Consider the following 57,671-nt stretch of genomic DNA (forward strand, 5'->3'; position numbering starts at 1 on the left):
CGCGCCCCGGCGACGCGGGCGCGCCGGACCGGCGACGGCCGGGACGCGCCGCGGGTGGCGCGTCCCGGCCGTCGCGGTCAGCCGCGGCGCAGCCGCAGGGTACGGATCTGGAACGGCCGGAACGCCAGCCGCACCGTGCCGTCCGCGTCCAGCAGGTCCGCGCCGGCGTCGGCGAGCGGACGCTCCAGCAGGTCCACCTCGGTCACGCCGGCCGCGGCGAAGCCGGGGCGCAGCGTGGTCTGCGCGCGGCCACCGCGCGACTCGTACGCCCGGACGACCACGTCGCCGGAGCCGTCGTCGGCGAGCTTGACCGCCTCCACCGCCACCGCCGGGTTGTCCAGCCGTACCAGCGGCTCCGGCGTCGTGTTCGCCGCCGCGACGCGCAGCGGCAGGTTCAGCGCGTACCCCTGCGCCACCGCGTCGCCGATCTCGGCACCGGGCACCAGCGCGTAGGTGAACGTGTGCGTGTCGATGTCGGTGTGCGGGTCGGGGCTGTGCGGCGCGCGCAGCAGCGACAGCCGTACCGTCGTGGTGGTGCCGCCGGTGTCCCGGGTGGCGCGGTGCACGTCGTGACCGTAGGTCGAGTCGGTCACCAGCGCGACGCCGTAGCCGGGCTCGCCCACGTGGATCCAGCGGTGCGCGTACACCTCGAACCGGGCGGCGTCCCACGACGTGTTGGTGTGGGTGGGCCGGTGCACGTGGCCGAACTGGATCTCGGCCGACTCCCGCTCGGCGTGCACGTCGATCGGGAACGCCGCCTTCAGCACCTTCTCCGACTCGCGCCAGTCGATCTCGGTACGCACGTCCAGGCGGCGGCTGCCCGCGGCGAGCACCAGCGTCTGGGTCGCGGTGGACTCGCCGAACCGGCGTACGACCCGGATCGCGGACACCAGCGGGCCGCGCTCCACCACCTCGACCGACTCGGCGTCGGTCAGGTCGGTGTGTCGGTGCAGGTAGTGCTTGTCCAGGTCCCAGGCGTCCCACTTGTTGGGGTGGTCGGGGTGCAGCTGCAGCAGGTTGCCGTAGCTGCCGGGGGCCAGCACCTCGCGGCCGTGCGCGTGGTCGTACACCGAGGTGACCAGGCCGCGCTCGTCCACGGTGACCCGCAGCAGCCCGTTGTCCAGCACCAGACCGTCCACAGTGGACGGCGTGACCGCTCCGTCGGCCGGCAGGTCCGGGGCCAGCGTGCCCACCCCCAGCGCCGGTACGGTGGCGAACGCGGCGACGCTGCCGTCGGACAGCTTCTGCGCCGCGTCCGCGGACAGGCCCGCCGTCGCGGCCAGATCCGCCGGTACCGCGGTGACCTCGGCCCGGTCGTTCGGCGCGGCGTTGAACACCCGCAGCCCGCCGTCGCCGTCGCCACCCACCGCGTGCGTCGCGGCGTCGATGATCCCGGTCAGCTGCTCGCGGATCCGCCCGTACGTCTCCCGCGCCTCGCGGTGCACCCAGGCGATCGAGGAGCCCGGCAGGATGTCGTGGAACTGGTGCAGCAGCACGGTGCGCCACAGCTCGTCGAGCGCCTGGTACGGGTAGTCGGCGCCGGCGTGCACCGCCGCGGTGGCCGCCCACAGCTCCGCGGTGCGCAGCAGGTGCTCGCTGAACCGGTTGCCCTGCTTGGTCTTCGCCTGCGAGGTGAACGTGCCGCGGTGCAGCTCCAGGTACATCTCGCCGGACCACACCGGTGCGTCCGGGTACTCCGCGCGCGCGGCGGCGAAGAACTCGTCCGGGTGCTCGATGGTGACCTTCGGCGAGCCCTCCAGGTCGCGCAGCCGCCGGGCGCGCTCCAGCATCTCGCGGGTGGGGCCGCCACCGCCGTCGCCGTGCCCGAACGGCAGCAGCGAGATCGTCCCGGCACCCTTCTCCGCGTAGTTGCGCACCGCGCGGGCCAGCTCCTCGCCGGCGAACGTCCCGTTGTACGTGTCCGCCGGCGGGAAGTGGGTGAAGATCCGGGTCCCGTCGATGCCCTCCCACCAGAACGTGTGGTGCGGCATCTTGTTGACCTGGTTCCAGGAGATCTTCTGGGTCAGGAACCAGTCCAGCCCGGCCAACCGGGCGATCTGCGGGAACGCCGCGGTGTAGCCGAACGAGTCGGGCAGCCAGATGCCGCGGGTGTCCACCCCCAGCTCCTGCGCGAAGAACCGCTTGCCCTGGGTGATCTGGCGGACCAGCGCCTCACCCCCGGGCAGGTTCGCATCCGACTCCACCCACATCGAGCCGACCGGCGCCCAGTTGCCGGCCGCGACCGCCTTCTTGATCCGCTCCCAGACCGCCGGCTGCGCCTCCTTCACCCACGCGTACTGCTGCGCCTGCGACGCGGCGAACACCAGCTCCGGGTACTCGGCGGCGAGCGCGGTGACGTTCGCGAACGTGCGGGACGACTTGCGTACCGTCTCGCGCAGCGGCCACAGCCACGCCGAGTCGATGTGCGCGTGCCCGGCCGCCGCGATCCGGTGCGCCGAGGCGTTCGCCGGCCGGGACAGCACCTCGGCCAGCTCGGCCCGGCCGGCGGCCGCGGTACCCGGCACGTCGTGCAGGTCGAGCGTGTCGAGCATCCGCTCCAGCGCGCGCAGGATCTCGTGCCGGCGCGGGTCCTCGACGCTCAGCTCGTGCATCAGCTCGGCCAGCACGTCCACGTCGGCGACCAGCGCGAACACCGTCTCGTCGAGCACCGCCACGTCGGCCGAGCGCAGCTGGTAGAGCGGCGCGTCACCGGCGGTGTACTTGTCGCCGAGCAGGGTCGGCTTGATGCCCATCGAGACCTGCGGGTTCGCCGCCGCCTCCAGCAGCAGGTCGACCCGCTCGCCGCCGGCGGCCGGCCGGGCGACCGGCACGTACCGGTTGAGCGGGTGCAGCGCCTTGATCGGCGCCCCGGCCCGGTCGTAGGCCATCGCCTCGGCGGAGAAGCCCGGGCCGCCACTGAAGCCCAGGTCGAACACCGCCTCCACCCGCTCGCCGGCGAACGCCGCGGGCACCTCGCCGCGTACCCGCAGCCAGCTGGTCGACCACGGTCGGCCCCAGGCGGTACCGATCGGCATCGGCACGTAGTCCGCGGCGAGCGCCTCGGTGACGTTCACCGGGTCCGCGGCGATCGGCGCGCCGTCCGGGCCGGGCACGTCCGGTACGTGCCAGACCTCGACGGTGAGGGGCGCGGTCGCGGTGTAGATCGCCGGCCGGATCCACTGGTTCATCGCCCGATCGAGGCGCGCCTCGACCAGGACACGATCGTCATGCACTGCTCAGATCCCCCACACGCTCTCAGAGGTCATCGTTGTCATCGGGCATTCCGCGCCACGCTATGTCACCCGCGGCCGGTGGCGCCAGGGTCCGATCACCACGTCACGCCGGAACCACACGCTGCGCCGTTCGTGCCAGAATGTGCCCGTGCCCAGCCCTCCCCCGCCGGCGCGGCCACGGACCGTGACGCTGGTTGCGGTGCTCGTCGTCCTCGTCGCGCTGGGTGGTCTGGTCGCCGGATCGCTGAGCGCCTTCCTCGGCCAGAGCCACCACCCGGTGCGGGTACCGGCCGAGCACCCCGGTGTCGCCGCCGCACGCCCCGACGTACCGGCGCCGCCCGTCTCGACGATCGCGGTACCCGCCGACCGATCGCTGCGGCTCGCGGCGAGCGCGCTGGCCGACGCGTACGCGGGTCGCGGGCTGCCCCGCCCGACCATCGGCACCGGTGCGCCGGAGACGGCGGCGATCGTGGCCCGGGTCGACCGCCGGGCCGGGCTGACCGGCGAGGCGTTCCGGTTGCGGCGCTCCGGCAGCCGGATCGGCGTCACCGCGGGGACCACGGCCGGGGCGCGCGCCGGGCTGTACACGCTGGCCGACCGGGTCCGGTCGGCCCGGACGCTGGTACCCGCGGCCGAGCAGGGCCGCGTGCAGCGACCGCGGCTGGGGCTGCGGCTCACCGACGCGGGCGCGGTCGGCCTGGACGACGACGCGGCACGGTTCGCCGCCGGCGACGACTACTCGCTGGGTACCGGACGCACCGCGACGGCGATGCTGCCGACCGCGCCCTGGGTGGACCGGACGGCCGCGGCGCGCATCGCCGGCCAGTTCCGGGCGTTCGTGGACCGGTCGCTGGCGCAGGGCTACAACGCCGTGGTCGTGGACGGCTTCCTGGAGTACGTGACGTTCGACCGGCTCGGCGTCTACCCGGCCGGCGATCCGCACCCGGCGCGGGCCCGGGCGATGGTGCGCACCTTCGGTCCGGTCTGGCGGTACGCGCACGACATGGGGATGAAGGTCTACCTGTCCACCGACATGCTCGCCACCGACCCGCCGCTGGTGCGGTACCTGCAGCGCCGGGTCGGCGGGCTCGACGTCGGCTCGCCGGCGCTGTGGTCGGTGTACCGGGCCGGCGTCGCCGAGCTGTTCGACAACCTGCCCTACCTGGCCGGCATGATGATCCGGGTCGGTGAGGGCGGCAGCGACTACGACGTGCCGGGCTCGGACTACTCGTCGGCGCTGGTGGTCACCACCGCCACTGCGGTACGCAGCATGCTGCGCGCGGTGCTCGCCCCGGCCGCCGCGGCCGGCAAGGACGTCATCTTCCGGTCCTGGACCGTCGGTGTCGGGCCGGTCGGCGACCTGCACACCAATCCGGCGTCGTACCGGCAGGTGCTCGGCGGCCTCCACGACCGGCACCTGATCGTGTCGACCAAGTACAGCGCCGGCGACTTCTACAGCCACCTCGCGCTGAACCGCACGCTCGCGGTCGGCGACCAGCGGCGCATCGTCGAGATCCAGTCCCGGCGCGAGTTCGAGGGGCTGGGTGCGTTGCCCGACGACCTCGGCGCGCTGGACCAGACGGCGCTGCGCCGGCTGCTCGCCGCCAACCCGCACATCGAGGGGATCTGGGACTGGTCGCAGGAGGGCGGCCCGCTCTACGCCGGCCCGCGGGACATGTACCTGCGGCACGGGTTCTGGCAGCTGTGGGATCTCAACGTCTACCTCGCCGCGCGGCTCGCCTGGCGGCCCGAGGACGACCTGGCGCAGGCCCGGGCGGACTGGGTACGGCAGACGCTCGCCACCGATCCGGCGGCGGTACGGGCGATCTCGGCGGCGTTCGCGCTGTCGCGCACCGCGATCACCGACGGCCTCTACCTCGGCCCGTACGCCGACCAGTCGGTCACCGCGCTCGGACTGCACCCGCCGCCGATGATGTGGATCTTCGAGTGGGACATCGTCTCGGGCGACTCCGCCACCTTCGACACGATCTACCAGATCTCCCGGAACCACCTGGACGCCGCGATCGCGCAGGGGTGGACCGCGGTACGGGCGGTGCAGCGGATGCGCGCGCTGATCGCCGGCACCGCGCCGGCGGACTGGGCCGACCCGGCGCTGCGCGGCCGTTTCCTCGCCGCGCTGGACTACGAGCGCAGCCTGCTGCGCACCCTGGCCGACTACCGGGCGCTGGTGCTGCGCCACGCGCAGTGGCTGGACACCGGCTCCCGCTCGGCGTACGACGCGTGGCACGCGGCGCAACGCGACTTCACCCGGCACCGGGCGCAGCACCGAGCCCGGTACGGCGACTCGCTGGCGCTGCCGGCGTACAACTTCACCGCCGCCGACCTCGGCCTGGCCCGCGCCGACCGGGACGTCGCGATGGCCTGGCTGTCCCGGGTACTGCTGCTCGTGACCCTGCTCGCGCTCGGCGTCGGTGCCTGGGCCGGCCGGCGCCGGCGCACGGATGCCGCGGTCCGCCCGGCCCGCGACGGTACCGCGCTGCGGGCACTGTGGCTCGGGGCGACCCGACCCTGGCGCCTCGCCGACCTCGACCCACCGCGGTCGAGGACCGACCGGATCGTGGTGTGGGCGCTGCCGGCCGTCGTCCTGGTACTCAGCCGGGCCGCGTACTGCTGGTTCGCCTCGCCGGTGCACCTGGCCGGCACCCTCGGCGCCTGGCTGCTGTACGCGGCGGTGCTGCGCGCCCTGCTCGGCCGGCGCGGCGGCTTCCGGCTGTGGGCCGCGCTCGGCGGCGTCGCGTTGCTGCGTTCGGCGCTGCTGCTGGCGGTGCTGTCGGTGCGCGGCCCCGGCCGGTACTGGTTCGACTTCTGGAACCTGCCCGTCCGGCGCAGCGGCTACGTGGTCCTCGCCGTCGTCGCGTTCTGCTGGCTGTTCGTGGCGAGCTTCGGGGTGCTGCGCGCCGGGTACCGCCTGCGCCGGCGCCGCGCGGTCGGCGCCGTGCTGCTCGCCGCCGGTACGCCGCTCGCGATGTTCGGCGCGCTGGTCGCGGCGATCGGCCTGGAGACCGTGGCGACCTGGTGGAACGACCAGCTGACCCTGCTGCCGTGGGGGCTGTCCCGGATCCTCGGCCTCACCGTCTACCTGGGCGTCCCCGCCGCGCTGCCGACCGTGGTCGCCGCCGCCGGCGCGGTGCTCGGCCTCGCCGGCGGCCTGTTGCTGGCCCGCTACTCCCGCCGCCCGACGCACCCGTGAACCCGCCCGCACTCCGCGGCCCGTGCACCGCCCGGGCCGGGCACCGCAGGGCCGGGCACTGCAGGGCCGGGCACCGCAGGGCCGGGCACCGTGAGCCGGCGAGCGGGCAGGCAACCGGTGCGCGGGCCGGGCATCGGCCGGCAGCCACGGGGACCGGTGCGACCGGGCGCGGTCACTGGGTCGGGCAGCCGGACGGGGCGCCGTTGTACTCCTTGGTGTAGACGCGAACGAGCATCCTGGTGTTCGCGTACTCGGTGAGCGTCCACAGGTGCGCGTTGCCGGCCGAGTCGTGCCAGTACGCCATCGACTCGGTGTCGTCGACGAACGTGCCCGGCGTCGGGCACACGCCGTCGCTGTCCTGCTCGTACCACAGTTCGCTGCCGTGGCCGCCGGGCAGCGTGCGGGCGACGAAGTACTCCTGGTGGCCGGTGGCAGTGTTGGGCCGCGACACGACGCCCTGGAGGCCCTCGAAGTTCGTGGTCGCGAGCGACGCGGCGGTCACCGGCGTCGAGGAGCCGTGCTGGACCCGGTCGACCAGATCGCTCATCCGCCAGTTGACGATGCGCACCGGCGCACCGGACGCGGTCATGTCGGCGGTGCCGCGGTACTCGGCGGTGACCAGCTGGTTGCCCGACCACTGCAGCGACAGCGACGAGAAGCACAGCCCGGCGTCGACGTCGTCCGGCGTGGTCGAGCAGCCGGCCGGGCTGGTGTGGAAGCTGCCCACCTCGAACATCACGTACCGGTAGCCGGCGGCGCACAGCTGCGCGCCGCCGGACGGGTTCGTCACCTGACCGACGTCGTCGGGGGTCGACGCCGCGCCGTCCGGGCCGCAGGTCGTGTCGTTCGGGACCAGGTACGTGCGCCGGGTGTCGAACACCATCACGCCGGAACCGTGCCGGGCCACGAACAGGTACGGGCCGAACCAGCTCGCGCCGCCGCCGTGCACGTCGCAGATCGGGCTGAACGTCAGCCCGGCGGCGTTCGGCGCGCCCGGCACCACCAGCAGCACGTGCCGGAACGCGCTGTGCGTGCCGTCGGTGTACGGGCGCTGGATGAACGTCGCGCGCAGGCCCACCGAGCGCGCGGTGTCCTCGGGTACGCCGGGGCAGCGGGCCCGGTCGTCGGACAGCGCCTCCTGCCGCCACACCGTGACCACCTCGTCGCCGCCGGCGTCGTACCCGGTGGAGCGCTCGGCGTCCTGCGAGGTGGTCACCGCCTGCGGCAGCCACCGGTTCGAGGTCTCCTCCGAGCCGTCGAAGCACCAGGCGGCCAGGGTGTACTGCGCGTCCGCGGCGTCGATCGCCGACCGCGCGCCGGCGCACTTCGCGTTGCTCTTGTAGTACAGCTGGTGGTTGGTGTGCGCGTACACCTGGGCGAGCCCCGGCGACCCGTCGGCGGACAGCTGACCCGCGGCGTACGCGGGGTCGATGCCGCTGGTGTCGGTGGGGGTGTAGACCAGCTTCTGCAGGTCGGCCGTGGACTGTCCGCCGTTCACGTACGGCTTGACGCCGTCCCAGCCGATCGCCTGCGCCGTGGTCGGCAGCGCGAGCACCGCTGCCGCCGCCACGATCCCGACAATGCCGCCGATGCCTCGTCGAACGCCCATCGGTTGCCCCTCTCGGTGACAACGACCACGATCCAGGCGATCATGGCAGATTCCCGACGGCCGCGACAGTCCCGGCGTCAGCGGCGGTCGCGATCGGCCGCGACACGGGCGACCGGGTGCGTCAGCCGCGTTCGCGCTCGTCGGCGAAGAACAGCCGGCGCCGGTAGGTCGACCGGCGCGGGTCGCGGGCGAACAGCCGGATCTCCTCCCGGGCCAGGTCCGCGGCGCCGATCAACCCCGCCTCGTTGCCCAGGGTGGCGCGCACGATCCGGGCCTCCGGGCGGAAGCCGCGCCCGGACAGGGTGCGCCGGTACGCCTCCCGGGCCGGGTTGAGCAGCAGGTCGCCGGCGTCCGAGACGCCGCCGCCGATGACGAAGCAGCCCGGATCCAGCGCGCACGCCAGGCCCGCCATGCCGACGCCGAGCCAGTGCCCGATCTCGTCGAACAGCTCGATCGCGGTCGGGTCACCGGCCATCGCCGCCTCGGTGACCAGCGGGCCGGTGATCGCCGCGACGTCCCGGCCGGCCCGGTCCAGCAGCGCCTGCGCCACCGGCGACTCCGCCGCGGCCAGCTCGCGCGCCTCGCGGACCAGTGCGTTGCCCGACGCGTACTGCTCCCAGCAGCCGCGGTTGCCGCACTCGCACCGGTGCCCGCCCGGCACCACCTGCATGTGCCCGAACTCGCCGGCCACCCCGTACCGGCCGCGCTGCACCAGCCCGTCGACCACGATGCCGCCGCCGATGCCGGTACCGAGGGTGATGCAGATCAGGTGGTCCTCGCCCTGGCCGGCGCCGAACCGCCACTCCGCCCAGGCAGCCGCGTTCGCGTCGTTCTCCACCACCACCGGCAGCCGCAGCCGGGACGACAGCGCCTCCCGCAGCGGCTCGTGCCGCCAGGACAGGTGCGGCGCGAACAGCACCGACGAGCCGGTCGCGTCGACGAAGCCGGCCGCGCCGATGCCGACCGCGGCCACGTCGTGCCGGCCGGTCAGCTCGTCCACCACGTCGGCGATGGTCTCCTCGACCTCGCGCGGGCTCTTGGACAGCCCCGGCGTGTCCCGGCGGGTACGGTCCAGGACCCGGCCGGCGGAGTCGACCACGCCGCCGGCGACCTTCGTACCGCCGATGTCAATGCCGATGGTGAGCCGGCGCAGGAACCTCGACGGCGGCCGGTTGCGGTACCGGCGGGCCGTCGGCTGACGCGATGCCATGAGTGCATTGAAACCCATGATCGGCCGCGCCCGGCCGCAGGGCCGTCGATCGGTGCGCCCGGTCATGTCCGCTATGTCATCCTCCGGGTATCACCAGATGGAACAGTCGGCGAAGAAATCTTGCTTCTGCCCGGAGTCGGTTGAAAGATGAGTCCAGTCTGCCTGTCCCCGGGTCACGCCCTGGAGGAGTCGCCGTGCGCGCATTGCCGCTTCGCCGCCTGCTGTCCGCACTCGCCGTGGCACCGACGCTCGCCGCGGTCGCCCTCGCCGGGCCGTCCGCCGCCGCGCCGGCGCCCGTCGACCGCGCGGCGCCGGCCGCCACCACCGCGTCGCACTCCGATGCGACCGTCGGGTACGTCGACGTCGCCGCGGCCACCCTGTGGGTCGACCCGAACAAGGACCGCAAGGTCGACGCCGACGCCACCGGCAACCCGGTCGACCTGCGCGCCTGGACCGACGGGCTCACCATCGACCAGCGGCTGTGGCTCGTCGGCGAGCTGGAGACGCAGGCGCTGTACGGGACCAAGGTGACCATCCTCGACCACAAGAACGGCTGGTCGTACGTGGCGGTCGACGGGCAGCCGACGCCGCGCAACCCGCTCGGCTACCCCGGCTGGGTCCCGGACGTGCAGCTGAGCACCGACCCCGCGTTCGGCGAGTACGCCGGGCAGCCGTTCGCGCTGGTCACCGCGACCACCACCGGGCTGTACAGCGACGCCGCCCGCAGCCGCCGCAGCATGGACGTCGCGCTGGACACCCGACTGCCGGTGCTCGGCCATGACGGCTCCTCGATCGAGGTCGCCACCCCCGACCGCGGCCCGGCGTACCTCGACGAGTCCGCCGCCACGGTGTACAACTCGCCTGCCGACATCCCGGCGCCCACCGGCGCCGACCTGGTCGCCACCGCCAAGCGGTACGTCGGCCTGCCGTACGTGTGGGCCGGCACCTCGTCCTGGGGCTTCGACTGCTCCGGCTTCACCCACACCGTGTACGACGTGCACGGCGTCACGATCCCCCGGGACGCCGACGCCCAGTACGCCGCCGGCACGCCCGTCGCCGACAGCGACCTGCAGCCCGGCGACCTGCTGTTCTACGCCCACGACAACGGCTTCGTGCACCATGTCGGGATGTACATCGGCGACGGGTACGAGATCGACGCGCCGAACAACACCAGTACCGAGATCAGCACGGTCGAGATCGTCAAGGTCGCCGAGCACCGGTACGTCGACGAGTACGTCGGAGCCCGCCGGTTCCTGTAGTCCACCGCCGGCCCGGTGCCGCGCTCCAGAGCGCGGCGTCCGGCTCCCGGTCGGCCGGCGCGCCGGTGGATCGGGGCGCGGGCCGGTGCCGGCGGCGGCACACTGAGCGGATGAGTGATCCGCTGCCCCGGCTGCGCGAGGCGTGCCTCGCCCTGCCGGAGGTCACCGAGCGCGTCAGTCACGGCGAGCCGTGCTGGTTCGTCCGGGACCGCCGGCTGTTCGTGATGTACGCCGACCACCATCACGACGACCGGCTCGGCTTCTGGTGCGCGGCGCCGCCCGGCGAGCAGGAGGCGCTCGTCGGCGCCGATCCCGGCCGGTTCTTCCGCCCGCCGTACGTCGGGCACCGCGGCTGGCTCGGCGTCTACCTCGACGTGCCGGCCGACTGGGACCAGGTCCGCGAGCTCGTCACCGAGGCCTACCGGGTGATCGCCCCCAGGACGCTCGCCGCCAAGCTGGACCGCTGAACTCAGGTCGCGGTGCCGGTCGCGACCCCGCCGACCACGGCGCGGCCGGGTTCGCCGACCGGGTGCTCAGGGGGTGGGGGCCGGCGCGGACTCGTGGCGCAGTGCGCGGCCGGCCTCGGCGCCGGCGGCGAAGGCGGTGACGGCGTCCACCGCGCCGTCCGCCGCACCGCCGACCACCCGGTACGGCACGGCCAGCTCGGCGATCATCGGACGCAGCGCATCGGCGGGCAGCTGCCCGGCGGCGACGACCACGGTGTCGGCCGGGACCAGTTCGGGTCCGTCGGCGCCCGCCAGCAGCACACCGGCGGGCGTGATCCGGTCGTAGCGCACGCCGGTCCGCAGCAGCACGCCGCGTCGGCGCAGCGCCGCCAGCAGCGCCCAGCGGGTGGTCCGGCCGATACCGGTGCCGATGCGGGGGCCGCGGCGCAGCAGCGTGACCTGGCGGCCGCCGGTGACGCCGAGCGGCGCGGCCAGCCCGTGTTCGGCCCGGAACCGGTTCCGCTCGTCGCCGTCGGTGCGGCCGTGGCTGAGCAGGTGCGCCAGGTCGACGGCGATGCCGCCGCCGCCGACGACCACGACGCGCTCGCCGAGCCGGTCGGCGGCGGCGAACGCCTGCGGGTAGGTCAGCACGTTCGGGCCGTCGGCGCCCGGCAGGTCGACCGGCCGGGGCAGCACTCCGGTCGCGAGGACGATGCCGGCGCAGCCGGCGAGCTCGGCCCGGTCGTCCGGCCCGACCGGGTGGGCGAGCCGCAGCTCGACACCGAGCGCGGCGAGCTCGGCCGCGTAGTACTCGATGGTGGCGCCGTAGTCGGCCTTGCCGGGTACCAGCCGGGCCAGCCGGAACTGCCCGCCCGGCTCGTCGGCCGCCTCGTACAGCACGACCCGCTCGCCGGCGGTCGCCAGGGCGTGCGCGGCGGCGAGCCCGGCCGGCCCGGCGCCGACCACCGCGTACCGCCGGCGATCCCGGCCACGCTCGCCGCCGCCCGCGCGCGTCGCGTCCGCCACGGCCGCTCCCGGGTCGGCGAACCCGGCGGCGGGAAGCAGGCTCAGCTCGCGGCCGGCGGCCGGGTTGACCATGCAGGAGACCGGCTCGTCGGCCAGCGACCGGTCGATGCAGGCCTGGTTGCAGCCGATGCACACGTTCACCGGCCGCGCCGCGCGCGAGCGCGCGATCAGCTCGGGGTCGGCGAGGAACGGCCGGGCCAGGCTGACCAGGTCCGCGTCGCCGGCGGCAAGCAGCTGTTCGGCCTGCGCGAGCCGGTTGATCCGGTTCGAGGCGATGACCGGTACCGCGCCGGCGACCGCGGCCCGGATCCGCGCCGGGTACGGCGCCCAGGTGCCGGGCGGCACGACCGCCTGCACCGTCGGTACCCGGGACTCGTGCCAGCCGATGCCCACGTTGAGCGCCGCGGCGCCGGCCCGCGCCAGCTCCCTCGCCAGCGCGAGCACCTCGTCGGTGTCCGGCGCGCCGTCCATCAGGTCGGCGCCGGACATCCGGTAGAGCACCGGGAAGTCGGCGCCGGCGGCGTCCCGGACCGCGGCCAGTACGGCCAGCGGGAAGGCGCGGCGCCGCGCCGCGTCGCCACCCCACCCGTCGTCGCGCCGGTTGGTGACGGCCGAGGTGAACTGGTTGAGCAGGTAGCCCTCCGAACCCATCAGCTCGACCGCGTCGAACCCGAGCCGCCGCGCGGTCGCCGCGCCGCGGGCGAAGTCGTCGATCGTCGCGGCGATCTCGGCACCGGTCAGCGCCCGCGGCGGGTCCGGCGAGAACCGGCTCGGTACCGCCGACGGCGCCACCGGCCGCAGCCCGAACGAGGCGGCGAAGGCGTACCGCCCGGCGTGGAACAGCTGCAGGGCGATCAGCCCGCCGGTCTCGTGCACCGCCTCGGCCACGCGTGCCAGCCGCGGCGCGTGCTCGCGCTCGCCGACGACGCTGTAGTGCACGCCGCCGGTGCCGACCCGGTTGACCGCCGATCCGCCGGTGACGATCAGCCCGGCGCCGCCGGCCGCCCGCGCCGCGTAGAACGCGGCCAGCGCGGCGCCGCCGTCGTCGCGGTCCTCGATGCCCAGGTGCATCGAGCCCATCACGACCCGGTGCGGCAGGGCCAGGCCGCCGAGCGTCACCGGGCTCAGCACCCGCCGCAACCCGACCGGATCGGCGGCTGGTCGATCAGCCATCGGTCTCGCGTCGGGTCGGCGCGGCGGGTGGTACCTCCGGCAGCCGCAGCGGCGGCGCGGTGTCGGCGTGGAACGGCGGCGCGATGGTGGACAGCCCGCCGTCCACCACGATCGACTGGCCGGTGATGTAGCCGGACGCCGCCGACAGCAGGAACAGCACCACGTCGGACATCTCCTTGACCGACCCCATCCGCCGCTGGGGTACCAGCCGCAGCACGTCGTCGAGCGCCGGCATCCCGGGCACGTCGTAGAAGTACGCCGACGAGTCGGACTCGATGATGCCCCCGTTGACCGCGTTGACGTTGATCCCGTACTGCGCGAACTCGACCGCCATGTAGCGCACCCACGCCTCGATCGCGGCCTTCGCCGAGCCGAGGTTCGCGTAGCTCGGGTAGGCGCGGATCGACCCGTAGCTGGACAGCGTGACGATCCGCCCGCCGCCGGTCATCAGCGGTACCGCGCGCTGCGCGCCGAGCACCAGTGCCCGGACGTTCATCGCGTACGACCGGTCGAGGTTGTGCGCCTTGAGCTCCATGATCGGCTTGAACGAGCTGGCCGCCGCGTTCGACACGAAGTGGTGGATCGTGCCGTAGGTGCTCTCCACGACGTCGAAGAGCCGGTCGATGTCGTCCGGCTCCTCCACGTCCGCGGCGACCGTGATCCCCTTGCCGCCCAACGCCTCCACCTCGGCCAGCGTCTTCTGCGCCGCCTCGGTGTTGCGCTTGTAGTTGATCACCACGGTGCCGCCGGCCGCGGCCAGCGACAGCGCCAGCGACCGCCCGATGCCCCGCGAGGCCCCGGTGATCACGGTGACCGTGTCAGCGAACTCACTCACGGCCGTTCCTCCTTCTCCGCGAACTCGCGCAGTACCTCGCGGGCGATCACGGTCTTCTGGATCTCGTTGGTGCCCTCCTCGAACCGCTGCGCCCGGGCGTCCCGGTACACCCGTTCGATCGGGCTGGTCGACCAGTAGCCGATGCCGCCGTGGATCTGCAGTGCCCGGTCGGTGACCCGGGTCAGCATGTCGACCGCGGTCAGCTTCGACGCCGAGGACAGCACGGCCGCCTGCGGGCTGCCCGCCTCCCACTCCCGGGCGGCGTGCAGGGTCAGCGCCCGGGCCGCCTCGATGTCTGCGGCGTTCTCCGCGATCGCGAAGCTGATCGCCTGCCGCTGGGCGAGCTTCTTGCCGAACGTCTCCCGCCGCAGCGCGTGCGCCATGGCCAGCTCGTGCGCCCGCCGGGCCAGCCCCACGCAGCTCATCGCCACCGAGATCCGGCTCGGCTGCAGGAACCCGCCGAGCGCGACCTCCAGCCCGCGACCCTCCTCGCCGAGCCGGTTGCCCACCGGCACCGGGGTACGGTCGAACGTCAGGTGCGCGTGGTCGGTGCCGTGCACGCCCATCGTCTCGGCCATCTCCTCGACGGTGACGCCCGCCGCGTCCCGGTCGACCATCAGCGCGACGGTGCCGTCCCTGCCGGTGGTGCCGGCCAGCCGGGCGAACAGCAACCACCAGTCGCACGTCACCCCGAACGTGATCAGGTGCTTCTCCCCCGACAGGACGTACGTGTCGCCCTCCCGCGTCACGCTGCACCGCAGGTCCGCGCCGGTGCCGGCGGTCGGCTCGGTCAGCGTGAACGCCGCCTTCCGCTCCCCCGCGATCACCGGCAGCACGAACCGCTTGCGCTGCTCGTCGGTGGCGAACTGGTCGATCGCCCGCCAGATGCCGTTGACCACGTGCACGATCATCCGGATCGACGCGTGCGACATGGAGAACAGCTCCATCAGCTCCAGGTACCGGGAGAACGGCACCCCACGCCCGCCGTACTCCACCGGTGCCGCGAGCGACAGGTAGCCGCGGTCACGCAGCTGCGCGAACATCTCGTCGGGTACCTCGCCGTCGGCCTCGATGCGCTGCGCCCACCGCTCGGCCGGCCCGGCCACGTACTCGGCCACCTCGGCCTTGAGCGCCAGGAACCGTTCCTCGTCCGCGCCGGTGTCGGGTCCCGGGGGCTTGGTCTGGGTCACGTCGTACTCCTCGTCGCAGGGGTGTGGCGCGCGGCCGGCGCCGGGCCGGGCAGCGGGTCGCGGTGCCGGGTCACCGGGCACCGTCCCGCTCCGGGCGCAGCGTGCGGGCCCGCTCGCGCAGCAGGTACTTCTGGATCTTTCCGGTGGGGTTGCGGGGCAGCTCGTCGACCAGTTCCAGCCGCTCCGGCCAGTACGTCTTCGCCACCTGATGGGTGTTGAGGTACTTCTGCATCGCGCCGAAGTCCAGGTCGGCGTGCGGCGCCGGCACCACGAACGCGCAGGCGCGCTCGCCCAGCCGGGGGTCGGGCATCGCGACGATCGCGACCTCGGCCACCGACGGATGCTCGTACAAGAGCTGCTCGATCTCCGACACCGGTACCTTCTCCCCGCCCCGGTTGATCACGTCCTTGACCCGGCCGGTGATGCGGATGTACCCGGACTCGTCGATGATGCCCAGATCCCCGGTGCGGAAGAACCCGTCCGCGGTGAACGCGGCCGCGGTCCACTCCGGATGGTCCAGGTACCCCTGGAAGAACGTCGGGCTCTTCAGCTCGAAGTTGCCCTCGACCCCGGCGGGCAGCTCGCGGCCGTCGCCGTCCACGATGCGGATGGTGATGCCGGACAGGGCCCGCCCGTCGGTACCCCAGGTCTTCGCCGGCTCGTCGCCCGGTGCGGCGAGCGTGCCCAGGCACGTCTCGGTGGTACCCCAGGCGCCGCACACGGTGGTACCGAGGATGCGGGTGGCGCGCTCGGCGAGACCGCGCGGCACGGCGGCGCCGGTGGCCACGAAGATGCGCAGCGACTCCGGCGCCCGGTCTCCGTCCTCGACGCCCTTGACCAGGTCGGCCAGGAACGGCGTGGCGGCCTGGACGAAGCTGACCCGGTGGTCGCGCATCGCCCGCAGCGCGCGCGACGACGACCACTGCCCCTGGATCACCTGCGGCGCGCCGAGCACGAACGCCAGCCACATCCCGTACAGGAAGCCGGTCTGGTGCGCCAGCGGCGACGGGATGTAGACGGTGTCGTCGGGGCCGAGCCCCAGGTGCCGCACCTCCATCAGTGCGGCGGTGGTCAGCGACCGGCCCTGCATCAGCGCGGCCTTCGGCTCCCCGGAGGTACCGGAGGTGAACAGCAGCTGTGCCGTCGCGTCGGGGCTGGGCCGGTGCGCACCGAGCCTGGTGACGTCGATGGTCACGTCCCGCAGCAGCTCGGGGTAGCTGTGCCAGGTGGCGCTGCCGCCATCCGGCAGCCGCAGCCGGTCGGCTCCGGCGTCGCTCGCCGGTACCACGATCACGTCGGTCAGCGCGTCGAGCCCGCTCCCGTCGGGGGTACCGCCGGCGGTCGCGGCGTCGAGGGCGGCATCGCCGGCGCTGCCGGACATCCCGGCACCGAGCAGCGCGGCCACCTCCTGCCGGTGGTCCCGGCCGCGGAAGGTGTCCGGGACGAACAGCACCTTGGCGCGGGAGCGACGCAGCGCGAACGCCATCTCGCGTTCCCGGAAGATCGGCATCAGCGGGCAGCACACCGCGCCGATGCGCAGGGTGGCGAGCGAGATCACCACGAACTCGAACCAGTTCGGCAGCTGGAACGCGACCCGGTCGCCGGCCTCGACCCCCAGGTCGAGCAGCAGCGTGGCGACCCGGTCGGCCTGCTCCATCAGCTCCTGCCAGGTGTGCGTGTGCATCGCACCGGGGCGCACGTCGACGACCGCGGTGGCGTGCGGCCGTTCGGTGGCCCAGCGCTGCACCCACTCGCTGATCGGTACCTGCGCGGAGGCCTGCGCCTTCCGGCCGCGGGACCGGCGTGGCCGGCCGGTGCCGGTGCCGTCGGCGACCGACATCGGGATGCCGATGCCGTTCATCGCGGTCAGGAACTCCGGATAGGAGATCCGGTACGCGTTGGGGTAGGTGAGGCTGGACCGCCCGGCCGCGCGGGAGGCGGCGACCGCGAGCGACATCAGGACCCGGTGGTCGTTGAACGACGACATGCTCGCCCCGGTCAGCGCCGGCACCCCGTGCACCCGCAGCGTCGAGTCGGCCAACTCCAGCCGGCCGCCCATCCGGTTGAGCTGCAGCATCGCCGAGGCGCGGTCGGACTCCTTGAGCCGGGCGTGCCCGACGTTGCGCAGCACGGTGGTACCGCGGGCGAAGGTGGCCATCGTGGACAGCACCGGCAGCATGTCCGGCAGGTCCCGGCAGTCGACCTCGGTCGCGGCCAGCGGCGAACCGTCGTGCCGGACCCGGACCGCGCCGGCGGCGGCGTCGTAGTCCAGGTCCAGGCCCATCCCGGCCACGATGGACAGCAGTTCCGCCTCGGGATGGTCGGTGTCGGCCGCGGCGGTACTGGTCAGCCCGCGGAACAGCACGTCGGAGGGGTGGATCGCGGCCGCGGCCAGACCGAACGCGGCCGAGCCGATGTCCGGCGGCAGCGTCACGGTGGCCGGCACCGGCTGCTGGTCCGGCTCGACGGTGAAGGTGCGCCAGTCGTCGGCGACGTCGACCGCCAGACCGAACCGGCGCATCATGTCGACGGTCAGCCGCAGGTAGGTGCGCTCGTTGAGCTCGCCCTCCACCTCGATCACGGTGCGGCCGGTGGCGAACGGTGCGAGCAGCACCAACCCGGAGATCCACTGCGACAGCGTGCCGGGGATCTGCACCCGCCCGCCGGTGGGCCGGTGCGGCTGCACCTGGATCGGCGGGCAGCCGTCGGCGGACGACAGCCGTACCCCCATCTGGGTCAGCGCGCGCAGCAGCGGGGCGACCGGGCGACGCTGGAAGTACTTCTGGCCGGTGACGGTGACGGGGGCGTCGGCGAGCGAGGCGAGCCCGATCATGAAGTACAGGGTGGTACCGGAGCTGCCGGCGGTGACCGTCTCGCGCACCGGGTGGTAGCCGCCGCCGTGCACCACGAACGTGTCGCCGCTGATCTCGACCCGGACGCCGAGCGCGCGCAGCAGCTCGACGGTGTAGTGCACGTGGTGCGCGTCGGACAGGCCGCGCACGGTGCTGGTACCGGGTGCGAGCGAGGCGAGGATGAGCGCCCGGTGCGCGTGGTACTTGGAGTTCGGAACGACGACCTCACCGGTCAGTGGCTCGCTCGTCCCGGCGACCGACAGATGCACGTGACCTCCCAACCAACGGCCTGCCAGCGGAGTCGCAGGTTGGCGCGGTGTCGGCGGTCGTATCGACTTGTGCTGCACTCGAACACAGCCGAGCGGTCGGGAACCCTCGCGCCAGAGGAATCGGTGCTGCGGACTCGCCTACGGGCACGTAACCTACGGTTCCGTAGATCCGATGGGGAACTTACACCCGTCCGGGCGGGTTACCAGGCAGTACGACCAGGTGCCCACTCGGTAACAAGTCTCACACCAATTGTAGTGATAATCGGCGCTCGCCCGGATCGTTGAACATCGTCCGCTTCCTCCGGCGGACGGCTTGCCTACTCCGCGTGCCGGTCCAGGAACGTGTACACGTCGGTCTCGTCCACGCCGGGGAACGTGCCCGGCGGCAGCGCCGCGAGGATGTGCGAGTGCGCCCGCGCCGACGGCCAGGCGAGCTGGTCCCAGCGGCGGGACAGCTCCGCCGGGGGCCGCCGGCAGCACTCCCCGTCCGGGCACGCCGACTTCGCCGTGGTGGTCGTCTCCCGGCCGCGGAACCAGCGCGAGTCGGCGTACCGCACGCCGAGCGTGATGGCGAAGTTGCGGTCCCGGCTGGGGTCCACGTACGCGGCGCACCAGTGCGTGCCGTTCGGCTTGTCGGTGTACTGGTAGTAGATCGAGAACCGGTCCGGCGCGGCGAACACCTGCCGGCCCGACCAGTACCGGCACATCCGCTGGCCCTCGATCGCGCCGGTGGCGTCGGTCGGGAAGACCAGCCCGTCGTTCGCGTAGGCCTTGTAGATGATCCCGGACTCGTCGTTCTTGGTGAAGTGGCAGCGCAGGTCCAGGTGCCGGGTGGCGAGGTTGGTGAACCGGTGCGCGGCCATCTCGTACGAGGTGGCGAACACGTCCCGCAGGTCCTCCACCGACAGCTCGCGCGCCCGCTTCGCCTGCTGCAGGTAGGGCACCGCGGCCGACTCGGGGATCAGCACCGCGGCGGCGAAGTAGTTCGCCTCCACCCGCTGCCGCAGGAAGTCGGCGAAGTCGCGGGGCTGGTCGTGGCCGAGCAGGAAGTGGCCGAGGGTCTGCAGCAGCACCGTGCGCGGGGTGTGCATGCCGAAACTGGCCCGGGCCAGGTAGATGCGCCGGTGCCGCAGATCGGTCACCGACCGCACCGAGTGCGGCAGGTCCGCGACGTAGCGCAGGGTGAAGCCGGCGTGCGACACCAGCGCCAGCAGCAGGCCCTCGGAGACCGCTCCCCCGCCGTACCCGACCGCCTCCAGCGACTGGGCGGCGAGCCGTTCGATGCCGGCGAAGTAGTTGTCCCGCTCGCGCATCTCGGTGCGCAGCGCCGCGTTCGCGATCCGCGCCTCCTCCGGGGTACCGGTCGGGCGCGCGTCGCGGCGCTTGAGCTCGCCGTACAGGGCGACGAGGTGTTCCAGCACGTCGGTGGGCACCCGGCGGGAGACGTGCAGCCGGGGCAGGCCGAGCGCGCCGTACAGCGGGTCGCGCTGGGCGGCGTCGAGCGCGAGTTCGAGCTGGGCGCGCCGGGTCGGCGGCTCGCCGGAGAGCAGGTCGTCGAGGCCACAGCCGAGCTCGCCGGCCAGCGCGGTGAGCAGCGACAGCTTCGGCTCGACCTTCCCGTTCTCCAGCATCGACAGCGCGGACGGCGAGCGGCCGACCCGCGCGCCGAGCTCGGCGAGGGTCAGCCCGGCCCGGCCGCGCAGGTGCTTCAACCGCTGGCCGAAGGTCGCAAGATCGAGCTCTGCGGTGAAACTCTGATTTTCTTTCGACTGCAACTTCGGCATCGCTTCAGTCTAGCTGAAATTCTGTAGATCTTCAGCTCACATTCGGCTGGGGCGACGGCCGCGCGCACCACAGACTCGTCGGTATCGCGAGGCGACGCCCGGCCAGGTCCGCCGCTCGCCCCGCGGCCGGCGGCCACGCGGCGAGCCCAGCGATGTGCCAGCACCGCGTCGGCGACCATCAGCGCACCTTGCAGGAGGCAGCGACATGTCGACCACCAGCACGCACACCCCGGAGACCGGGCAGACCCGTACCGTCGCGACCGCGCAGAGCAAGGCGGCCCAGCTGGAGCGGCTGTGGCGCACCGACCCCCGGTGGTACGGCGTGTCCCGCGACTACACCGCCGCCGACGTGGTGCGGCTGTGCGGTTCGGTGCAGGAGGAGCACACCCTGGCCCGGCTCGGCGCCCGGCGGTTGTGGCGGCTGCTGCGCTCGGAGCGGTACGTGCCGGCGCTCGGCGCGCTGACCGGCGGTCAGGCGGTGCAGATGGTCCGCGCCGGGCTGCAGGCGATCTACCTGTCCGGCTGGCAGGTCGCCGCGGACGCCAACCAGGCCGGCCAGACCTACCCGGACCAGAGCCTGTACCCGGTGAACTCGGTGCCACAGGCGGTGCGCCGGATCAACAACGCGCTGCTGCGCGCCGACCAGATCGCCTGGGCCGAACGGCAGTCCGACGGTGGCGAGCCCGGCGACGAGGCCGACGTGCACTGGCTGGCGCCGATCGTGGCCGACGCCGAGGCGGGCTTCGGCGGGCCGCTCAACGCGTACGAGCTGATGAAGGCGATGATCGCGGCCGGCGCGGCGGGCGTGCACTTCGAGGACCAGCTGGCCAGCGAGAAGAAGTGCGGGCACCTGGGCGGCAAGGTGCTGGTGCCGACCGGGCAGCACATCCGTACCCTCAACGCGGCGCGGCTGGCCGCCGACGTGGCCGGCGTGCCGAGCGTGGTGATCGCCCGTACCGACGCGCAGGCCGCCACGCTGCTCACCTCCGACGTGGACGAGCGCGACCAGCGGTTCGTCACCGGCGAGCGCACCGCGGAGGGGTTCTTCACCGTCACCAACGGGCTGGACGCGTGCGTGGCGCGGGGCCTGGCGTACGCGCCGTACGCGGACCTGCTGTGGATGGAGACCGGCAAGCCCGACCTGGGCGTGGCGCGGAAGTTCGCCGAGGCGATCAAGCGGCAGTACCCGGACCAGATGCTCGCCTACAACTGCTCGCCCTCGTTCAACTGGAAGCGGCACCTGGACGACGACACGATCGCCCGCTTCCAGCGCGAGCTCGCCGCGATGGGGTACTCGTTCCAGTTCATCACGCTGGCCGGGTTCCACGCGCTCAACCACTCGATGTTCGACCTGGCCCGCGGGTACGCGCAGACCGGGATGAGCGCGTACGTGACGCTGCAGGAGGCGGAGTTCGCCGCCGAGGCGGAGGGGTACACGGCGACCCGGCACCAGCGCGAGGTGGGCACCGGCTACTTCGACCTGGTCTCGACCGCGATCGCGCCGAACTCCTCCACCACGGCACTCGCCGGCTCGACCGAGGCCGAGCAGTTCGGGAGCACCGAGAAGGCGCCCGCCGCCTGACCCATCGACCCGCCCGCGGGGCCGCCGACGTCGCGCCGGCGGCCCCGCGGCGTGCGCGAGATGCCGGCGCGGGCGCCGCCGGGGTGCTGTACTGAGCGCACCGACCTCGGGAGGCGAGCGTGCGCGTACTGGGCATCGACATCGGTGGCAGCGGCATCAAGGGCGCGCCGGTCGACGTCGGCACCGGCGAGCTGGCCGGCGAGCGGTACCGGATCGAGACGCCGCACCCACCGAACCCGGACAACGTCGCCGACGTGGTCGCGCAGCTGGTCCGGCACTTCGAGTGGGACGGCCGGGTCGGCGTCACGTTCCCCGGGGTGGTCAGCCACGGCGTCATCGGTACCGCGGCCAACCTCGCGCCGTCGTTCGTCGGGGTCGACGCGCACGCCCTGTTCGCCAGGGCGACCGGCCGGCCGGCGACGGTACTCAACGACGCGGACGCGGCCGGGGTGGCCGAGATGCGGTTCGGGGCCGGGCGTGGCCGGCCGGGCACCGTCCTGCTGCTCACCTTCGGTACCGGCATCGGCAGCGCGCTGTTCGTCGACGGCACCCTGGTGCCCAACACCGAGTTCGGCCACCTGGAGATCAACGGGCACGACGCGGAGAAGCACGCGTCCGCCGCGGCCCGGGAACGCGACGAGGCGAGCTGGTCGCACTGGGCGCACCACCACGTCCGCCGGTACCTGGACCACGTGGTGGCGCTGCTGTCCCCGGAGCTGGTGATCATCGGTGGCGGGGTGAGCAAGAAGGCCGACAAGTTCCTGCCGGAACTGGCCGACGTGCCCACCGAGCTGCGGCCGGCCGAGCTGCTCAACGAGGCGGGCATCGTCGGCGCGGCCCTCGCCGCCGGCAACCACTGACCGCACCACGAGCCCGGCAGGGGCTCCAGCCGTACCCGCGCCGGCCGGCGGAACGGCAGGCCGCGCGGCCGGCGGGCCGGCGCGCTGACCCGTCCGGGGTACGCCGTGAGCGTCGGACATACGACACCGGATCGGGTCCGTGCTGACGCTTCGTGTCCGCCGATCACCCCGTAGGCAGCGCAACGTGTCGCCGTGCCGGTTCGCTCGCCACGGTGGGTGATCGAGGCGACGGTCGGGGTGTCCTGCGCAGGACACCGCAGCACGGCATCAGCAAGCACGATTGCGCCAGGCGACAAAGTTGCCGCCGATCAGCCCAGCGGGTCACCGGGGACCTGTGGAAGGAGCGCACGCGCCATGCCGACCGTCGAAACCGCAGCCGTTGCGGCTGCCACGTACGTGGCGCTGTTCGCCGGCCACCACCTCGGTGACCACCCGCTGCAGAGTCCCGCCGCCGCGGCCGGCAAGGGTGCCCCGAGCCCGACCGAGCTGTCCCGGGGTGCGAGCCCGTGGCGGGGCTGGAGCTGGTGCCTGCGGCACGTGCTGGTCTACACCGCCGTCCAGGCGATCTGCCTCGCGCTGGTGGCGATGGTCGCGCCGGTCGGGCTGATCGGTGTGCTGGCCGCGCTGATCGTCTCGGCGAGCAGCCACGCGGTGATCGACCGGCGCTGGGTGGTGCAGTGGTTCCTCGCGGCGAAACGCGCCGACGACTGGTCGGAGGGACCGTACCTGGTCGACCAGTCGCTGCATCTGGGCCTGCTGCTGGTCGCCGCGGTGGCCGCCGCGAGCGTCCGGACCCCGGGTGGGCTCGCCGTGGTCGCCTGCGCCGGCGCCGCGCTGGTGGCCGCCGCGCTGGTGGTCGAACGCCGCCGGGCCGCGCACGCCACCGCCGCGCCGAGGGCCGTGTCCGCGCACCGCTGAGCCGGCGGGCGCCGGCCCCGCACGGGTGCGGGACCGGCGCCGACTGCGGCGACCGTACGGCCCGATCGGCCGGACCGGCTCAGTGCCGGGTGGCCGCGCCGGTCCTCGGGTCGAGGATCAGTGGCCGGGTGTCCGGCCGGTGCCGGAAGTCGAGCATCCCGGTCAGGCTGCCCGCCCGGCTGTCGAACGAGTGGTCGCCGATCCGGCCGGTGTACCAGTTGTCCTCGATGAACCGCAGTACCGAGGTCTGGTCGGTGCGGGTGTGGTCGACGTGGTTGCGCTTCGCGTACGGCGAGAGCACCAGCAGCGGCAGCCGCGGCCCGTAGCCGCACCGGTCGGCGTACCCGCCGCTCGACGGCCTGGCGGTACACGCCGCCTGGTCCTGCGCCGAGTCGGCCGAACCGTTGAGCACCGTCGGCGTGACGTGGTCGTACCAGCCGTCGGAGTCGTCGTAGGCGAGCACCACCGCGGTCGACTTCCACTCCTTCGAGCGCTGCAGTTCGTTCAGGGTCCGGACCACGAACTGCTGCTCGTCCAGCGGATCGGAGTAGCCGGCGTGCCCGTCCTGGTACTCGGACGCCTTCAGGAAACTGACCGCGGGCAGGTTGTCCGCCGCGAGGCTCCGATCGAAGTCGGTCAGGTCGTACTGGTGGTTGGCCTGGTCGGTGTGCCCGATCGCGCGCACCGACGACGGCGGCAGGTGCTTGGGGTTCGACGTCGACTCGTAGTACTGGAACGGCTCGTGGTGCGGGCTGTAGTCGACGACCTGGGTACCGCCGATGTTGGCGTGCGTGGCGCCGCACACCGCGTACCCGTTGGCCGTGCCGGTCGGCCGGAACCCACCCTGGAACCAGCCCCAGGTGACCCCCTTGGCGTTGAGCCGGTCGCCGATGTTGTCGCCGGTCATCACCGCGAGGTTCTCGTCGGCGGTGTGGTTGTGGTCCGAGCAGTCGTCGAACGCCGGGTCCGGGTCGTTGATGACCGTGCCGACGCCGTCGGCGTCCGGCGAGGCCACCACGTAGGAGTCGGACGTCTTCTCGTGCGTCACCGGGTCGACCGCGTAGCCCCCGTGCGTCTGGCCGGAGATGAGGTTCAGCGCGCCCGGCGTGGACGGCCCGTAGGTGGTGTTGAACGAGTTGTCGCTCAGCGAGTACCGCTGGGCGTAGTTCCACATCGCGGTGACCGTGTTGCCGTCGTAGTAGTCCATCACCAGGCCCGGCTCCCCGAACAGCAGCGGCTGCCCGGTGCACGTGTCGGTCTCGGTGTACTCGACGAACCTGTCGGCCTTCCCGCCGTCGTACGCCTTCTGCTCGGCGCCGTAGCCGTGGTTCTGGTCGCAGGTCAGCGCCTGCGATCCGGACAGCCGCTTCGGGTCGTACTGGTTCGGGTTGTTCGTCAGCAGCTCGTGCGACAGGCCGTCCACCGACGGGGTGTGCGCCGCGGCGTGGAACGGGGTGCCGTCGGTGTTCGCCGCGTGCGGGTAGGTGCCGAAGTAGTGGTCGAACGAGATGTTCTCGCCGAAGATCACCACCACGTGCTTGATCGGCGTCGCGGTGTGCACCGGACGGTGTCCGTGGCCATGGCCGTTGCCGTGGCCGGCCCAGCTGACCGACGTACCGGCGACCACGGTCACCGCGGCGAGCGCCGCCGCGGTCACCACCGCCAGCTTGGCACTGCGGGTACGGATGCGGGCTTTCACGCCCACTCGCCTCCTTGCGCGGAGCGGAAGGCCGGCCGTGCGGCCGGCGGCGACCCGGCGGTCCGGGTACCGACCGCACTCTGACGGTCGCCGGTGGCCGCCGGCCCAACGCCGGTTGGCCGGCGGGTGAAGAGCCGGTCAGTCCACTGTGGACGATCAGGCCAGCAGGGCGCTGCCGTAGTGGTCGTGGTCGTCGCGCACGCCGGGCAGGGCGAAGAAGTACCCGCCGCCGAACGGCGTGATGTAGTCGACCAGCGGCTCGTCGATCAGCCGGGTCTGCACCGCCTCGAACTGCGCGGCCAGGTCGCGCTGGTAGCAGACGAACAGCTGCCCCATGTCCAGGTCGCCCACCGCGTCCACGCCCCGGTCGTAGTTGTACGGCCGGCGCAGCAGGATCGACGACGCCGTCTTCGCCGTCCGCGGGTTCGCCCGCCGGATGTGCGAGGTCAGCGGGATCGCCGAACCGACCGGGTCCTTCGCGTACTGCGGGGCGTCGTGCTCGTGGGTGCCGTCCAGCGGCGCGCCGTTGTCCCGGCGGCGGCCGAACAGCAGTTCCTGCTCGGCGGTGGAGATCCGGTCCCAGAACTCCAGCCGCATCCGGATCAGCCGCACCACCTGGTAGCTGCCGCCCCGGGTCCAGGCCGGCTCGCCGGCTTCCCGGCCCAGCCAGACGACCTGGTCCATCCGGTGCGCGTCGGCGGCGTCCGGGTTGGCCGTACCGTCCTTGAACCCCATCAGGTTGCGCGGCGTGCCGGACGGGCGCGGCGGCGGCACGAACCCGTCCAGCTTCCAGCGGATCTGCATCGCGCCGCGGGTGGCCCGGGTGACGTCGCGCAGCGCGTGGATCACGGTGTCGGGGTTCGGTGCGCAGAACTGCACGCTCAGGTCACCGTGGCACCAGGCCGGATCCAGGTCGTCGTTGGGAAAGGTGCGCATCGGCCGCAGGTGCGTCGGCCGCCGGTCGCCCAGCCCGTACCGGTGGTCGAACAGCGAGGCGCCGACCCCGACCGTGACGGTGAGCCGGTCCGCCGGTACCTGCGGGCCGAGGATGCCGGAGTCGTCCGGCGGCGCGGTGATGCCGGGGTTGGGCGGGGTACCGCCGGCGGTCAGGAACCTGGCCCGCCGGGTGATCGTGGTCAGCAGCTCGGTCAGCTGCGCGCGGTCGGCCGCCAGCACGTCGAACGAGACGAACGTGCTGCGCGCCGGCGCGGCGTCCACGATGCCGGCCTGGTGCGCGCCGTGAAACTCGACGTGGTCGGGCTGCGCCGGTTCGTCGGCGTGCGCGTACCGCTGGCTGCCGAGGGTGGCACCGACGCCGGCGACCGCGCCGGCACCGACCCCGATCGCCCCGGTCAGCAGCTGCCGGCGGGGCCAGCGGGACTCACTCATCGGCGTTCCTTCCTCGTCGCGACCCCGGTGCGGCACGGCACGCGCGCTGCCCGTGGTCCGCTCGCCGCCGCTGGTTCACTGCGCCCGCCGTACCTGGGCCAGGGCGGCGATCGGGGCGAGCCGCTCCAGCGCCTCGCCGGCGGCGCCGTCGATCGCCCGGCGCTGCGGCGCGGACAGGTCGTCGACCGGCGTCCAGGTGCCGTGCCGGTACTGCGCGTCCAGCAGCGTGCGCAGCTTGTGCAGCGCGGCGTCCGCCGCCGACAGCCCACGGAACCGTGACCGCAGCACCGGGCGCAACGCGTCGAGGACCGCGACGGTGCCGTCGACGTTGGCCCGGGCGGTGGCGAGGGTGGTGCCCGACCCCTGGTCGGCCTCGCCGGTCAGCTCGAACTGCAGGGTCATCTCCAGGATCTCGTGCGCGCGCAGCGGCAGATCGTTGGGATCGACCCGTTCGGTGCGGAACTGCGTGACGAGCTTCGCCACGTCGGCCGACAGCGCGTCGGCCGGCTTGCGCAGCGCGGGCAGCGACTCGCCGTGCCACAGGCCGTACTCGATCCGGTGGAAGCCGGTGAAGCCCGGGTCGTGCACGCCCTTCGGCAGGCCGGCCGGCAGCCGGTCGATCGCGTCGGCCAGGTCACCGAACGTGCCGTACGCGGCGCCGAGCCGCTCGTAGTCCAGGTGGGCCGGCAGCCAGGCCCGCCGGGCCGCGGCCCGGTCGCCGGAGCGGACCGCGGCCGCCAGCCGGCGCACGTCACGCCGCAGCGTGGGGAACGCGTGCTGCACGGACGACCGGTAGGTGTCGACCGGGCCGCGCAGCACCTGCTCGTCGACCGGGACGATCGCCGGCGCGCCGCGCTTCGGCCCGTCGGTCACGGTGACGGTGGGGCCGGTGACGGCGTCGGTGTCCTCCGGCAGGCAGCGGAAGGCGTACCGGCCGCGGCCGAGGGTGACCTGCATCGGCCGGGTCGCGCCGGGGCCGAGGTTCTCCAGCTCGGCGTAGACGGCGCCGTTGGCCGGGTCGACCAGCTCCACCTCGGTGGTGTTGATGCCGACGTTGTGCACCCGGAACGTCTGCTCGCCGCCGTGCGGGTCGTGCCATTCGGTGGCGCAGCCGGACCGGGACACGGTCAGCGCCACCTCGCCGCCGTCGTGCCCGGTGCATCCCGCTAGGGCCAGCAGCGCCGTCGCGGCGATCACCGCCGTTCGTCGCGCGCGCCGCACCGCCACCGTCCTTCGCCGTCGTGCCCCGTCGGTGCCACAGCCTAGGGCCGCGGGCCGCGGGACGGCACCCCCGCCGCCGGGATGTTCACGGCCCGGCCACCCGCCGATCATCCGGTGACGGCGAAGCCGTCGAACCCGACCAGGCCGACCGACGGGTCGTGCGCGGTGACGAACACCGCCGCGTCCTGCTCGTCCGCCGCCCGCGGCACCGTGGCGGTGCCGACGGGCCGCCAGCTCGTGCCGTCGGTGGAGTAGGCGCCGGTGGCGCCGGTGCCGGTACGGGTCAGCCGCAGCCACACCGGCCCCGACGTCCCCGCGTCGGCGCGGGCCACCGACTCGACGTACCCGTCGCCGTCGGCGTCCCACAGCAGCAGCAGGTTGCCGGACGGCTTCACCGCGAGTACCACGTAGCCGCCGGACGCACCGGCGCCGGTCACGTCGTCGCGCAGCATCAGCCCGGCCCGCGCGTCCGGGCTGGTCGCCTCCTGGCTCGCCACCCGTACGGTCAGCGTCGCGCCGGGGCCGGCGGCGGCCGGGCGGTAGATCGCCCCGTACTCGTCGGCGTGCGTCCACAGGTCGCTGCCGGCGGCGGCCACGGCGAGCGTGTCGCCATGCTGGCCGAAGTACGCCTGGGTGCCGGCGAACGTGCGGTACGGCGGCGCGACCGGGGACTCGACGTACACCGTCGCGGTCGCCGAGTGGCCGGCGCCGGTGGCGGTCAGGGTGGCGCGGCGCAGCGCGTCGTCGCTGCCGGGCGGGCTGGCGTGCCAGCTCGCCGCGACCCCCTCCCCCGGCGGCACGGTGTCGAACGTGGTGGGCGTGGTGGCGGCGATCGTCCAGCCGGGCGCGGTCAGCGCGAGCGTCACGCCGGTCAGCGGCTCGGCGGTGGTGTTGCGCAGCGCCGCGGTGGCCGTCGCGGTGTCGCCGTGCTCGACTGCGCGGTCGGCGACCAACGACAGCGGCCCCGCCGGTACCGGCCAGGTCAGCAGGGCGCCGTCGGCGAGCAGTTGCGCCCGCAGCGTCGGGTAGTCCAGCTCCTGCACCGTCGTGCCGGCGGCGATCGCCTGCGCGGCGGCGGTACCGGCCGCCTGGCCGAGGATCATGAACACCGGTTCCATCCGCACCGAGCCGTACCCGATGTGCGAGGCCGACATCGCCACCGGGACCGTGAGGTTCGTGCAGTCGCCCGCCCGCGGCACGATCGACCGGTACGAGACCGGCCACGGCCCCGGAACGCGCGTCTCCACGTCGCCCTCGTTGCGGGGACGCCCGTCGACGACGATGCGCTGCGCGTTGTGCGTGTCCATCGTGTACGACGCGAGCCCGACCGGATCGTCGGCGACCACCCGGCCCAGGCAGTCGTGCTCGGTGACCACGTAGTCGGAGATCATCCGCCGGCCCTCCCGCACGTACAGCTCGTGCGGCCAGCCGCCGGTGCCGGTGAACTCGTCGGCCGGCAGCCCCCAGGCGGCGACCGCGGTCCGCACCTCGGCGCTCACCCCGGGATCGTTGGCCAGGAAGTACAGCAGGCCCTGCTGGTAGCGCAGGTGCCGCTGGAAGATGCGCTCCCGCTGCCGGTAGGAGCCGGTCGGCCAGCCGTCCGAACCGCCGACGAAGTCGGTGGCCACCGCGCCGTTGTTGTTCAGGTCGGTCTTGCCGTGCGGCATCGTCCGGTTGTTGCCGAACACGTCGAACACCCCGGCGTCCAGGTAGCGCCGCAGCAACTCGTACCGGTCGGGCCGGTAGCCGGCCGGCTTCGGCCACGGCAGCCGGTCGGCCGCCCGGGTCAGGCAGAGCCGGAAGTTGTACGCCTGGACGCGCCGGTCGCCGCCGCCGGTCACGCCCGGCGCGGCCGACGACACCAGCGGCAGCAGCCCGCTGGCCGGGTCGCCCGGCGTGCGGTAGGGGTCGACCGGGACCTTGAACTGGTGGTTGACCGCCAGGTGGTAGCCGTCCCACGTCTCGCCGTAGACCGCGTTGGCCTCCCGGCCGACCGTCCACCGCACGCCCGCGGCGGCCATCAGGTCACCCTCGTACGTGGCGTCGACGTACTGCGCGGCGGTCACCGCGAGGCCGCCCTCCAGCTCGATCGCGCCGAGGCGCCCGCCGCGCCGGCGGACCCGGACGAGATGCTGGTCGCGGTACACGGTGACGTGCCGCTCGACCAGCCAGTCCTCGAAGATCTGCTCGGCGACGTGCGGTTCGACGGTGAACTGCGCGCCGCCCGCGCCGTAGTGCGCGCCGACGCGCTCGTAGAACTGCCGGGCCAGGCCGCCGATCGCGGCGGAGACGCCCACGTCGGTGGCGCCCAGACCGCTCGCGGTGATGCCACCGACGTGCCGACCGAACGCCAGCAGTACCACCGACCGGCCCAGCCCGGCGGCGGTGACGGCGGCGATCACCCCGGCCGAGGTGGCCCCGTACACGCACACGTCGGCGCTCACCCGCCGCGGCCGGCCCGGCGCCGCGCGCCGGTAGTAGTACGGGCCGGTCGGCTCCGCGGGATCCGGGCCGGTCGCGGACGCGGAGCCGGGGGCGAGCAGTTCGGCGCCCAGCACGCCGGCACCGAGCGCGCCGCCGGCCGCCAGCAGGTCCCGGCGACGCAGCCCGCCGCTCACCGCGCACCACCCGGTACGCGACCGGGCCCGGTCACCGCCGCTCGCGCCGGGAACGTGCGCCGGGCACCGGGCGGGTACGCCGCGAAAGTAGGCATGGCCGCACCCTACGGTCACGAACCGCCCGACAACAGACATCGCTCGCAGCGTGGGACGGCCGCCGGGTCAGAGCGACGGCCCCAGCTCGGTGGGGTCGGCGTCGGTGGGGTCGGGTTCGCCGTCGTCGGGCGACTCGTCGGTGCGGCAGCGGCGGACGATCTCGGCCAGCTGCTGCTGCCCGCCCGGCGGCGCCAACCCCAGGTGGTACAGGTGCAGTTCGGTGGCGCCCGCCCCGAGCAACGCGCCGGCATGGTCCACCACCCGGGCCGGGTCGGCCGGCGGCAGCACCGTCAGGTACGCGCCGAGGGCGACCTCGTCGGGCAGCACCGACCTGGTGTGCGCCAGCGCCTCGACGCTCGCCGAGGTGGTCGGCCAGCAGGCCGTGAGCACCGCGTCGACCACCGGCACCGCGGGATCGGCGCCGGCCGCGGGGTCGGCGACAGGCCGGACGGTGTCGGCGTCGACGGCGACGTCGGGGCTGGTCGCCCACGGTTCGGCCCGGCCGTGCAGGGTGATCCGGGCGGACGGGGCGTGCCGGTGCACCGCCGCGAGCACGTCGGCGCGCAGCGCGGCGGCAAAGTCGCGCCGGGTGGCGAGGACGAGCTCCGCGATCCGGTCCCCGACCAGCTCCGACATCGGCGCGTCGGCCCCGTGGGTACCGGCCAGCACCCCGGCGACCGCGGCGGACAGCCGTTCGGCGACCTGGTCCGGGTCCTGGCCGCGCCGGATCCAGTCGGCGGTGCAGTACCCGCAGCAGCAGACCGACAGCGCGCGCTGGGCGGCCGGCGGGAACACCCCGGCGGTCTTCTCGTGCCGGCCGTGGTGGGCGACGCCGAGCTGCCCGCACGCCTCCAGCGAGACGCCGTCGACCGGCACGCCGCGGACCGCCTCGGCGGCGAGCGTCGCCGCGTACTGCCGGACCTCGGGGTTGGCCGGGCACAGCGCGTACGGGTAGCAGTCGCCGCGGTAGTTGCGGACGGCGACGTCGGGGTGCGCGGTACCGAGGTGGGTGGCGTGCGCGAGCACGATCCAGGCGGTGACCGCGATGCCCGCGGCCCGCAGCCGCACGGTGGCGGCACCGAACGGGTCGTCGCCGGGCACCCAGTCGGCGGCGAGCGGGACGAGCCGGTGCCCGGCCCACGCGCGCTGCCGGACCGGCCGGTACAGCGCGGCCTCGCGCGCCTCGACGACCAGGTGTTGCGGGTGCAGCGGGGTGGCGGCGCGGGTGGCGTGGTAGCTCGCGGCGAGCGCGACCTCGGTGACGCCGAGGGCGCGGACCCGGGAGACGAAGGCGGGATCGCCCAGCACGTCCCAGGGGTACGCGTACCCCACCACCCGCGCGGTCACCATGCGGCGACCCGTTTGCGGAAGTCGGGCTGGACGGTGCGCAGGTAGCCGGCGTCGTCGCGGCGGGTGATGCCGCAGTCGAGATACTGCTGGTGCAGCCGGGCCAGCGCCGCCTCGTCGAGGGTCACGCCCAGCCCCGGCGCGTCCGGCACCGCGACCGAACCGTCCACAATGGACAGTGGGGTGGTCACCACGTCGTCGACCGCCCACGGGGCGTGCGTGTCGCACGGGTACGACAGTGCCGGCGCGGCGGCCGCCAGATGCACCATGGCGGCCAGACTAATGCCCAGGTGCGAGTTGGAGTGCATGGACAGGCCGATGCCGAACACGTCACACATCGCCGCCAGCCGGATCGAGGCGCGCAACCCGCCCCAGTAGTGGTGGTCGGCGAGGATCACCTGCACCGAGCCCAGCCGTACCGCCTCGGGCAGGTGCTCGAAGGCGACCACGCACATGTTGGTGGCCAGCGGCATCGGCGCGCGGGCGGCGACCGCGGCCATCCCGTACCGGCCGGGGGTCGGGTCCTCCAGGTACTGCAGGTCGTCGGCGAGCTCGCGGGCCACCCGGTGCGAGGTGGCGAGGGTCCACGCCGCGTTCGGGTCCAGCCGTACCGGCAGGTCGGGCAGCGCCGCCCGCAGCGCCCGGACCGCGGCGATCTCGGCGTCCGGCTCGAACACCCCGCCCTTGAGCTTGAGCGAGCGAAACCCGTACCGGTCGACCATGGTGCGGGCCTGCGCCACGATGCCGTCGGGATCCAGCGCGGCGCCCCAGCCGTCCGGTTCGCCGCCGGGGTGCCGGTCCCACTTGTAGAACAGGTACGCGGCGAACGGGATCGCGTCGCGCACCCGACCGCCGAGCAGCGCGTGTACCGGCCGGTCGGTGCGCTGACCGGCGAGGTCCAGCATCGCCACCTCGAACGGCGACACCACCCGGGCCAGCGACTTGCTCGGGCTGGACGCGCCGGTCAGGCCGTGTGCGTCCGGCGCCTCGGCGCCGCGCAGCTCGGCCGCGACCCGCACCGCCATCCCGTTGGCGTCGAACAGGTCCAGCCCGCGCAGCGCCGGTGCGGCCCGGCGCAGCAGGTCCAGGTGCGCCGCGTCGCCGTAGGTCTCCCCCAGCCCGATCAGGCCCGACCCCGTGCGCACCTGCACGATCGAGCGCAGCGCGTACGGCTGGTGCACGCCGGCGGCGTTGAACAGTGGCGGGTCGGCGAACGCGACCGGCGTGACCACCACCTCGTCGATCCGATCACCCCGGGCCGCCCGCCCCGAGGCAGCGCCGGGTGTCGCCGCCGCGCCCTCGACGTCAGCCACGGCGCACCTCGGCCAGGGCGTCCCGGCCGGCCGCGACGATCGCGGCGAGCCGCTGCTCGTGCTCCGGCGGCGGGTCGGTCAGCGGCGGCCGGACCCCGCCGACGTCCTGTCCGGACAGCCGGGCACCGGCCTTGACCAGCGCCACCGCGTACCCCGGGGCCTGCGCGCGCAGCTGCGCGAACGGCAGGTAGAACGCGGCGAGCAGGGCCCCGGTGGTCGCCTCGTCGCCGGTGGTGACCGCGGTGTGGAACGCGGTCGCGATCTCCGGGACGAACGTCAGCACCGCCGACGAGTAGGCGGCGACCCCGATCGCGGCGTACGCGGCGGCGGACAGCTCGGCGGTGGGCAGCCCGTTGAGGAACTGGAACTCCGCCGCCCGGCGGTGCCCGCTGTGCCGGATCGCGGTGACGATGCGCAGCATCGCGTCCACGTCGCCGCGGCCGTCCTTGATCCCGGCCACCTCGTCGACGTCCAGCAGCGCCACCGCCGCCCCGGGGTCGAGCACCGCGTTGGCCCGCTGGTACACCACGACCGGCAGGCCACCGCCGGCGGCGACCCAGCGCACGTGCTCGACCAGCCCGGCCGGCGTCGACTCGACCAGGTACGGCGGGAGCAGCAACGCGCCGTCCGCGCCGGCGCGGCGGGCGGCGGCGAGGTTCTCCCGGGCCACCTGCGGCCCGCCGCCGACCCCGGCGAACACCGGTACCCGCCCCGCCGTCACCGTGACCGCGGTCGCCACCACCCGCTCGTACTCGGCCGGCGACAGCGCGGTCAGCTCACCGGTGCCGCAGGCCACGAACAGCGCGGCCGGCCGGGCCGCGAGCTGGCGTTCCAGGTGGTCGGCCAGGCTCGGCCAGGCGACGTCGGCGCGGTCGGCGGTGAACGGGGTGAGCGGGAACGAGAGCAGCCCGTCGAGTCGCATCGAACCTCCCGCGTCCACATATGTGGACGACATCCAGTATTCGGATCGTCATTCGTGATGACGTTAGGGCCGGCCGAACGGCATGGTCAAGGCGGCGACCGCCGGGGTGACGAACTCCGCCGGTGCGAGGCCGCGAGGAGCGCCGGTTGCCGTCGCCGCCCGGTCCGACCGGACACCGGCCCGGACCGCCGCCGGCAGCTCGTCCACCGCCAGGCACCGGCCCGGACGGCCGCGGGCAGCTCGTCCACCGCCAGGCACCGGCCCGGACCGCCGCGGGCAGCTCGTCCACCGCCGGGCACCGGCCGGGACGGCCGCCGGTTACTCGTCGGTCGCCCACTCGGCCCGGCGGGCCGGCAGCAACAGGGTGAACACCGGCGGCGCCGGCCGGGTCAGCCGCAGCCGGCCGCCCTCCGCCTCGGCCAGGCTGCGGGCCAGCGGCAGCCCGATCCCGTGCCCGGCCGCCGCGCCGCTGCGGCGGGCGAACAGCAACTGCTCCGACACCGCGGTACCGGGACCCTCGTCGGCCACGTCGATCGCGAGCGCGCCGCCGGCGTTGCGGGCGGTCACGGTGATCTGCCCGGCTCCGTGCACGGTCGCGTTGTCCAGCAGCACCGACAGGATCTGCCGCACCGCGCTCGCCGAGGCGGCGCAGCGCGGGATGTCGCCCTCGACCACCACCAGCAGCGACCGGCCGGTGGCGGTCAGCGTGGGCAGCCGGTCCGCGCGCAGCTCGGCGAGCAGGCCCGCGACGTCCAGCGGCTCGTTCGGCGGCGGTACGTCCCGGGCCAGATCCAGCAGGTCGTCGACGATGCGCTCCAACCGGTCGGCGTGCTCGATCGCGGCGAGCACGTCCGGCCGCAGATCGCCGTTCGGCTTCTCCAGCGCCATCTCCAGGCCGAGCCGCAGCCCGGTCAGCGGGGTACGCAGCTGGTGCGAGGCGTCCGCGGAGAACGCCCGCTCCCGGGTGACCAGCCCGCCGAGCCGGTCCGCGGTGGAGTTCAGCGACTGCGCCACCGAGTCGATCTCGGCGATGCCGATGGTGCGGGCCCGGACGCTGAAGTCGCCGTCGCCCAGCCGCCCGGCCGCGCCGGCCAGCCGCTGCAACGGTTCGGCCAGCCGGCCGGCCTGCCAGCGGGCGAACACGGTCGCCGCGACGATGCCCACGAGAGCCAACCCGGCCATGGTCAGCCAGGTCGGCACGGTGCGCCAGTACACCTGGCTGCGCGAGGTGGAGGCGCGCACCGCGCCGGTGACCCGCTCACCCTTCTCCACCGGTACCGCCACCACCAGCTCGTTGGTGTCCTCGCCGGTGGTGACCTGGCCGCCGGTCATCGCCGAGCGCACCGCGCTGTCCGCACGGGCCGGCCCGGCGCCGTCGGTGAGCCGGCCGTTCGCGTCGTACAGGCCGAGCACGATGCCGTGTTTGGAATGCGGGATCGACTCCGGGGTGCGCCGGGTGGCGTAGTCGGCGGTGATGTCCACCGCGGTCCGGTCGGCGACCCGTTCCATCTCCGCCCGGGCGTCGGCGACCTGCAACTGACCCAGCACCACCGCGAACGGGATGCCGAACAGACCCGCGGCGAGGATCGCGGCGAGCAGGCCGACCGACAGGATGCGCTGGCGCACGTCCTACCTCCCGCACCCGGCCGGCGGCACCCCGGCCGGCCGCTCGCCGGTCAGTCCGCCTCCATCCGGTAACCGCGGCCGCGCAGGGTGGTGATGCGCGGCGCGGCCACCCCGTTGCCGAGCTCGTTCTCGGTGTCGGCGAGGCGGCGTCGTACCGCGGCCATGTGCACGTCCAGCGTCTTCGTCGAGCCGAACCAGTTCTCGTCCCAGACGTCGGACATCAGCCGCTCCCGGCTGATCGCCACGCCGGGCTCGGCGGCCAGCCGGGCCAGCAGGTCGAACTCCTTGGCCCGCAGCGACACCTCCCTCCCGCCGAGGGTGCAGCGCCGGGCCGAGGAGTCCACCACCAGCTCGCCGACCCGAAGCGCCTGCTGGTGCGGCGGCGCCGGCGCACCACGGCGCAGGTGGGCCCGGATCCGGGCGAGCAGCTCGGCGAACCGGAACGGCTTGGTCAGGTAGTCGTCGGCGCCGGCCTCCAAGCCGACCACGACGTCCATCTCCTCGCGCCGCGCGGTCAGGATCACCAGCACGCAGCCGGGCTGCGCGGCCCGCAGCCGCCGGCACACCTCGACCCCGTCCAGGTCCGGCAACCCGAGATCCAGCAGCACCAGGTCGAACTCGGTGCTCGCCGCGGCGCCCAGCGCGTCCCGGCCGGAGCGCACCCAGCGCACGTCGTGGCCGTGCGCCCGCAGCCCCGGCTCCAACAACCCACCGATCGTGGCGTCGTCCTCCACCACGAGCAACCGCGCCATGCTGGCCACCCTACCGGCCGGCCCCGCCTCGCTGGTCGCGGTCGAACCAGCCGGCGAACCCTCGCCGCCCATCACCGCTCCGGTCACCGGCCCAGCACCCCCTGGCGTCGTGCTCGTGTGTCCTCAACGCTAGGGGCCCGAAGGCAAGGGTGCGGTTAGCCGGCCGCAAGAGCCGCGACGAATGCGAAATCCGGTCATCCGCCAGGGAAGCGGCGATATCGGCGAGCGCCGCCCGCAATCCGGTCGCGCCCCGGCCGGGGCGGCCGTACCGTCCGGCGGGTGAGCGCGCTGACCCGACTGCCCAAGGCCGAACTGCACGTCCACCTGGAGAGCACGCTGCGCCGGGAGACGGTGCTGGAGCTCGCCGGGCGCAACGGGGTCCCGGTACCGGCCGACACCACCGGGCACCGGTTCGCCGGCTTCCGCGGCTTCGGCGACCACGGCACCGCGGTACGGGCCTGCCTGGTCACCGCGGCCGACTTCCGCCGGGTGGCGGTCGAGTTCTGCGCCGACGCCGTCGCGCAGTCCATCCGGTACGCCGAGGTCACGTTCACCGCCGCCGCGCACGAGGAGCGGCTGCAGGCACCCGGCATGCCGCTCGCCGCGGTACTGGACGGGCTCGCCGAGGGCCGCGACCGGTACGGCGTGGTCACCCGGGTGATCCTGGACCACTCCCGGCGGCGCGGCGTGGACCGGCTGCGCCGCACCGTCGCGCTGGCCCGTACCCACGCGCCGGCGGTGGCGGCGGTCGGCCTGGCCGGCGACGAGTCGTACCCGCTGGCGCCGTTCGCCGAGGTCCTCGACGAGGCGGCCGACGCCGGCGTGGCGCTGGTGCACCACGCCGGGGAGACCGCCGGGATCGCGAGCATCGCCGAGGCGGTCCGGCGCGGGCACGCGGCCCGGCTCGGACACGGCGTCCGGATCCTGGACGACGACCCCGAGCACGCCGACCTGCTCGCCGAGGTACGTGAGCGGGGCATCGCGCTGGAGGTCTGCCCGTCGTCGAACGTCGCGCTGGGCGTGGTCGACTCGTTCGCCGCGCACCCGCTGCCGGTGCTGTGCGCGGCGGGGCTCGCGGTCACCGTCAACACCGACATCCCGGCGGTGGTCGGCACCACGCTGAGCACCGAGTACCGGCGGATCGCGGATGCGTTCGGGTTGGGGCCGGCACGGCTGGCCGACCTGGCCCGGGCCGGCGTCGACGCCTCCTTCGCCCCGGAGCCGCTGCGCGCGACGCTGCGCCGCGACATCGACCGCTGGTCCGTCGCGTACTCCCGGACCGCGGCGCGGCCCGCCGGGTGAGGGCCGGCCCCGACGCTCCACTGTGGAGCACCCGGATGCGCTCAGCGACCGGCGAACGGAGCGGCCGGCGGAGCCGGGCTGCGGGTGGCGGTGGCGTCGGTGACCGGCCGGGACCGGCCGACGAACCGGTCCAGCTGCTCGCCGTCCATCACCCGGGCCGGGAAGGCCGCGCCGGCGGCGCGCCGGGTCAGCTCGGCCACCGGCAGCGGCCGGTGGGCGGCCGCGAGCACCAGGTTGCCGAACCGGCGACCGCGCAGCACCGAAGCGTCGGAGATCAGCAGCGTCTGCCCGAACACCGCGCGCTGGGTCGCGACCTGGCCGCGGGTGAAGGCGCAGCCGGCACCGTCGGCCACGTTCTGCAGGTAGCAGCCACCCGGGCGCAGCACCCGCGCCACCGCGGTCAGGAACTCCACCGTGGTCAGCCCGACCGGGATCGCGGCACCGGCGAAGACGTCCCCGATCACCACGTCGAAGCTGTCGGCCCGCATCGTGTCGACCGCCTCGCGGGCGTCGCCGATCCGGATCCGCGGCCGGCACTCGCGCGCCAGCGGCAGCTCCCGGCGTACCAGCTCGACCAGGGCGGCGTCGCGCTCCACCACGCGCTGCGCGGAACCCGGTCGGGTCGCCGCGACGTAGCGCGGCAGCGTCAGCCCGCCACCGCCCAGGTGCAGCACGCTGATCGGCGTGCCCGGCTCGGCGGCCAGGTCGAGCAGGTCACCCAGCCACCGCACGTACTCGAACTCCAGCCGGGTCGGGTCGGCCAGGTCCACGTGCGACTGCGGCGCCGCGTCCAGCAGCAGGGTGTAGGCGTCCGCCCGGTCCGGATCGGCCGTCAGCTCCGCCGTCCCGGTGTCCACCTCGGCCCGCACCACCGCGCCGCCCCGCCGTCTGCCCGCCACCCGGCCAGTATCGCCACCGGTTCCGGACGGGTACCGCCGGGGCGACGCACCGGTGCCGGTAGGTTGCAGGACCGGACCCGGACCCACCCGAAGGAGCGGTATGACCCGCCGTGCGGTCACCAGCCGCGACGCCCGTTTCCAGCAGTGGCAGGCGCTGCTGCACAACCGCACCAAACGCACCCGTTCCGGCCTGTTCGTCGTGCAGGGGGTACGGCCGATCACCCTAGCGGTCCAGCACGGCTGGCGCTTCGCCGCGCTGCTGCGCCCGTACGGCGGGCGGCTGTCCGGCTGGGCCGCCGACCTGGTGGCGGGCTGCCCGACCACCGAGCTGGTCGAGGTCGCCGGTGAGCTGCTGGCCGAACTGGGCGGCAAGGACGAACCGCCGGAGCTGGTCGCGATCGCCCACCAGCAACCCGACCGGCTGGACCGGCTGCGGGTCGGGCCGGACCTGCTCGCGGTGGTGTTCGACCGGGCGTCGAGCCCCGGCAACATCGGCACCCTGACCCGCTCGGCGGACGCGTTCGGCGCCGCCGGGGTGATCGTCACCGGGCACGCCGCCGACCCGTACGAGCCCCGGGCGGTACGGGCCTCGACCGGCTCGCTGTTCGCGGTGCCGGTGGTCCGGGCGGAACGCCGGGGCGTGCTCGACTGGGTCGAGCGGCTGCGCGCCGGCGGCCTGCCGGTGCGGCTGGTCGGTACCGACGAGGCCGGCGCCACCGATCTGCCGGTCACCGACCTGTCCGGGCCGACCGTGCTGGTCGTGGGCAACGAGACGACCGGCCTGTCCAGCGCCTGGCGGGAGGCGTGCGACGCGATGGTGCGCGTCCCGATGGGCGGCTCGGCCAGCTCGCTCAACGCCGCGGTCGCCGGCAGCCTGGTGCTCTACCACGCCGCCCAGCAGCGGCCGTCGCGCTGACCTGCGCCGGTACCGCGGTGTCGCCCGACCGTGATCATCTCGGCGGGCCCGGCACAACCGAGGCGCATTATGATCGATCAGGCAGTTGGGACAACACACGGCGGCGCCGATCCGGCGGACGCCGGCAGCCGGGGGGCAGAGGCGTGACAGGGCCGGGCGAAGCACCGGGCCGGCAACCGGTCGGGTGTGCGGTCGACGCACCCAGCGAGCCGTCCGGGCGGATCGGATCCGCGCGTTGAGCGGGCAGGCCGGCCGCCGTGCGCCGGCCGAAGCCAGCACGGACGACCGGGTCGAGCGGGCCGCGGCGAACTGGGCTGCGGCGATCTGGCAGACCAGCGTGGTGCCGGTGGCCCGCGGCGCGCTCGCCGACCGGCTCCGGCCGCTGGTCGAGCAGCTGTTCGCGGCCGCCGGCGACCCCGACGGCGGTTACGCCACCGGTACCGCGGTCGGCGGGCGGCTGGTGGCCGAGCACTTCACCGACCCCGAGGCGCTGGCCCGCACCCTGATCGCGCTGGACCCGGCGCTGCCGGCCGGGCAGCGCGGCGCGCTGACCGCCGGCCTCGCCGCCGGGTACACCGCGGCGCTGCGCGGCCGCACCCTGGCCGAGCAGGAGACGATCCGGCTGGCCGCGATGCAGGCGCAGGCCCGCGCGGAGCGCGCGTTGAGTGCGGCGGAGGCCCGGTTCCACGCGGTGTACGCGGACTCCGCGATGGGCATCGCGCTGACCGACCTGGACGGCCGGGTGGTCGCGGCCAACGGCGCGCTGCACGCGATGCTGCGTACCGCGCCGGGCGGCCTGTCCGACCGCGACCTGCTCGGGCTGGTCCACCCGGACGACCGGGACAGCCTGCGGGACATGGTCTCCGACCGGCTGGCCACCGGTACCGTCGGCCGGATCCGCACCGAGCGCCGGCTGGTGGCCGACGACGGGGAGCTGCTGTGGGCGCTGCTCGCGGTCTCGGTGGTGCGCGACCCGGCCGGTCGGCCCACCTATCTGGTGGTGATGGGTGAGGACAACACCCGCCGGCACCACCTGGCCGACACGCTGTCCTGGCAGGCCACCCACGACACGCTGACCGGCCTGGCCAACCGCACCCTGTTCACCGAGCGGCTGCAGCGACTGTTCGCCCGGGGCACCGGCCGGCTCGGGCTGTGCTTCCTCGACCTCGACGGCTTCAAGATCATCAACGACAGCCTCGGCCACCACGTCGGGGACGACCTGCTGCGCCACGTCGCCGACCGGATCACCGCCGCGGCGGGGTCGGACAGCCTGGTGGCGCGGCTCGGCGGGGACGAGTTCATGGTGCTGCGGGCCGACTCGGCCGGCGAGGCGGAGCTGGTGGCGCTGGCCGACCGGATCCTCGCCGCGCTCGACGAGCCGATCACCGTGGCCGGCCACGAGCTGTCGGTGTCGGCCAGCATCGGCGTGATCGAGCGCGCCACCCTCGGTACCGACGCCGCCGAGCTGATGCGCGCCGCCGACATCACGCTGTACTGGGCGAAGGCCGCCGGGAAGGGCTGCTGGGCGACGTTCGACCCGGAGCGCGACGCGCAGCAGGCGGCCCGGCAGCTGCTCGCCGAGGCGCTGCCCGGCGCGCTGCGCGAGGAGCAGTTCACCCTGGCCTACCAGCCGGTCGTGGACCTCGCCGACCGCCGGGTGACCGAGCTGGAGGCGCTGGTGCGCTGGCGGCACCCGCGGCTCGGCGAGCTCGGCCCGGAGGCGTTCCTGGGCATCGCCGAGGAGACCGGGCTGGTCGTGCCGCTCGGCCGGTGGGTGCTGCACGCCGCCTGCGCGCAGGCCCGCCGCTGGCTGGACCGGTACGGCTGGGCGCCGGTGGTGTCGGTCAACCTCACCGTCCGCCAGGTCTGCGCGGTCGACCTGGTCGACGACGTCCAGCAGGCGCTGGCCGCGGCCGACCTGCCCGCGCAGGCGCTGCAACTGGAGGTGACCGAACGCGCGCTGATCGGCGCGGAGCCGGTCGCGGCACTGCGCAGCCTGTACGAGTCGGGGGTGCGGATCGTCATCGACGACTTCGGCACCGGCTACTCCAACCTGGTGTACCTGCGGCAGGCGCCGGTGCACGGGATCAAGCTGGCCCGCTCGTTCACCGAGAGCTTCAACTCGCCCAGCCATCCCGACCGGGCCGACGTGGCGATCGTGCGGGCGCTGGTGTCGCTCGCGCACACGCTGAACCTGACCGTGACCGCCGGCGGGGTCGAGACCGCCCGGCAGGAGTCCCGGCTGCGCGCGCTGGGCTGCGAGTGGGGCCAGGGCTTCCGGTACGGGCGGCCCGCCGTCGCGGCGCACATCGACGACCTGCTCGCCGCCGGCCGCACGGTGGCACCGCACGGCTGACCCGCCGCCGGCCGGTCGCCGGCCCCGTCCGGGCGGTAGGGGGCGAGCCGTCAGAAGCCGGCGGTGCGGATCACCGCCTGGGCCTCCGGATCACCGGCCGGCGCCCCGGCCCGGTCGCCCGGTCGGGTGTCGACCGACTCACCGGCCGGGCGGACCCGCCCCGGCAGCCGCCCGTACCGCTGGTGTCGTGTCTGCGCCGCGTCGTCGGCGGAGGTGTTGCTGGCATTCTGCTCGGCCACGTCGCCGCCCCGTTCCTCGAAGCCAGTGATCTCTCCACAGTAGCCGCGACAGTCGCGAACGCGCCGACCCGCGGATCTTCTAGGATCGGCAGACATGGCGGAGCATGTACTGGTCCCGTGGGAGCTCACCGGCGGTGACGGGGGCTGGCCGAGCACCCTGCGCGTCACCGTGTGGGACGGCCAGGGCGCGCCGCCGGACGTCTCGGACGTCTCCTTCTACGTCCTGCCGTACGCGGTGCCCAGCGCCCGCGGGCTGATCACGGCGATGCCCCGGCTCCGGGTGGTGCAGGCGTTGACCGCCGGGTACGAGCAGCTCATCCCGCTGCTGCGGCCCGGCGTGACGCTGTGCAACGGGCGGGGACTGCACGACGCCAGTACCGCCGAGCACGCGCTGGGGCTGATCCTCGCCGCCCAGCGTGACCTGCCGAGGTGGGTGGACGACCAGCGCGAGCACCGCTGGGAGCCGCACTACACCCGGTCGTTGGCCGACAGCCGGGTACTGATCCTCGGCTACGGTTCGATCGGCGCCGCGCTGGAGCGCCGCCTGCTGGCCTGCGAGGCCAGCGTGGTGCGGGTGGCCCGGACGGCCCGGCCGGAGGCTCGGGTACACGGGGTCGGCGAGCTGCCGACGCTGCTGCCGGACGCCGACATCGTGGTGTCGATCCTGCCGGACAACGAGTCGACCGAGCGACTGTTCGACGCCACCGCGATGGCCGCGTTGCCGGACGGCGCGCTGGTGGTCAACGTGGGCCGGGGCCGCACCCTGGACACCGACGCGCTCGCGGCCGAAACCGGGCGGGGCCGGCTGCGGGCCGCGCTGGACGTCACCGATCCGGAGCCGCTGCCGGCCGACCATCCGCTCTGGTCGCATCCGGGCGTGCTGATCACGCCGCACGTGGCCGGCGGCTCGGCCACCTTCTATCCGCGGGCGCGCCGGTTGATCGGCGACCAGCTGCACCGGTTCGTCACCGGTGCACCGCTGCGCAACGTGGTCCGCGAGGGCTGAGCTGCCGGGTGCCGGGCGCCACCGGGCGCCCGGCAGCCGGACCGCGCGGCGGTGCAGGGCCGTGATCCGGCCCGGCCGAGGTCACGGTCCGCGACGGCCGGCGGCCCGGTCCGCGCTACGGTGGACCGACGGCCGCCCGCGTCGGGAATGCACGGGGGCCGGCCACCGTTGTTACCCCCGAGGGGTATCGATCCGGAAGGGGACGCCGTGCCGACCGTCGAGTTGACCAAGGACAACTTCAACAGCACGCTGGAGAGCAACGACACCGTGCTGATCGACTTCTGGGCCAGTTGGTGCGGCCCGTGCAAGATGTTCGCACCGGTGTACGAGAAGGCCGCGGAGAGCAATCCCGACCTGGTGTTCGGCAAGGTCGACACCGAGGCGCAGCAGGAGCTCGCGGCCGCGTTCGACATCCGGTCGATCCCGACGCTGATGATCGTCCGGGACAAGATCGTGGTGTTCTCGCAGCCGGGCGCGTTGCCCGAGTCGGCGCTGACCGACGTCATCGACCAGGCCCGCAAGCTGGACATGGACGAGGTGCGGGCCAGCGTCGCCGACCAGCAGAGCGGCGACGCGCAGGCCTGACCGGCCACCGCGGTCACTCGACGGCGCGGATCCGACCACGGTCGGGTCCGCGCCGTCGTCGTTGCCCGGGCGGTCGGCCGCCACCGCAGGTCTCACCGAACCGGGGCGAACCGCCCACACCATGGCAGGTGCGCGTGCCCGGAATGACGCTCGGTGCACTTGTTCGCTGACGGTGAAACCAGCTGGGGAATGAGTCGGGTCGGCTCAAGGTTGACCGGGGCGAGTACGAGGAACGGAGCCCCAACACATGCCTGACAAGACTGCCGACCAGACCTCCGACCGCAAGGCCGACTACGAGCTGCCCGTTCTGCCGCTGTCCGACACCGTCGTCCTGCCCGGCATGGTCGTTCCGGTCACGCTCGACTCGGAACGCCAGGCCGCGGTCGACGCCGCCCGTACCGCGACGAAGTCCCCGGCCACCCCGGGACTGTTGCTCGTCCCCCGCATCGACGGGCACTACGCCGCCGTCGGTGTGGTCGCCCAGATCGTCAAGGTCGGGCGGCTGCCCGGCGGCGAGCCCGCCGTGGTCGTGCGGGCGATGACCCGGGCCCGCATCGGTACCGGCGTGAACGGGCCCGGCGCCGCGCTCTGGGTGCAGGCCGACAAGATCGCCGACCCCGCGCCGACCGCCCGCACCACCGAGCTCGCCACCGAGTACAAGTCGGTGCTGACCTCGATCCTGCAGCAGCGCGGCGCGTGGGAGGTCATCGACCGGATCGGCGCGATGAGCGACGCCGGCGAGCTGGCCGACACCGCCGGCTACACCAGCTGGCTGGACACCGAGCAGAAGCTCGACCTGCTGTCCACCGTGGACCCGGCCGACCGGCTGGAGAAGCTGCTGGAGTGGGCGAAGACGCACCTGGCCGAGTCCGAGGTGGCGGAGAAGATCCGCGACGACGTGCAGCAGAACATGGACAAGACGCAGCGGGAGTTCCTGCTGCGCCAGCAACTGTCGGCGATCCGCAAGGAGCTGGGCGAGAACGAGCCGGACGGCGCGGACGACTACCGCTCCCGGGTCGAGGCGGCCGAACTGCCGGGGAAGGTGCGCACCGCCGCGCTGCGCGAGGTGGGCAAGCTGGAGCGCGCCTCCGACCAGTCCCCCGAGGCCGGCTGGATCCGTACCTGGCTGGACACGGTGCTGGAGCTGCCGTGGACCACGCGGACCACCGACTCGACCGACGTACCGGCGGCGCGCGAGGTGCTCGACACCGACCACGCCGGCCTGGACGACGTCAAGGACCGCATCGTGGAGTACCTCGCGGTCCGGTCCCGGCGGGCGCAGCGCGGCCTGTCGGTGGTCGGCGGCCGCGGTTCCGGCGCGGTACTGGCGCTGGTCGGGCCGCCCGGTGTGGGCAAGACCTCGCTGGGCGAGTCGGTCGCCCGCGCGCTGGGTCGCAAGTTCGTCCGGGTGGCGCTCGGCGGCGTCCGGGACGAGGCGGAGATCCGCGGCCACCGGCGTACCTACGTCGGCGCGCTGCCGGGCCGCATCGTCCGGGCGATCTCCGAGGCCGGCTCGATGAACCCGGTGGTGCTGCTGGACGAGGTGGACAAGGTCGGCGCCGACTACCGCGGCGACCCGGCCGCCGCGCTGCTGGAGGTGCTCGACCCGGCGCAGAACCACACGTTCACCGACCACTACCTGGAGGTCGAACTCGACCTGTCCGACGTGCTGTTCCTGGCCACCGCCAACGTCGCCGACACCATCCCACCGGCGCTGCTGGACCGGATGGAGCTGATCCGGCTGGACGGCTACACCGAGGACGAGAAGGTCACGATCGCGCGCGACCACCTGCTGCCCCGGCAGCTCGAACGGGCCGCGCTGGACGCCGACGAGGTGACGCTGACCGACGACGCGCTGCGCCGCATCGCCGGCGAGTACACCCGGGAGCCCGGGGTGCGGCAGCTGGACCAGCTGCTGGCGCGCGCGCTGCGCAAGGTGGCGACCAAGCTCGCCACCGACAGCGCGAAGCCGCCGCTGACGATCGACGTGGACGACCTGCGGGAGTTCCTCGGCCGGCCCCGGTTCACCCCGGAGGTCGCGGACCGGACCGCCACGCCCGGCGTGGCCACCGGCCTCGCGGTCACCGGCGCGGGCGGCGAGGTGCTGTTCATCGAGGCCGCGTTGCTGTCCGGCGAGCCGGGCCTGACCCTGACCGGCCAGCTCGGCGACGTGATGAAGGAGTCGACCCAGATCGCCCTGTCGTACCTGCGGGCCAACGCCGACACGCTGGGCTTGCCGACCGGGCCGCTGGCCGACCACCGGGTGCACGTGCACGTACCGGCCGGTGCGGTGCCGAAGGACGGCCCGTCCGCCGGGGTCACGATGACCACCGCGCTCGCGTCGCTGCTGTCCGGGCGGCCGGTCCGGTCCGAGGTCGGGATGACCGGCGAGGTGTCGCTGACCGGCCGGGTGCTGCCGATCGGCGGAGCCAAGCAGAAGCTGCTCGCGGCGCACCGGGCCGGGCTGACCGAGGTGATCCTGCCCCGGCGCAACGAGCCCGACCTGGACGAGGTACCGGCGGCGGTGCGCGACGCGCTGCGGATCCACCTGGTCGACACGGTCGACGAGGTGTTGCAGCTGGCGCTGTCGGAGCCGGTCGCCGCGCGGGCGGTCGCCTGACCCGCGACACCAGCCGGCGGGCGCCGATCCACCGCGGATCGGCGCCCGCCGCCGTCTCTGTCACCCGGGAGCCCGCTGTCCGCTGCGGCACGCCGGCGCCGGGACCGCCGTCGTCCGACCGCGTGGCCGGGCGCCGGGACCGCGGTCATCCGGACCGCGCGGCGCGACCCGACGTTGCGCCGTCGCGCGCCGCACCGCCGCCGGAGTACGGGTCGCGGGTCAGCGGTTGCGGTGCCGGCGCTCGGCGATGGCCTCGACCAGGAACCCGAGCGCCATCCCGAGCAGCCAGAAGTCCTTCGCCAGCGGTACGCCCTGCTCGGTGGGCACCGGGCTGCCCGGCTTGTGCACCCCGGGCGTACGCAGGTACATGCCGACCAGGCCGCCGGAGAACCCGGCGAGGCCGAGGCCGGCCACCGCGGTCGGCACCACCGGGTTGAGCAGCGCGATGCCCAGCGCGATCTCCGCTGTGGACAGCAGCTTGACGAACCGCTGCGGCTGGATCCGCTTCAGGAACGGGTAGGCGCCGGACGCCATGCCGTGCAGCGACGCGGCGGTCTCCTCGTCGGCGTTTCGTTTGCTCAGGCCGGAGTTGAGCAGGAAGCCGCCGGCGGCCATCCGGGCCGGCAGGTGCGCGAGCTTGACCGGAAGTCCCATCTGCCTTTCGTACCACCGTGACCCGGTCGCGGACGGCGGAACGGCGTATCGCCCGACCGTGCTCGTGTCGTCCACCGCGGACCGGCAGGGCCGAACGGACCAACCAGGCACACCGGTTGACAAGGAACCACGGACTGCGCGAACATGCTGCAAAATCCGCACCACGGCGCAGCTCTGCGCAGTGGATGCGTATGGCGACGGGAGGCCGCATGTCCCGCTGGTCCGTTCTCGGTGCCGTCGCTACGGCGACCGCGCTGCTCACCCCGCTCCTGCCGGCCCTCGCCGCGCCGGCCGCCGGCAGCCCCGCCCACCCCGCCACCGCAGGACCGGCCGGAGCCGGCAGTACCGCCACCCGGAACGCCGCTCCGGTCACCGTGCCGGCGCTGCGGTCCTGGCACGGCGGCAGCGGGCAGTGGCGCTGGACCGACCGCAGCCGGATCGTGCTGGCGCCGGGCACCGCACCGCGGCTGCGGGACACCGCAACCACGCTCGCCGCAGAGCTCGCCGAGGCGACCGGGCACCGTCCGGACGTGGTCGGCGGCCCGGCCCGCACCGGCGACGTGGCACTCGACCTCACCGGCGCGGACGCCACGGTGGGCGACCAGGGGTACCGGATGACGGTCGGTTCGGCGCTGCGGATCGCGGCGCCGAGCGTCACCGGCGACTTCTACGGCACCCGTACCCTGCTGCAGGCGATGCGCACCAGCGCGGACCGGCGCAGCGTGCCCCGCGGTACCGCGGTCGACTCGCCGAACGTGGGCACCCGCGGCGAGATGATCGACGTCGGCCGCAAGTACTACCCGGTCGACTACCTGAAGCAGCAGATCCGCCAGCTGGCCTGGTACAAGGAGAACACGCTGCACCTGCACCTGTCGGACTGGCGCGGGTTCCGGCTGCGGCTGCCGCAGTACCCGGGCCTGGCCGCCGACGAGGCCTACAGCGTGGCCGACATCCGGGAGCTGACCGACTACGCGCGGCGCTACCACGTGACGATCATCCCGGAGATCGACCTGCCCGGGCACGCCACCGCGATCAGCGCGTACCGGCCCGACCTCGCGTTCTCCTGCTCGTCGATGTCGCGGCCGAACAGGTGGACCGGCTCGGACACCGACGGTTGGACGCTGGACGTCACCAACCCGGACACGGTGACGTTCCTGCGCGGGCTGGTGCGGGCGGTCGGCGCGCTGTTCCCCGGGCCGTACCTGAGCATCGGCGGCGACGAGCTGCCCGGCACGGCGAACCAGAACGCCTGCCCGGAGCTGGTCGACTACCAGCACCGGATGGGCTTCGCGTACCCCGGCGACGTCTTCGTGCACTTCATCGACCAGCTCGACGAGACGGTACGGGCGATGCACAAGTCGACGGTCGTCTGGCAGTGGTGGGACTACCAGCAAACGGTGAGCATCGTGCCGAACCACGACGTGATCGTGGACGAGTGGCTGAGCGAGCCGACCGGTCGGGCCGCGGCCGGCTACCGCACCATCGGCACCCGCGAGTCGACGCTCTACGTCAGTCCCGGGTTCGGCACCCGTCCCGGCCAGTACGGCTACGTCGATCCGCGCAGCGTCTACCGCGACTACCCGTTCACCGCGGCGGACGACATCCTCGGCTACCAGATCTCGCGCTGGTCGGACCACGCGGAGAGCCAGCCGGTGTCCTGGTTCGACTTCTGGGCCCGGCGGCCGCTCGCGGTCGTCGCGGACCGCACCTGGGCCGCACCGACCGGCGGCGACGTGCGCGCCTTCCTCGACCGGTACGACCGGGTCGGGGACGCCGACGTGACCCGCACCGACCTGGCCGCGAACCCGGGCATGCTGTCGTCGGCGGGCTGGCAGGCGAGCGCGACGAGCGCGGAGACCACCGCCGAGGACGGTGCCGCGGCCAACGCCGTGGACAACGACCCGTACACGATCTGGCACTCCGACTACAGCGACGGGGCACCGACGCTGCCGCAGCGGTTGACCATCGACACCGGTGCGGCGCAACCGATCTCGGGATTCCGCTACCTGCCCCGGCAGGACGGCGGGGTCAACGGTCGGGTCGCCGGCTACCGGCTGTTGACCTCGACCGACGGCACCCGCTGGACGGTAGCGGCAAGCGGTACGTTGCCGGACACGCAGACCGAGACCGTGGTGCGGTTCGCGCCGACCACCGCCCGCTGGGTCGCCCTCGACGTCGAGTCCGAGCACGGGCCGAACGACCGGTACGCCTCGGTCGCCGAGCTGGACCTCGTCCGCGGCTGACCGGTCGTCGTCTGGCCGGCCGCGACTGGGTTGGTGTGCGACCGGTCACCGACGGGAGTGCATCCCCGCCCGACCGCCTCTTGTCGAGCGACGGAGACGTTCGGGAGGGGATGCACGATGCGCAGAAGGACGATGCTCGGGCTGGCGGCGGCCGTCGGTACCGCGGCGGCGACGCCGTCGCTGCTGACCGCCGCGCCGGCGGGCGCGACGCACCGACCGTGGTGCGAGGAGTACACGTCGCTCGGTGGCGGCCTGCACCCGGTGCACGTACTGCGGGTCGGCGCGCCGGCCGCGCGCCAGGTGCTGGTGCTGGTGGCCGGGCAGTTCGGGGCCGCCGGCAGCCTGCGGATGCTGGCCCGGGAACTGGCCGGCCGGCTGCCCGGCACCCAGGTGTGGGCGGTCGACCGCCGGGAGACGAACCTGGCCGACCTGTCCGGGCTGCGCGGCAACGACCCGGACCGGGCCGCGGACCGGTACCTGGCCGGACGGTACCGGTCGGTGAGTGCGGCGAGCGCGCCGTATGTCGCCGGATGGGGGCTGGCCACCGCGCTGACCGACCTGCGCCGGGTGGTGCGCGCCGCCCGGGCCGGCGGCCGGCGGGTGGTGCTCGGCGGCCACTCGTGGGGCGCGACGACGGCGCTGGCCTACGCGGCGTGGGACTTCGCCGGCCGGCCGGGGTACCGGGACCTCACCGGGCTGGTGTTGATCGACGGCGGGGTGCACGACGCGTTCGCCGGCGAGGGCGACGTGTACCGGGTGACGCCGGAGCAGGCCCGGGCGGGGCTGGCCGACATCGCCGCGGGTACGGTCTTCGACCCGTCGCTGACCATGGGCCGCACCGAGACGTACGCGATCCTGCAGCTGCTCGCCGGCCGGTACGCGGTGGCCGCGCCGGACGCGCCGTCCACGCTGGCCGGACGGCTGCCGGCACCGCTGCGGCCGCCGGGGCCGGTCAGCAACGCCGGCCTGCTCCGGTCCGAGTACGTCGACGCGCCGCTGGTGCCGGATCTGAGCGTGAACCCGGCGTACACGTCGATCGCGACGGTGGCGCGCACCCTGGCGGCGGCGCGGCCCGGCGCGTTCGAGTGGTACTGGCCGCAGCGGTTGACGCTGGACCTGTCCGCCGCGGACCCGTTCGCGCGCACCGCGACGACCGACCTGCTCGGCCTGCGGCTGTGCCACCCGACCGCGATCGACGTGCCGCTCTACTCGTTCCAGACCGGACTCACCCACGGCACCGCGAACGCCGCGGCCCGCTGGGTCGTCGCGCACTCCCGGATCTCGTCCGCCAGCTACGACGGGGACGACGCGATGACCCACCTGGACGCGCTGTGGGCCGACCGCAACCCGATGCTGCGCACCCTCGTCCCGTTCCTGCGGCGGCTCGAGCCCTGAGCCGGAGCCGACGGCGCGCCGACCACCCCGCGCCGGGATGCCCGACGGCACCGATCTCGTCGGTGGCGCCGGGCCCGGCGCCACCGCGGGTCAGGCGGTGGCGGCCGGGCGGGCGAGGGTGTGCAGCAGGGCGACGGCGGCGAGCGCGAGAGCCACGATCACCACCGCCATCGGTACCGGGGTGCCGGTGCCGGCGATGCCCACCAGCGGCGCCACCGCGCCCCCGACCACGAACTGCAGGACGCCGAGCACGGCCGAGGCGCTGCCGGCGATCGCGCCGTGCTCGGCCAGCGCCAGCGAGGTGGCGTTCGGGCTGACCAGCCCCACGCTCGCCACCACCGCGAACAGCGCCGGCAGCACGAGCGGCAGCCCGGCCCCGGTGAGTACCGCGACGAGCAGCAGCGCCGCGCCGCCGGCAGACACGTATGCGCCCCTTCGCAGCAGCGCGGCCGGGCCGAACCGGTCGACCAGCCGGGCGGACAGCTGGCCGGCCGCGACGATGCCCACCGCGTTGCCGCCGAACACCAGCGCGAACAGCTGCGCGGACATCCCGTACACGTCCTGCAACACGAACGAGCTGCCGGAGATGTAGGCGAACATCGCGCCGGACACGCAGCCGGAGGCGAGCGCCAGACCGAGGAAGCCACGGTCGGCGAGCAGCACCCGGAACGCCCGGCCGGTGCCGCGCAGCCCGCCCCGCGAGGCGGCCGGGCCCGTCCCGGCGCGCTGCCGGCTCGGCCGGTGCGTCTCGGGCAGTCCGACCAGCACCGCGACCAGCAGCCCGGCGCCGACGACGGTCAGCACCACGAACACGCCGCGCCAGCTGGTGAACCGGAGCAGCTGGCCGCCGATCGTCGGTGCCAGTACCGGCGCGATGCCGTTGACCAGCATCAGCGTCGCGAACAGCTTGGCCACCCCGGTACCGGAGCGCAGGTCGCGGACCACCGCCCGGGACAGTACCACGCCGGCGGCGCCGGACAGCCCCTGCACCAGGCGCAGCGCCACCAGCGCCCAGACGTTCGGGGCGAACGCGCACAGCACCGAGGCGAGCGTGTAGCAGACCAGGCCGACCAGCAGCGGGCGACGCCGGCCGAACACGTCCGACAGCGGGCCGGCGAGCAGCTGCCCGGCGGCGAGGCCGACCAGGCACGCGGTCAGGCTCAGCTGGGCCGCCGAGGCGGTGGTGGACAGCTGGGCGGTCAGCCGCGGCAGCGCGGGGAGGTACATGTCGATCGACAGCGGCGCGAACGCCGACAGGCCGCCGAGGATGAGGATGATCCGGACCGGGAGCCGCGGTGCGGATCGCAGCGCGTGGTCGGTGCCGTCCGCGGTCACGGGGGTGCTCATCGTCGGGTACTCCGGGGCTCGGGGGTGCGCGCCCAGCCTGCCAACGTTTCCATCGGCGCGCAGTGACCCGGCACGCAATGACCCGGCACGCAGCCGGCGGCCGGAACGTCGACCGCGCCCGGCGACGCCGGCGGCCGGGAGCGGTCAGCGGGTGACGGGGGTGACGAGGTCGCCGGTGATGTCGGCGAGGGAGGAACAGCCGGCGAGGGTCATGGTCTCGCGCAGCTCGCCGGTGAGGGCGTCGAGCACGGCGGTGACGCCGGCCGCACCGGCCGCGGCGAGACCCCACAGGTACGGCCGGCCGATCAGGACGGCGGCGGCGCCGAGCGCGAGCGCCCGGAACACCGCTCCCCCGGTGCGGATCCCGCCGTCGACCAGCACCGGGACGTCGACGGCCGCCGCCACCTCGGGCAGCGCCACCGCGGTCGGTACGGCGCCGTCGAGCTGGCGCCCGCCGTGGTTGGAGACGATCACGCTGTCCGCGCCGTGCTCCACGGCGCGCAGCGCGTCGTCGGCACGCAGTACCCCCTTGACCGTCAGCGGCAACCCGAGGTCGGTCAGCCAGTCCAGGTCGGTCCAGGTGAGCGTGCGGTCCCAGCGGCTCGCGACGTGCGCCCGGGTGGAGCCGTCGCCGAGGTGGGTGGTGACCGCGGCGCCGGGCGGCAGCGGGCCGAGGGTGCCGTGCCGGCGGGAGCGTGGCCGGTGCCCCTCGACCGGGCGGTCGAGGGTGAGCACGATCCGCTCGTACCCGGCGGCGGCCGCGTTGCGCACGACCCGGCGGGTGTGCGCGCGGTCCTCGCTGACGTACAGCTGCAGCCAGCGCCGGCCCGGACCGGTCAGGTCGTGCAGGTCGGTGGTGGCGCTGGTGGCGAGGCAGTACACGGTGCCGGCGGCTGCCGCCGCGGCCGCCACCGCGGTCTCGCCGTCCGGGTGCAGGGCCCGTTGCCGCCCGGCCGGACCGAGCAGCACCGGGGTCGACAGCGGGCCTCCCAGCAGGGTGCCGGCGGTGTCGACGGTGCCGACGTCGACCATCATCCGGGGCCGCAGCCACCAGCGGTCCCAGGCGGCCTCGTTGCCGGTCACGGTGGTCTCCCGGCCGGCGCCGGCGGCCAGGAAGTCGCGGGTGGCCGGCGGCAGCAGCCGCTCGGCACGGTCGCGCAGTTCGGCGATGCTGGGATCGGACATGGCGCTAGCATAACGCTCGTACTGTTAGACCGGGTCGGCCGATCCCTGGAGCCGGACCACCGCGCCGCCGAGGCGCCGACGATCGGCGCGGTGCCGGGAAGTGACCGCCCGGCACCGGTCAGATCGCGCGCAGCCGTACCTCGAAGGTGACCGGTTCGGCGCGCAGCTCGTAGCGCGGCAGGACGGCCGGGCCGCACGAACCCGAGCCGAGACCGTGCTGGGCGTGGTCCAGGTTGAGGTGGATCGCGTCGCCCGCGACCAGGTCGACGGTGTGCCGGGCGGCCGCGAGCTGCTCGCTGGTCCAGCGGCGCGCGGTCAGCTCGACGGTCGGGGCACCCTCGACCCGCAGCCCGTGCCCGGCCGCGTCCAGCAGCGTCGCCCACCGCACCGCGGTGCGGTTGCCGTTCTCCTGCGGGAACACGTACGGGGTCTGCAGCTCGTCCACGGTCGCGGCGAACCGGTCGATGCGCGCCGCCTGCCGGCTGTCCGCGTACGCTTCGCCCGGCCCGCCGCCGAACCACGTGACGTGCGCCAGCGCCGCGGGCAGCGCGAGCCGCAGACCCAGCCGCGGCAACGGAACCGTCCACTCCCCCTGCGGCGTCACCGACACCACCAGCCGGAGCAGGTCGTCGTGTGCGGTCCACCGGTACTCCACCGCGAGGCCGGCGTCCCGGCTCGCCGCGGCCACCCGGGTACGCACCAGCAGGCCGGCGGCGGTCGGCCGCACCTCGTCGGTACGGTGGTGCATCCGGTGCAGGCCGGCGGCGAGCCAGCCGGCCTCGTACGGCTTGTCGTTGTCGATCGGCGCCCGCCACACGTCCAGCCGCGGTCCGGTCAGCGCGAGCTCGCCCAGACCGCGCAGCACGCCGTCGGTCGGGTCGAACCGGCCCGCACCGAGCTCGATCACCTCGCCCACCCGGGGCGCCGCCGGCGTCGTCAGCGCGGGCCGCCGCGCCGGGGCGAGCTGAGTCTGCCCGTCACCGAGCACGTGTCCGGCCGCCGCCCACTCGGTGTCGGTGGTCGACTCCACCGTGACGGTCAGCCAGCACTCGCCGACGCCGGTCGGCGCCGGCAGGTCCTTCAGGGTCAGCTCGACGCTGCCGCCGGCGGGGATCGGCGGGACCGCCGTCTCCCCGGCGCCGAGCTGCTCGCCGTCCACCGCCACCCGCCAGCGCAGCACCGCGTCGGCGATCGTCGCGTGGTCGTACGTGCTGCGCAGCCGCACCGTGCGCCGGCCCGCTGCGGCGCCGGCGAACCCGACCCGTACCGGCTCGATGATCTTGGCGAACTCGACCAGGCCGGGCGAGGGTGTGCGGTCCGGGAACACCAGGCCGTCGACGACGAAGTTGCCGTCGTGCAGCTCCTCGCCGAAGTCGCCGCCGTAGCGGAAGTACTCCCGGCCGTCGGCGGTGTGGCTGCGGATGCCGTGGTCCAGCCACTCCCAGATGAACCCGCCCTGGCAGCGCGGGTAGCGCTCGAACAGCTCGCGGTACTCCAGCAGGCCGCCGGGGCCGTTGCCCATCGCGTGCCCGTACTCGCAGAGCACGAACGGCATGCCGCGCCGCCTGGCGTCCAGCGCGTCGTCCGCGTCCGGATGCCGGTCCTCGGCGTGCCGGCCGATCGCGTCCACCTCGGCGTGCGAGGCGTACATCCGCGAGTAGACGTCGACGTACCGGCAGGCGTAGTCGCCCTCGTAGTGGATCGGGCGGGACGGGTCGCGGCGCCGGGTCCAGTCGGCCATCGCACCGTGGTTGACGCCGATGCCCGACTCGTTGCCCAGCGACCACGCGATGATGCTCGGGTGGTTCTTGTCCCGCTCGACCATCCGGCGCATCCGGTCCAGGCACGCGTCCGTCCACTGTGGATCGTCACTGGGGTTGCGGCGCCAGTCGTCGACGCCGAACCCGTGCGTCTCCAGGTCGCACTCGTCGACCACCCAGAAGCCGAGTTCGTCGGCCAGGGCGAGCATCCGGGAGTCCGGCGGGTAGTGGCTGGTGCGGATCGCGTTGACGTGGCAGCGCTTCATCAGCAGCAGCTCGGCGCGCAGCGTCTCCGCCGGTACGACCCGGCCGAGGTCGGGGTGGAACTCGTGCCGGTTGACGCCGCGCAGCAGGATGCGCCGGCCGTTGACCAGCAGCACACCGTCCACGATGGACACCGTCCGGAAGCCGATCCGGAGCTCGACCTGCTCGGTGTCGGTGGCGAGCGTCGCGTCGTAGAGCCGGGGCTGCTCGGCGGTCCAGCCGGTGACGCAGCCGATGTCGACCGGCTGGTCGGCCGGGTGGTCGGTGATGCCGAGCTCCGGCACCGACAGCCGGGCCGGTACGTCGGTGTCGACGCGCAGCAGGCCGGTGCCGACGGTGTGGTCGGACTCGCTCGGCTCGAAGTCGGCGTGCACGAAGAAGTCGGTCAGTCCACCGGCCGGCCGGTGGATGAGCGTGACGTCCCGGAAGATGCCCGGCAGCCACCACATGTCCTGGTCTTCCAGGTAGCTCGCCGCCGACCACTGGTGCACCCGCACCGCGAGCACGTTGGCGCCGGCGCGCAGCAGGTGGCCCACCTCGTACTCGACCGGCAGCCGGCTGCCCGTCGACCAGCCCAGTTCGGTGCCGTTGAGCCAGACCCGGGCATGCGAGTCGACCCCGTCGAACCGCAAGACGGTGTCGCCCTCGGGCCAGTCGGCGGCCAGGTCGAAGGTCAGGCGGTGGTCGCCGGTCGGGTTCTCGTTCGGTACGTGCGGCGGATCGACCGGGAACGGGTAGTTCACGTTGGTGTAGATGGGCGTGCCGTGACCGTGCATCGGCCAGCTGGACGGCACGGGCAGGGTGGCCCAGTCCGAGTCGTCCAGGTCCACCGCGGCGGGCTCGGGTGCGTCGATCGTCGGGGAGAGCCGGAACTTCCAGTCGCCGTTGAGCGACAGCGACCGGGCGGTCGAGGCGAAGGCTGCTCGCGGCGGCAGGCTGCCCACCCGGGGTGCCAGGTCCTCGACGTACGACATCGCGCATCCTCCGACACGATCGATCATGTTCCGACGTGGGCCACCGTAACCGATGGCCCGCCGGCGGGGCACCGCGACGACCCCCGCATCCCGCGCACCGGTACCGGTCGGCCGGCCTGGAAGACTGGCCCGATGACCGTCCGTTACCCACGTCCGCTCCGGCCCGGCGACCGGATCGGCGTCACCGCGCCGTCCGCCGGGGTCGCCGATCCGCTGCGGCCCCGGCTCGACTTCTGCTGCTCGGTGCTGCGCGACCGCGGTTACCAGGTCGTCGTCGGCGACTGCATCCGCGCCGACCGGTACGTCAGCGCGCCGGCCGCCGACCGGGCCGTCGAGCTGACCGGAATGCTCACCGATCCGACGATCCGGGCGATCGTCCCGCCGTGGGGCGGCGAGCTCGCCGTCGACCTGCTGCCGCTGCTGGACTTCGCGGCCATCGCGGCGGCCGAACCGACCTGGCTGGTCGGGTTCTCGGACATCTCCACCCTGCTGACCCCGCTGACGGTGCGTACCGGCATCGCCACCGTGCACGGCAACAACCTGATGGACACCCCGTACGAGACGCCGGCCGGGGTGGTGACCTGGCTGGAGCTCGTGACGCTGCCGGCCGGTGCGTCGATCGAGCAGGTCTCCCCCGGCCGGTACCGGCGACCCGGGTTCGACGACTGGACGAGGGATCCGACGGTCACCACGATGCCGCTGACCGAGCGGGGCAGCTGGCGGCGGCTGGACGGCGACGGTCCGGTCGAGGTGTCCGGGCGGCTGCTCGGCGGCTGCATCGAGACCATGTCGGCGCTGGCCGGCTCCGCGTTCGGCGACGTCACCGGCTTCGCCCGGCGGTACGCGCCGGACGGGCTGCTGGTCTACGTCGAGGCGGTGGAGGACAACGCGTTCTCGATCGCTCGGCAGTTGCACGGGATGCGCCTGTCCGGCTTCTTCGAGGCGGCGAACGCCGTGCTGGTCGGCCGGACGCGCGCGCCGGGCGGCGACGGCTTCAGCCAGGACGACGCGGTGCTCGACGCGCTCGGCGGGCTGGGCGTGCCCATCCTCGCCGACGTCGAGTGCGGCCACGTGGCGCCCTACCTGCCGCTGGTCAACGGCGCGCGCGCCACCGTCCGGTACGCCGGCGGCACCGGCCGGATCGAGCAGACCCTGGCCTGAACTCCGCCCCGCGCGCGGCCGGCGGCAGGACGTGCGGGGCCCGTCCGCGTCGACGGGAACGCCGCGATGCTTCCCGTCGCGGCCACGTCGGCTCCGCCACGGACGCCCTCCGCGACCAGCCGGCCCGCGGCCCTGCGGTCAGTCGCCGGTGAGTCTGGCCGGCGGGGTGGGCAGGTCGGTCCCGGTCGTCCCCCGCAGGGCGGTACGCATCGTCTGCGCCACCGCCCGGTCGACCGCGGCGGACACACCGGAGCCGACGTAGTCGGACGGGTCGGACGGGTTCGCGGCGATGCCGGCGGCGGCGATCTGCGGGGTGAACCCGACG

39 protein-coding genes (1 of these 39 running past the window's edge) are annotated in these 57,671 nt (G+C 74.3%); 15 read left to right on the forward strand and 24 right to left on the reverse strand.

The annotated features are described in order from the left end of the window. Positions 1 to 77: 77 nt before the first annotated feature. On the reverse strand, positions 78 to 3,233 hold the full coding sequence (locus tag NUM_RS12205) for an alpha-mannosidase (RefSeq protein WP_207124929.1): 3,156 nt from the start codon (positions 3,231 to 3,233) through the stop codon (positions 78 to 80). Between the two features lie 148 nt (positions 3,234 to 3,381). Between NUM_RS12205 and NUM_RS12210 the strand changes: the two genes are divergently transcribed. Beyond that, positions 3,382 to 6,444 carry a hypothetical protein gene (locus tag NUM_RS12210; RefSeq protein ID WP_225918512.1) on the forward strand — a complete coding sequence of 1,021 codons (3,063 nt, stop codon included), beginning with the start codon at positions 3,382 to 3,384 and terminating at the stop codon, positions 6,442 to 6,444. A 172-nt stretch (positions 6,445 to 6,616) separates the two neighbouring features. Here the strand turns inward: NUM_RS12210 and NUM_RS12215 are convergent, their stop codons facing one another. Both NUM_RS12215 and NUM_RS12220 read right to left on the reverse strand, forming a co-directional pair. Beyond that, positions 6,617 to 8,053 carry a hypothetical protein gene (locus tag NUM_RS12215; protein ID WP_207124930.1) on the reverse strand — a complete coding sequence of 479 codons (1,437 nt, stop codon included), beginning with the start codon at positions 8,051 to 8,053 and terminating at the stop codon, positions 6,617 to 6,619. A 121-nt stretch (positions 8,054 to 8,174) separates the two neighbouring features. Next, positions 8,175 to 9,263, reverse strand: a complete 1,089-nt coding sequence (locus NUM_RS12220) for an ROK family glucokinase (RefSeq protein WP_207124931.1) — start codon at positions 9,261 to 9,263, stop codon at positions 8,175 to 8,177. Positions 9,264 to 9,457: 194 nt separating this feature from the next. Between NUM_RS12220 and NUM_RS37150 the strand changes: the two genes are divergently transcribed. Further along, positions 9,458 to 10,522 (forward strand): C40 family peptidase, encoded by a 1,065-nt coding sequence (locus tag NUM_RS37150; RefSeq protein ID WP_225918513.1) that lies wholly within the window; start codon positions 9,458 to 9,460, stop codon positions 10,520 to 10,522. A gap of 110 nt (positions 10,523 to 10,632) precedes the next feature. Then, on the forward strand, positions 10,633 to 10,989 hold the full coding sequence (locus NUM_RS12230; RefSeq protein WP_207124932.1) for an MmcQ/YjbR family DNA-binding protein: 357 nt from the start codon (positions 10,633 to 10,635) through the stop codon (positions 10,987 to 10,989). A gap of 66 nt (positions 10,990 to 11,055) precedes the next feature. On the opposite strand, the gene NUM_RS12235 is transcribed toward NUM_RS12230, so the two are convergent. The 5 genes from NUM_RS12235 to NUM_RS12255 all read right to left on the reverse strand — a co-directional run bounded on the left by NUM_RS12235 (position 11,056) and on the right by NUM_RS12255 (position 20,097). Further along, positions 11,056 to 13,167: an oxidoreductase gene (locus NUM_RS12235; protein WP_207124933.1), complete on the reverse strand. Its 2,112-nt coding sequence runs from the start codon at positions 13,165 to 13,167 to the stop codon at positions 11,056 to 11,058. Then, complete coding sequence (locus tag NUM_RS12240) at positions 13,160 to 14,002, reverse strand: SDR family oxidoreductase (RefSeq protein ID WP_207124934.1); 843 nt, start codon at positions 14,000 to 14,002, stop codon at positions 13,160 to 13,162. The genes NUM_RS12235 and NUM_RS12240 overlap by 8 nt, the downstream gene beginning before the upstream one ends. Next, a complete protein-coding gene (locus NUM_RS12245; protein ID WP_207124935.1) occupies positions 13,999 to 15,192 on the reverse strand; it encodes an acyl-CoA dehydrogenase family protein in 1,194 nt (397 codons plus the stop codon). Before NUM_RS12245 ends, NUM_RS12240 begins: the two co-directional genes overlap by 4 nt. Positions 15,193 to 15,262: 70 nt before the next feature. Continuing rightward, positions 15,263 to 18,313 carry a 3-phosphoshikimate 1-carboxyvinyltransferase gene (gene aroA, locus NUM_RS12250; RefSeq protein WP_207124936.1) on the reverse strand — a complete coding sequence of 1,017 codons (3,051 nt, stop codon included), beginning with the start codon at positions 18,311 to 18,313 and terminating at the stop codon, positions 15,263 to 15,265. Positions 18,314 to 18,630: 317 nt separating this feature from the next. Then, the gene (locus tag NUM_RS12255) at positions 18,631 to 20,097 is read right to left on the reverse strand and encodes a helix-turn-helix transcriptional regulator (protein WP_207124937.1); all 1,467 of its coding nucleotides are present in this window, start codon (positions 20,095 to 20,097) and stop codon (positions 18,631 to 18,633) included. A gap of 205 nt (positions 20,098 to 20,302) precedes the next feature. Here NUM_RS12255 and aceA point away from each other — a divergent pair, with 205 nt between their 5' ends. From aceA to NUM_RS12270, 3 genes are all read left to right on the forward strand, one after another. Further along, the gene (gene aceA / locus NUM_RS12260) at positions 20,303 to 21,679 is read left to right on the forward strand and encodes an isocitrate lyase (protein ID WP_207124938.1); all 1,377 of its coding nucleotides are present in this window, start codon (positions 20,303 to 20,305) and stop codon (positions 21,677 to 21,679) included. A gap of 119 nt (positions 21,680 to 21,798) precedes the next feature. Then, positions 21,799 to 22,539 carry a polyphosphate--glucose phosphotransferase gene (ppgK, locus tag NUM_RS12265; protein WP_207124939.1) on the forward strand — a complete coding sequence of 247 codons (741 nt, stop codon included), beginning with the start codon at positions 21,799 to 21,801 and terminating at the stop codon, positions 22,537 to 22,539. A gap of 354 nt (positions 22,540 to 22,893) precedes the next feature. Next, entirely contained in the window at positions 22,894 to 23,457 is a 564-nt protein-coding gene (locus tag NUM_RS12270; RefSeq protein ID WP_207124940.1) for a DUF3307 domain-containing protein, read from the forward strand. A gap of 79 nt (positions 23,458 to 23,536) precedes the next feature. Here NUM_RS12270 and NUM_RS12275 read toward each other — a convergent pair whose 3' ends face one another. From NUM_RS12275 to NUM_RS12315, 9 genes are all read right to left on the reverse strand, one after another. After that, on the reverse strand, positions 23,537 to 25,156 hold the full coding sequence (locus tag NUM_RS12275; protein ID WP_225918514.1) for a phospholipase C: 1,620 nt from the start codon (positions 25,154 to 25,156) through the stop codon (positions 23,537 to 23,539). A 156-nt stretch (positions 25,157 to 25,312) separates the two neighbouring features. After that, positions 25,313 to 26,545: an iron uptake transporter deferrochelatase/peroxidase subunit gene (efeB, locus tag NUM_RS12280; RefSeq protein WP_207124942.1), complete on the reverse strand. Its 1,233-nt coding sequence runs from the start codon at positions 26,543 to 26,545 to the stop codon at positions 25,313 to 25,315. A 75-nt stretch (positions 26,546 to 26,620) separates the two neighbouring features. Then, a complete protein-coding gene (locus NUM_RS12285; RefSeq protein ID WP_207124943.1) occupies positions 26,621 to 27,742 on the reverse strand; it encodes an EfeM/EfeO family lipoprotein in 1,122 nt (373 codons plus the stop codon). Positions 27,743 to 27,873: 131 nt separating this feature from the next. Continuing rightward, positions 27,874 to 30,384, reverse strand: a complete 2,511-nt coding sequence (locus NUM_RS12290; protein ID WP_207124944.1) for an FAD-dependent oxidoreductase — start codon at positions 30,382 to 30,384, stop codon at positions 27,874 to 27,876. A 162-nt stretch (positions 30,385 to 30,546) separates the two neighbouring features. Further along, a complete protein-coding gene (locus NUM_RS12295) occupies positions 30,547 to 31,830 on the reverse strand; it encodes a hypothetical protein (protein ID WP_207124945.1) in 1,284 nt (427 codons plus the stop codon). Next, on the reverse strand, positions 31,824 to 33,140 hold the full coding sequence (locus tag NUM_RS12300; protein ID WP_225918515.1) for an enolase C-terminal domain-like protein: 1,317 nt from the start codon (positions 33,138 to 33,140) through the stop codon (positions 31,824 to 31,826). The genes NUM_RS12295 and NUM_RS12300 overlap by 7 nt, the downstream gene beginning before the upstream one ends. After that, the gene (locus tag NUM_RS12305) at positions 33,133 to 34,062 is read right to left on the reverse strand and encodes a 5-dehydro-4-deoxyglucarate dehydratase (RefSeq protein ID WP_207124946.1); all 930 of its coding nucleotides are present in this window, start codon (positions 34,060 to 34,062) and stop codon (positions 33,133 to 33,135) included. The genes NUM_RS12300 and NUM_RS12305 overlap by 8 nt, the downstream gene beginning before the upstream one ends. Before the next feature lie 318 nt (positions 34,063 to 34,380). Continuing rightward, positions 34,381 to 35,688: a sensor histidine kinase gene (locus NUM_RS12310; RefSeq protein WP_207124947.1), complete on the reverse strand. Its 1,308-nt coding sequence runs from the start codon at positions 35,686 to 35,688 to the stop codon at positions 34,381 to 34,383. Positions 35,689 to 35,738: 50 nt separating this feature from the next. Further along, positions 35,739 to 36,440 (reverse strand): response regulator transcription factor, encoded by a 702-nt coding sequence (locus NUM_RS12315; protein WP_207124948.1) that lies wholly within the window; start codon positions 36,438 to 36,440, stop codon positions 35,739 to 35,741. A 279-nt stretch (positions 36,441 to 36,719) separates the two neighbouring features. On the opposite strand from NUM_RS12315, the gene add reads away from it, so the two are divergent. Then, a complete protein-coding gene (add, locus tag NUM_RS12320; protein ID WP_207124949.1) occupies positions 36,720 to 37,742 on the forward strand; it encodes an adenosine deaminase in 1,023 nt (340 codons plus the stop codon). 41 nt (positions 37,743 to 37,783) lie between these two features. Here the strand turns inward: add and NUM_RS12325 are convergent, their stop codons facing one another. Continuing rightward, entirely contained in the window at positions 37,784 to 38,641 is an 858-nt protein-coding gene (locus NUM_RS12325) for a spermidine synthase (RefSeq protein WP_225918516.1), read from the reverse strand. Positions 38,642 to 38,741: 100 nt separating this feature from the next. Here NUM_RS12325 and NUM_RS12330 point away from each other — a divergent pair, with 100 nt between their 5' ends. Both NUM_RS12330 and NUM_RS12335 read left to right on the forward strand, forming a co-directional pair. Further along, complete coding sequence (locus NUM_RS12330; RefSeq protein WP_207124950.1) at positions 38,742 to 39,557, forward strand: TrmH family RNA methyltransferase; 816 nt, start codon at positions 38,742 to 38,744, stop codon at positions 39,555 to 39,557. Between the two features lie 235 nt (positions 39,558 to 39,792). Beyond that, entirely contained in the window at positions 39,793 to 41,913 is a 2,121-nt protein-coding gene (locus NUM_RS12335; protein ID WP_207124951.1) for a putative bifunctional diguanylate cyclase/phosphodiesterase, read from the forward strand. A gap of 50 nt (positions 41,914 to 41,963) precedes the next feature. Here the strand turns inward: NUM_RS12335 and NUM_RS12340 are convergent, their stop codons facing one another. Then, on the reverse strand, positions 41,964 to 42,152 hold the full coding sequence (locus tag NUM_RS12340; protein ID WP_207124952.1) for a hypothetical protein: 189 nt from the start codon (positions 42,150 to 42,152) through the stop codon (positions 41,964 to 41,966). Positions 42,153 to 42,246: 94 nt separating this feature from the next. Between NUM_RS12340 and NUM_RS12345 the strand changes: the two genes are divergently transcribed. From NUM_RS12345 to lon, 3 genes are all read left to right on the forward strand, one after another. Further along, a complete protein-coding gene (locus NUM_RS12345) occupies positions 42,247 to 43,158 on the forward strand; it encodes a 2-hydroxyacid dehydrogenase (protein WP_207124953.1) in 912 nt (303 codons plus the stop codon). Positions 43,159 to 43,365: 207 nt separating this feature from the next. Next, positions 43,366 to 43,743, forward strand: a complete 378-nt coding sequence (gene trxA / locus NUM_RS12350) for a thioredoxin (protein ID WP_207124954.1) — start codon at positions 43,366 to 43,368, stop codon at positions 43,741 to 43,743. A gap of 247 nt (positions 43,744 to 43,990) precedes the next feature. Further along, on the forward strand, positions 43,991 to 46,363 hold the full coding sequence (gene lon / locus NUM_RS12355) for an endopeptidase La (protein ID WP_207124955.1): 2,373 nt from the start codon (positions 43,991 to 43,993) through the stop codon (positions 46,361 to 46,363). A 219-nt stretch (positions 46,364 to 46,582) separates the two neighbouring features. Here lon and NUM_RS12360 read toward each other — a convergent pair whose 3' ends face one another. Continuing rightward, a complete protein-coding gene (locus NUM_RS12360) occupies positions 46,583 to 47,017 on the reverse strand; it encodes a hypothetical protein (RefSeq protein ID WP_207124956.1) in 435 nt (144 codons plus the stop codon). Between the two features lie 209 nt (positions 47,018 to 47,226). On the opposite strand from NUM_RS12360, the gene NUM_RS12365 reads away from it, so the two are divergent. Both NUM_RS12365 and NUM_RS12370 read left to right on the forward strand, forming a co-directional pair. Beyond that, entirely contained in the window at positions 47,227 to 49,260 is a 2,034-nt protein-coding gene (locus tag NUM_RS12365) for a family 20 glycosylhydrolase (RefSeq protein WP_207124957.1), read from the forward strand. A gap of 117 nt (positions 49,261 to 49,377) precedes the next feature. Continuing rightward, entirely contained in the window at positions 49,378 to 50,655 is a 1,278-nt protein-coding gene (locus NUM_RS12370) for a hypothetical protein (protein WP_207124958.1), read from the forward strand. 90 nt (positions 50,656 to 50,745) lie between these two features. Here the strand turns inward: NUM_RS12370 and NUM_RS12375 are convergent, their stop codons facing one another. The 3 genes from NUM_RS12375 to NUM_RS12385 form a co-directional block, all read right to left on the reverse strand. Then, positions 50,746 to 52,002, reverse strand: a complete 1,257-nt coding sequence (locus NUM_RS12375; RefSeq protein ID WP_207124959.1) for a multidrug effflux MFS transporter — start codon at positions 52,000 to 52,002, stop codon at positions 50,746 to 50,748. A gap of 144 nt (positions 52,003 to 52,146) precedes the next feature. Beyond that, positions 52,147 to 53,187 carry an alpha-hydroxy acid oxidase gene (locus NUM_RS12380; RefSeq protein WP_207124960.1) on the reverse strand — a complete coding sequence of 347 codons (1,041 nt, stop codon included), beginning with the start codon at positions 53,185 to 53,187 and terminating at the stop codon, positions 52,147 to 52,149. Between the two features lie 118 nt (positions 53,188 to 53,305). After that, positions 53,306 to 56,185 carry a glycoside hydrolase family 2 TIM barrel-domain containing protein gene (locus NUM_RS12385; protein ID WP_207124961.1) on the reverse strand — a complete coding sequence of 960 codons (2,880 nt, stop codon included), beginning with the start codon at positions 56,183 to 56,185 and terminating at the stop codon, positions 53,306 to 53,308. A gap of 132 nt (positions 56,186 to 56,317) precedes the next feature. On the opposite strand from NUM_RS12385, the gene NUM_RS12390 reads away from it, so the two are divergent. Continuing rightward, positions 56,318 to 57,346, forward strand: coding sequence for a S66 family peptidase (locus tag NUM_RS12390; protein WP_207124962.1), 1,029 nt, complete (start codon positions 56,318 to 56,320; stop codon positions 57,344 to 57,346). Between the two features lie 138 nt (positions 57,347 to 57,484). On the opposite strand, the gene NUM_RS12395 is transcribed toward NUM_RS12390, so the two are convergent. Beyond that, positions 57,485 to 57,671 carry the final stretch of a transglycosylase domain-containing protein gene (locus tag NUM_RS12395; RefSeq protein ID WP_207124963.1) on the reverse strand. 1,919 nt of this gene lie beyond the right edge of the window, so the window shows 187 of its 2,106 coding nt (coding positions 1,920-2,106); its start codon lies beyond the right edge, outside the window; it ends in the stop codon at positions 57,485 to 57,487.

The organism is Actinocatenispora comari (genome assembly GCF_017312725.1).
Classification (GTDB): Bacteria; Actinomycetota; Actinomycetes; order Mycobacteriales; family Micromonosporaceae; genus Actinocatenispora; species Actinocatenispora comari.

Coding starts and splice junctions, on each gene's coding strand:
- NUM_RS12215 (WP_207124930.1), bottom strand. CDS start 8,053: ATGGGCGTTCGACGAGGCATCGGCGGCATTGTCGGGATCGTGGCGGCG.
- NUM_RS12220 (WP_207124931.1), bottom strand. CDS start 9,263: ATGGCATCGCGTCAGCCGACGGCCCGCCGGTACCGCAACCGGCCGCCG.
- NUM_RS12230 (WP_207124932.1), top strand. CDS start 10,633: ATGAGTGATCCGCTGCCCCGGCTGCGCGAGGCGTGCCTCGCCCTGCCG.
- NUM_RS12235 (WP_207124933.1), bottom strand. CDS start 13,167: ATGGCTGATCGACCAGCCGCCGATCCGGTCGGGTTGCGGCGGGTGCTG.
- NUM_RS12255 (WP_207124937.1), bottom strand. CDS start 20,097: ATGCCGAAGTTGCAGTCGAAAGAAAATCAGAGTTTCACCGCAGAGCTC.
- aceA (WP_207124938.1), top strand. CDS start 20,303: ATGTCGACCACCAGCACGCACACCCCGGAGACCGGGCAGACCCGTACC.
- NUM_RS12270 (WP_207124940.1), top strand. CDS start 22,894: ATGCCGACCGTCGAAACCGCAGCCGTTGCGGCTGCCACGTACGTGGCG.
- efeB (WP_207124942.1), bottom strand. CDS start 26,545: ATGAGTGAGTCCCGCTGGCCCCGCCGGCAGCTGCTGACCGGGGCGATC.
- NUM_RS12295 (WP_207124945.1), bottom strand. CDS start 31,830: ATGGTGACCGCGCGGGTGGTGGGGTACGCGTACCCCTGGGACGTGCTG.
- NUM_RS12305 (WP_207124946.1), bottom strand. CDS start 34,062: ATGCGACTCGACGGGCTGCTCTCGTTCCCGCTCACCCCGTTCACCGCC.
- NUM_RS12315 (WP_207124948.1), bottom strand. CDS start 36,440: ATGGCGCGGTTGCTCGTGGTGGAGGACGACGCCACGATCGGTGGGTTG.
- NUM_RS12330 (WP_207124950.1), top strand. CDS start 38,742: ATGACCCGCCGTGCGGTCACCAGCCGCGACGCCCGTTTCCAGCAGTGG.
- NUM_RS12345 (WP_207124953.1), top strand. CDS start 42,247: ATGGCGGAGCATGTACTGGTCCCGTGGGAGCTCACCGGCGGTGACGGG.
- lon (WP_207124955.1), top strand. CDS start 43,991: ATGCCTGACAAGACTGCCGACCAGACCTCCGACCGCAAGGCCGACTAC.
- NUM_RS12360 (WP_207124956.1), bottom strand. CDS start 47,017: ATGGGACTTCCGGTCAAGCTCGCGCACCTGCCGGCCCGGATGGCCGCC.
- NUM_RS12365 (WP_207124957.1), top strand. CDS start 47,227: ATGTCCCGCTGGTCCGTTCTCGGTGCCGTCGCTACGGCGACCGCGCTG.
- NUM_RS12370 (WP_207124958.1), top strand. CDS start 49,378: ATGCGCAGAAGGACGATGCTCGGGCTGGCGGCGGCCGTCGGTACCGCG.
- NUM_RS12375 (WP_207124959.1), bottom strand. CDS start 52,002: ATGAGCACCCCCGTGACCGCGGACGGCACCGACCACGCGCTGCGATCC.
- NUM_RS12380 (WP_207124960.1), bottom strand. CDS start 53,187: ATGTCCGATCCCAGCATCGCCGAACTGCGCGACCGTGCCGAGCGGCTG.
- NUM_RS12385 (WP_207124961.1), bottom strand. CDS start 56,185: ATGTCGTACGTCGAGGACCTGGCACCCCGGGTGGGCAGCCTGCCGCCG.
- NUM_RS12390 (WP_207124962.1), top strand. CDS start 56,318: ATGACCGTCCGTTACCCACGTCCGCTCCGGCCCGGCGACCGGATCGGC.